The 57,671-nt window shown below is 44.6% G+C and carries 45 protein-coding genes and 1 pseudogene (2 of these 46 only partly in view); 23 read left to right on the top strand and 23 right to left on the bottom strand.

Features of this window, described 5'->3' with window-relative positions:
• The 8 genes and pseudogenes from MASE_RS13825 to gcvP form a co-directional block, all read left to right on the top strand.
• A protein-coding gene (locus MASE_RS13825) for a family 20 glycosylhydrolase (RefSeq protein ID WP_014950366.1) crosses the window boundary here: on the top strand, positions 1–2,471 show its 3' portion. It extends 82 nt beyond the left edge of the window; only the last 2,471 of its 2,553 coding nucleotides appear in the window; the start codon falls outside the window, past its left edge; it ends in the stop codon at positions 2,469–2,471.
• Between the two features lie 84 nt (positions 2,472–2,555).
• Positions 2,556–3,461, top strand: coding sequence for a glucosamine kinase nucleotide-binding domain-containing protein (locus MASE_RS13820; protein WP_014950365.1), 906 nt, complete (start codon positions 2,556–2,558; stop codon positions 3,459–3,461).
• Positions 3,458–4,456, top strand: a complete 999-nt coding sequence (nagB-II, locus tag MASE_RS13815; RefSeq protein WP_014950364.1) for a glucosamine-6-phosphate deaminase NagB-II — start codon at positions 3,458–3,460, stop codon at positions 4,454–4,456. Before MASE_RS13820 ends, nagB-II begins: the two co-directional genes overlap by 4 nt.
• Positions 4,453–5,604, top strand: a complete 1,152-nt coding sequence (gene nagA / locus MASE_RS13810) for an N-acetylglucosamine-6-phosphate deacetylase (RefSeq protein WP_014950363.1) — start codon at positions 4,453–4,455, stop codon at positions 5,602–5,604. Before nagB-II ends, nagA begins: the two co-directional genes overlap by 4 nt.
• Positions 5,605–5,634: 30 nt before the next feature.
• Positions 5,635–6,986 (top strand): annotated as a pseudogene (locus tag MASE_RS13805) (sugar MFS transporter).
• A gap of 332 nt (positions 6,987–7,318) precedes the next feature.
• A complete protein-coding gene (gene gcvT, locus MASE_RS13800; RefSeq protein ID WP_014950361.1) occupies positions 7,319–8,398 on the top strand; it encodes a glycine cleavage system aminomethyltransferase GcvT in 1,080 nt (359 codons plus the stop codon).
• A gap of 26 nt (positions 8,399–8,424) precedes the next feature.
• A complete protein-coding gene (gene gcvH, locus MASE_RS13795; RefSeq protein WP_014950360.1) occupies positions 8,425–8,814 on the top strand; it encodes a glycine cleavage system protein GcvH in 390 nt (129 codons plus the stop codon).
• 121 nt (positions 8,815–8,935) lie between these two features.
• The gene (gene gcvP / locus MASE_RS13790; RefSeq protein ID WP_014950359.1) at positions 8,936–11,845 is read left to right on the top strand and encodes an aminomethyl-transferring glycine dehydrogenase; all 2,910 of its coding nucleotides are present in this window, start codon (positions 8,936–8,938) and stop codon (positions 11,843–11,845) included.
• Between the two features lie 205 nt (positions 11,846–12,050).
• Here the strand turns inward: gcvP and MASE_RS13785 are convergent, their stop codons facing one another.
• The 5 genes from MASE_RS13785 to MASE_RS13765 all read right to left on the bottom strand — a co-directional run bounded on the left by MASE_RS13785 (position 12,051) and on the right by MASE_RS13765 (position 18,650).
• Complete coding sequence (locus MASE_RS13785; protein ID WP_014950358.1) at positions 12,051–13,067, bottom strand: hypothetical protein; 1,017 nt, start codon at positions 13,065–13,067, stop codon at positions 12,051–12,053.
• 318 nt (positions 13,068–13,385) lie between these two features.
• The gene (locus tag MASE_RS13780; RefSeq protein ID WP_014950357.1) at positions 13,386–14,786 is read right to left on the bottom strand and encodes a GIY-YIG nuclease family protein; all 1,401 of its coding nucleotides are present in this window, start codon (positions 14,784–14,786) and stop codon (positions 13,386–13,388) included.
• Between the two features lie 89 nt (positions 14,787–14,875).
• Entirely contained in the window at positions 14,876–16,393 is a 1,518-nt protein-coding gene (locus tag MASE_RS13775; RefSeq protein WP_014950356.1) for a serine hydrolase domain-containing protein, read from the bottom strand.
• Positions 16,394–16,485: 92 nt separating this feature from the next.
• Entirely contained in the window at positions 16,486–17,664 is a 1,179-nt protein-coding gene (locus MASE_RS13770; protein WP_014950355.1) for an alpha/beta hydrolase-fold protein, read from the bottom strand.
• A 101-nt stretch (positions 17,665–17,765) separates the two neighbouring features.
• On the bottom strand, positions 17,766–18,650 hold the full coding sequence (locus tag MASE_RS13765; protein ID WP_014950354.1) for a hypothetical protein: 885 nt from the start codon (positions 18,648–18,650) through the stop codon (positions 17,766–17,768).
• 647 nt (positions 18,651–19,297) lie between these two features.
• Here MASE_RS13765 and MASE_RS13760 point away from each other — a divergent pair.
• The 3 genes from MASE_RS13760 to MASE_RS13750 all read left to right on the top strand — a co-directional run bounded on the left by MASE_RS13760 (position 19,298) and on the right by MASE_RS13750 (position 23,879).
• On the top strand, positions 19,298–20,494 hold the full coding sequence (locus MASE_RS13760; RefSeq protein ID WP_014950353.1) for a PQQ-dependent sugar dehydrogenase: 1,197 nt from the start codon (positions 19,298–19,300) through the stop codon (positions 20,492–20,494).
• 188 nt (positions 20,495–20,682) lie between these two features.
• The gene (locus MASE_RS13755) at positions 20,683–23,337 is read left to right on the top strand and encodes an ATP-binding protein (protein WP_014950352.1); all 2,655 of its coding nucleotides are present in this window, start codon (positions 20,683–20,685) and stop codon (positions 23,335–23,337) included.
• A 92-nt stretch (positions 23,338–23,429) separates the two neighbouring features.
• Positions 23,430–23,879 (top strand): DUF3010 family protein, encoded by a 450-nt coding sequence (locus tag MASE_RS13750; protein WP_014950351.1) that lies wholly within the window; start codon positions 23,430–23,432, stop codon positions 23,877–23,879.
• Positions 23,880–23,977: 98 nt separating this feature from the next.
• Here the strand turns inward: MASE_RS13750 and MASE_RS13745 are convergent, their stop codons facing one another.
• From MASE_RS13745 to MASE_RS13720, 6 genes are all read right to left on the bottom strand, one after another.
• Positions 23,978–27,145, bottom strand: coding sequence for a response regulator (locus MASE_RS13745; protein ID WP_014950350.1), 3,168 nt, complete (start codon positions 27,143–27,145; stop codon positions 23,978–23,980).
• A 77-nt stretch (positions 27,146–27,222) separates the two neighbouring features.
• On the bottom strand, positions 27,223–27,429 hold the full coding sequence (locus MASE_RS13740) for a hypothetical protein (protein ID WP_014950349.1): 207 nt from the start codon (positions 27,427–27,429) through the stop codon (positions 27,223–27,225).
• Positions 27,430–27,443: 14 nt separating this feature from the next.
• Positions 27,444–28,289 (bottom strand): SAM-dependent methyltransferase, encoded by an 846-nt coding sequence (locus tag MASE_RS13735; protein WP_014950348.1) that lies wholly within the window; start codon positions 28,287–28,289, stop codon positions 27,444–27,446.
• 70 nt (positions 28,290–28,359) lie between these two features.
• On the bottom strand, positions 28,360–30,351 hold the full coding sequence (locus tag MASE_RS13730) for a RecQ family ATP-dependent DNA helicase (protein ID WP_014950347.1): 1,992 nt from the start codon (positions 30,349–30,351) through the stop codon (positions 28,360–28,362).
• A 140-nt stretch (positions 30,352–30,491) separates the two neighbouring features.
• Positions 30,492–31,217 (bottom strand): transposase, encoded by a 726-nt coding sequence (locus tag MASE_RS13725; protein ID WP_014950346.1) that lies wholly within the window; start codon positions 31,215–31,217, stop codon positions 30,492–30,494.
• Positions 31,218–31,378: 161 nt separating this feature from the next.
• The gene (locus MASE_RS13720) at positions 31,379–31,972 is read right to left on the bottom strand and encodes a hypothetical protein (protein WP_014950345.1); all 594 of its coding nucleotides are present in this window, start codon (positions 31,970–31,972) and stop codon (positions 31,379–31,381) included.
• 337 nt (positions 31,973–32,309) lie between these two features.
• Between MASE_RS13720 and MASE_RS13715 the strand changes: the two genes are divergently transcribed.
• From MASE_RS13715 to MASE_RS13705, 3 genes are all read left to right on the top strand, one after another.
• Positions 32,310–33,431 carry a zinc-binding dehydrogenase gene (locus MASE_RS13715; RefSeq protein WP_014950344.1) on the top strand — a complete coding sequence of 374 codons (1,122 nt, stop codon included), beginning with the start codon at positions 32,310–32,312 and terminating at the stop codon, positions 33,429–33,431.
• A 199-nt stretch (positions 33,432–33,630) separates the two neighbouring features.
• Positions 33,631–34,452: an endonuclease VIII gene (nei, locus tag MASE_RS13710; RefSeq protein ID WP_014950343.1), complete on the top strand. Its 822-nt coding sequence runs from the start codon at positions 33,631–33,633 to the stop codon at positions 34,450–34,452.
• Positions 34,453–34,549: 97 nt separating this feature from the next.
• Entirely contained in the window at positions 34,550–35,482 is a 933-nt protein-coding gene (locus tag MASE_RS13705; RefSeq protein ID WP_014950342.1) for a bifunctional helix-turn-helix transcriptional regulator/GNAT family N-acetyltransferase, read from the top strand.
• A 248-nt stretch (positions 35,483–35,730) separates the two neighbouring features.
• Here the strand turns inward: MASE_RS13705 and dksA are convergent, their stop codons facing one another.
• The 6 genes from dksA to MASE_RS13675 form a co-directional block, all read right to left on the bottom strand.
• Complete coding sequence (gene dksA, locus MASE_RS13700) at positions 35,731–36,153, bottom strand: RNA polymerase-binding protein DksA (protein WP_014950341.1); 423 nt, start codon at positions 36,151–36,153, stop codon at positions 35,731–35,733.
• Entirely contained in the window at positions 36,150–36,368 is a 219-nt protein-coding gene (locus MASE_RS13695) for a hypothetical protein (protein ID WP_014950340.1), read from the bottom strand. The genes dksA and MASE_RS13695 overlap by 4 nt, the downstream gene beginning before the upstream one ends.
• Before the next feature lie 11 nt (positions 36,369–36,379).
• A complete protein-coding gene (locus MASE_RS13690; RefSeq protein ID WP_014950339.1) occupies positions 36,380–38,545 on the bottom strand; it encodes a M3 family metallopeptidase in 2,166 nt (721 codons plus the stop codon).
• Between the two features lie 159 nt (positions 38,546–38,704).
• Entirely contained in the window at positions 38,705–39,874 is a 1,170-nt protein-coding gene (locus MASE_RS13685; protein WP_014950338.1) for a sugar efflux transporter, read from the bottom strand.
• Positions 39,875–40,064: 190 nt separating this feature from the next.
• Positions 40,065–40,739: a nitroreductase family protein gene (locus MASE_RS13680; RefSeq protein WP_014950337.1), complete on the bottom strand. Its 675-nt coding sequence runs from the start codon at positions 40,737–40,739 to the stop codon at positions 40,065–40,067.
• A 195-nt stretch (positions 40,740–40,934) separates the two neighbouring features.
• Positions 40,935–41,303: a hypothetical protein gene (locus tag MASE_RS13675; protein ID WP_014950336.1), complete on the bottom strand. Its 369-nt coding sequence runs from the start codon at positions 41,301–41,303 to the stop codon at positions 40,935–40,937.
• A gap of 332 nt (positions 41,304–41,635) precedes the next feature.
• Between MASE_RS13675 and MASE_RS13670 the strand changes: the two genes are divergently transcribed.
• Positions 41,636–42,094 carry a retropepsin-like aspartic protease gene (locus tag MASE_RS13670; protein WP_014950335.1) on the top strand — a complete coding sequence of 153 codons (459 nt, stop codon included), beginning with the start codon at positions 41,636–41,638 and terminating at the stop codon, positions 42,092–42,094.
• 91 nt (positions 42,095–42,185) lie between these two features.
• Here the strand turns inward: MASE_RS13670 and MASE_RS13665 are convergent, their stop codons facing one another.
• The 3 genes from MASE_RS13665 to MASE_RS13655 form a co-directional block, all read right to left on the bottom strand.
• The gene (locus MASE_RS13665; RefSeq protein ID WP_014950334.1) at positions 42,186–42,596 is read right to left on the bottom strand and encodes a hypothetical protein; all 411 of its coding nucleotides are present in this window, start codon (positions 42,594–42,596) and stop codon (positions 42,186–42,188) included.
• A gap of 267 nt (positions 42,597–42,863) precedes the next feature.
• Positions 42,864–43,172, bottom strand: coding sequence for a hypothetical protein (locus MASE_RS13660; protein ID WP_014950333.1), 309 nt, complete (start codon positions 43,170–43,172; stop codon positions 42,864–42,866).
• On the bottom strand, positions 43,172–43,720 hold the full coding sequence (locus MASE_RS13655; RefSeq protein ID WP_014950332.1) for a YaeQ family protein: 549 nt from the start codon (positions 43,718–43,720) through the stop codon (positions 43,172–43,174). Before MASE_RS13655 ends, MASE_RS13660 begins: the two co-directional genes overlap by 1 nt.
• 256 nt (positions 43,721–43,976) lie before the next feature.
• Here MASE_RS13655 and MASE_RS13650 point away from each other — a divergent pair, with 256 nt between their 5' ends.
• Positions 43,977–44,618, top strand: coding sequence for a peroxiredoxin-like family protein (locus tag MASE_RS13650; protein ID WP_014950331.1), 642 nt, complete (start codon positions 43,977–43,979; stop codon positions 44,616–44,618).
• Between the two features lie 192 nt (positions 44,619–44,810).
• Here the strand turns inward: MASE_RS13650 and MASE_RS13645 are convergent, their stop codons facing one another.
• Positions 44,811–45,719, bottom strand: coding sequence for a hypothetical protein (locus tag MASE_RS13645; protein WP_014950330.1), 909 nt, complete (start codon positions 45,717–45,719; stop codon positions 44,811–44,813).
• 304 nt (positions 45,720–46,023) lie between these two features.
• Between MASE_RS13645 and add the strand changes: the two genes are divergently transcribed.
• The 5 genes from add to MASE_RS13615 all read left to right on the top strand — a co-directional run bounded on the left by add (position 46,024) and on the right by MASE_RS13615 (position 53,482).
• Complete coding sequence (gene add / locus MASE_RS13635; protein ID WP_014950328.1) at positions 46,024–47,019, top strand: adenosine deaminase; 996 nt, start codon at positions 46,024–46,026, stop codon at positions 47,017–47,019.
• A 141-nt stretch (positions 47,020–47,160) separates the two neighbouring features.
• Positions 47,161–48,591 carry a glycoside hydrolase family 28 protein gene (locus MASE_RS13630; RefSeq protein WP_014950327.1) on the top strand — a complete coding sequence of 477 codons (1,431 nt, stop codon included), beginning with the start codon at positions 47,161–47,163 and terminating at the stop codon, positions 48,589–48,591.
• 84 nt (positions 48,592–48,675) lie between these two features.
• Positions 48,676–49,035, top strand: a complete 360-nt coding sequence (locus MASE_RS13625) for a hypothetical protein (RefSeq protein ID WP_014950326.1) — start codon at positions 48,676–48,678, stop codon at positions 49,033–49,035.
• Positions 49,036–49,101: 66 nt separating this feature from the next.
• Positions 49,102–50,334, top strand: coding sequence for an efflux RND transporter periplasmic adaptor subunit (locus MASE_RS13620; RefSeq protein WP_232362768.1), 1,233 nt, complete (start codon positions 49,102–49,104; stop codon positions 50,332–50,334).
• Between the two features lie 10 nt (positions 50,335–50,344).
• A complete protein-coding gene (locus MASE_RS13615; RefSeq protein WP_014950324.1) occupies positions 50,345–53,482 on the top strand; it encodes an efflux RND transporter permease subunit in 3,138 nt (1,045 codons plus the stop codon).
• Positions 53,483–53,498: 16 nt separating this feature from the next.
• Here the strand turns inward: MASE_RS13615 and MASE_RS13610 are convergent, their stop codons facing one another.
• Positions 53,499–54,068: a class GN sortase gene (locus MASE_RS13610; RefSeq protein ID WP_014950323.1), complete on the bottom strand. Its 570-nt coding sequence runs from the start codon at positions 54,066–54,068 to the stop codon at positions 53,499–53,501.
• 43 nt (positions 54,069–54,111) lie between these two features.
• Positions 54,112–56,295, bottom strand: a complete 2,184-nt coding sequence (locus MASE_RS13605; RefSeq protein ID WP_080589187.1) for a marine proteobacterial sortase target protein — start codon at positions 56,293–56,295, stop codon at positions 54,112–54,114.
• Positions 56,296–56,616: 321 nt separating this feature from the next.
• Here MASE_RS13605 and MASE_RS13600 point away from each other — a divergent pair, with 321 nt between their 5' ends.
• Positions 56,617–57,531: an alpha/beta hydrolase gene (locus tag MASE_RS13600; protein ID WP_014950321.1), complete on the top strand. Its 915-nt coding sequence runs from the start codon at positions 56,617–56,619 to the stop codon at positions 57,529–57,531.
• 82 nt (positions 57,532–57,613) lie between these two features.
• A protein-coding gene (locus MASE_RS13595) for an alpha/beta hydrolase (protein WP_014950320.1) crosses the window boundary here: on the top strand, positions 57,614–57,671 show its beginning. It continues 875 nt past the right edge of the window; the window shows 58 of its 933 coding nt (coding positions 1–58); the start codon lies at positions 57,614–57,616; its stop codon lies beyond the right edge, outside the window.

Here is a 57,671-nt window from a genome sequence, read left to right as displayed (position 1 = left end):
AAACGCCTTCGCTACAGCAAGCCAGCTTGAATGCGCTAGGAGAAAGCCTCGATATACATTACGAAGTATTAAGTAATATGGACGATAGTTTGTGCCGGGTACATATTCCAAAAGGCGACTGCTTTTCGTCAGAGCTTACGATAGCAACCATGGCAACTCCCATTGAAGCCTCTACGTCGCTTTACTTTAGTCATATTGCGCCTATTCGCGGGTATGACTCAAAAAATGCAATTCGCATTGAGCATATAAACGGTGACCTGCACCGCCTGACGTTCGAAGATAAGGTGAGTGCAAGTGATCAAGTTAAGGTAACGCTATCTGCGCCTTTTTGGCACGCCTCTCGCTCGGACGCAATGCCGAACTATTACTTAACTTACCCTGCTTTATCACCAGTGGTGGTTGCCTCCACAATCCGTGTGAAAGAGCCGGGAAGTAATTTGCTAATCAATCAACACACTGGCCTATGGAGCAAACAAGCCCAGTACAAACGTACTGAAAACGACAATACACCGCTTATGGACAGCGCGTATTTATACAATAAGGGCGATTCAGCGCTAATTTCAGGTGATGCCCAGAACCGTGTTATTCCCAACGTAAGTCAAAGAGATGATTCGGGTAAATTTGTTTCTGCCGCTGGCATTAATATTGATAAGTCAGACCAAGACATGCTTGCTCCAGCCATTGACCAAATGGCCTATTTTGGCCTGACTAACCAGAAAACAGGCTTACCGCTTAAGGTTATTATTCGCAGCGCTAACAATGCGAACGCCCTTGCAAATGACCCCGCTACAATAAACTCAAAAGAAGGCTATGCGCTTAGCATAACAGAGCAAAGCGCTACGATAATTGCCAACGATAACATTGGTGCTAACTACGGTCTGTTAACGCTAATGCAAGTATTTGATGTGCAGCAAGGCCGCTTTCCTATCACTGAAATTGCAGACTCACCACGATTTGAATTTCGCGGAATGCACTTAGATATTGCTCGACACTTTCCAGGAAAAGCCGTAATTGAATCTTTTGTTCGCCAAATGTTTACCTATAAGCTCAATAAGCTACACCTACACCTAAGTGATGACGAGGGCTGGAGATTAGCTATCGATGCTTTGCCCGAACTTACCGAAATTGGTGCGTTTCGATGCCACGATTTGTCTGAAACACAGTGCTTGCTACCTCAGCTGGGAAGCGGGCCTTTTAAAAGTGCTACAGGTAACGGCTTTCTTACCCAGCAAGACTACATTGATATTTTAACAATGGCGCATGCGCGCGGTATTGAAGTTATTCCGTCGCTTGATATGCCTGGCCATGCCCGCGCAGCAATTGTTGCTATGAATGCGCGCTACAAGCGGCTTATGGCAGAGGGTAACTCAGATGCTGCAAATGAATTTTTATTGGTAGATAAAGAAGATAAAACCCAATATGAAAGCGTTCAATTCTATTCAGATAACACCATAAACCCCTGTTTAGATAGCAGCTATCATTTTATCGAAACCGTACTTACTTCTGTGAAATCACTGCATGAAAAGGCCAACGTTCCGTTGACGCACTTCCATGTTGGCGCCGATGAAACCGCCGGTGCTTGGGTGGAATCTCCTGTATGCGCTGCGAAAGGCCAAAAAGCAGATGAAATACTGCCAGCGTTTGTTACCGAAGTGCAGAAAATTGCGCAAAAGCACAATATAGCAATTGGTGGCTGGAGCGATGGCATGGAAAAAGCCGTAAATACACTGGATAACAGCAGTGCGTATACCAACGTTTGGCATTTGCTTGCAGCAGGTGGAGAGAAAACAGTATCGCATTTTGCGAAGGAAAATATTCCGGTAGTACTTTCGTTTCCAGACGTGCTTTATTTCGACTTTCCTTACCAAAGTAATCCTTATGAGCCCGGTTATTACTGGGGTTCGCGGGCAACCAATACCGAAAAAGTATTTTCGTTTATGCCAGAACAGCTGCCGCTTCATGCCGAGTTATGGACCGACCGTATGGGCCACAGTTACAGCAGTTCTGCTGAGGCCGACACATCATCAGTAATCGGTATTCAGGGGCAGCTGTGGTCAGAAGTCACCGTGAATCAAGATGCCGTGGAATATATGGTGTTTCCCCGACTATTGGCCTTGGCTGAACGGGCTTGGCACTACGCACCATGGCAACAAAACGCGAAAGCACTTCATGAAAAAGGCGGTTTAGTAAACCAGCAAGCAAGCGACTGGCAAGCGTTTGAGTTAGCGTTATTCAACCGCCATGCACCCGCGCTAGTGCAGCAGGGAGTGAATGTGCGTGTACCTACGCCAGCAGCGGTAATTAACAATGGTAAGTTACATATAAAGTCAGTGTCTGGTCATACGATGGAGTATTTAACTTCAGGTAACAAGTGGGAAACCTTTACTGCTCCTGTTGAAGTGAAGGGGAACGTAACTGTTCGCGCCAGAATTGCGGGAACACAGCAAATGAGTCGACAGGTGCAGCTGTAAGCGCCTGTTTTTATTGGTTAAAATGACAGCGCTGTCATGTTTTACCAAGTGCATCTATGCATTTAACTATACTGAGATGTTTAAATGAGCTCTGATTTATTTTTTATTGGCATAGACGGTGGTGGCACCAAGTGCCGAGCACGATTAGAAGACGTTGACGGAAATGTCTTGGGTGAGGGCGTAAGTGGCCCCGCCAATATTATGCGCGATAGCGATTTAGCTAAAGCGTCGATAGTAGATGCGATTAATATCGCTATTTCGAATGCGGGGAACGCCAACACATTTGAGCAAATTTCGCTGTCGCAGTGCGTGGTAGGCGCCGGTCTAGCTGGCGCAAACATTGAGTCTGCGAAGCAACAGTTTGAACAATGGCAGCACCCGTTTCATTCGCTACACGTGTTAAGCGATTTACACGCCGCATGTGTTGGCGCACATAACGGAAACCCGGGAGCAGCGATAATTATTGGTACGGGTTCATCGGGCACCATGTGGCAAGGTGAATCTTTTCAAGATGTTGGTGGGCACGGTTTTCCTATCGGCGACAAAGCCAGTGGGGCTTGGTTAGGCTTAAAGGCCGTTCAGCACACGCTATTGTGTTTAGATGAGTTGGAAGAAAAGGATGAACTTGCAGCAGAAGTGTGTAACGCCCTGCAATCATCATGTACCCAAGAAATTGTAGCGAAATGTGCGGAATTTAACACCCATCACTATGCCGCCTTGGTAGAACGTATGCTGCCTTTGCTATACACAAAGCAAAACAAGGTTACCGCACTTTTTGAAGAGGGTGCCGTTTACATTGAGCGTATGGCAAAGCGACTTCTTGCAGATCACAACCATTGTTTAGCCATGATAGGTGGGCTTAGCAATGTTTATTCAGCCTATTTTTCAGAATCCATCAAAGCGCGTTTAGTACCCTGCAAAGCTACGCCGCAACAAGGTGCTATTTATCATGCAAAAGCCGCGTTTAATCACAAAGAAGGTGAGAAATGAGTTTATCTATAATGGCAAAAGAAGCCAGAGAGTTTCCGTCAGTTATTGCACAGCAGTTAGATAAGAATGATGAAGCGATCAGTCAGTTAGCGGGTAGGTTACAGCAATTAAACCCTAACTTAATTTACATCATTGGTCGCGGTTCGTCAGATCATGCCGGCGTGTTTGGAAAGTATCTCTTTGAAACCGAAATGGGTATTCCAGTGTGCAGTGCCGCCCTTTCAATAGCAGGCATATTCAAACGCCAATTAAATTTGAAGGGGGCAGTAGCTTTTATCATCTCTCAATCTGGTCGCAGCCCAGACATACTAAAGCAAACCGAGTCGGCCAAAAACGGCGGGGCATTTACGGTTGCCTTCGTGAATGATGAAACGTCGCCATTAGCCGAGCTGGCTGATGCCGTTATTCCTTTATCTGCCGGGGAAGAAAAGGCGGTTGCGGCTACTAAGAGCTTTTTAGCAACGCTGTCGGCGCTTCTTCATTTGTGTGCCCGTTGGAGCGAAAATACCTCGCTATTTAATGCGCTAAAAGCCATGCCTTCGCAGCTAGAGGCAGTGATCAATGCGCCGTCTCAGCTAACAAAAGCCCATTTAGAAAATACGCGAAACACCATTGTTTTAGGGCGTGGCTTTGGCTATGCGGTTGGGCGAGAAGTAGCGCTCAAATTAAAAGAAGTATTGGGTATACATGCCGAAGCGTTTAGCAGTGCAGAGTTCATCCATGGCCCAGTGACGTTAGTTGAGAAAAAGCTGAAGCTTATTTCGTTAAACATAGAAGATGAGAGCGCACCTTTTCATCAAAACATGGTGCAAGATGTGAGATCCCGTGGCGGTGAGTGTATAGATCTGCAAGGCGGAGTAACGTCTTCACACCCAAGGCTGGACGCACTTTTACTAATGCAACGCTTCTATCTGGATATAGAGAAAATTGCCGTTGAATTAGGTTTGAACCCAGATACGCCACCCGGATTAAACAAGGTAACGAAAACCCAATGAAGACCATTATTCTGGCTGAAAAGGTGCTGATGAACGGTGCCTGGCAGCATAATCAGGTGCTGAGCATTGAAAAGGGTGTGATAGCTGACATTGCACCTCTTTCTTACTTTAAGAAAGACGCAACGGCGACAATCAACGAGCGCATACGCGGTGCAGTTATTCCAGGCTACATCGACACGCAGGTAAATGGTGGTGGGGGCGCAATGTTTAATCATGCTCCTACGCTTGAAAGCATAAACGTGATGGCCGAAGCGCACTTGAAATACGGCACCACTACATTGTTTCCAACTCTCATTACCGACGATATAGACACCATTGAGCAAGCGGCAGATGCAGTAAGCGAGGCCATTGCACAGGCGCACCCCAGTGTTGAGGGGGTTCACTTTGAAGGGCCGCACCTTTCTGTTGAGAAAAAAGGCGTGCACTTGCCACGCTATATTCGCGCACTTTCAGACCGTGAACTGGCAACCTATACCCGAAGAGATATTGGGCAAGTCCTTATCACCGTTGCGCCTGAAAACGTGCCTTGCGACATCATCCGAGATTTGGTGGGGCAAGGAGTTATTGTTGCTTTAGGGCATTCAAACGCACCTTTTGAAACCGTGCAGAATGCATTAGACGCTGGGGCATCAGGCTTTACCCACCTTTATAACGCCATGTCGCCACTGACTTCTAGAGAGCCTGGAATGGTGGGGGCGGCGCTACTTAACAACAGCGTGTGCGGGATAATAGTGGACCATCATCACATTCACCCGAAAGCGGTAGAGTTGGCTTATAAGGTGAAAGGGCCGCATCAATTAATGCTAGTAACTGACGCCATGGCCCACGTGGGCGCAAGCGACGATACCATCGCGTTCTTCGATACTCATATCACGCGCCAAGGTAACAAGTTAACCACGCCCGATGGCACGTTAGCTGGTAGCTGTTTAGATATGCACGGCGCAGTAACGAACAGCATTAACGACATCAATATCGCATTAGAACATGCCAGTACCATGGCAAGCGCAACGCCAGCACGCTTCACCAAAATACATGATAGGGTAGGTGAAATAGAGGTAGGAAAGCGCGCTAACTTTTTAGCGATAAACAACGAAAATACTCTGTTAGAAGTGTGGCAGAACGGAATTAAACGCCTTTGCGCTAACTAACAACATAATAATAAATAAGAGATCTTTGCTATGACAACACAAGCTCAGTCGCAAGTACCCAACGCAACAGGAATGGGGCGCTTTGTACCTATTTTAAGTATCGGTTTACTGTTTTCATTTTCGGCTTCATTACATGGTTAAACGGGGCATTAATTCCGTTTTTGCAAATGGTGTGCGAGCTAACCGAAATGCAAGCGTTGCTTATCGCCTTTTGTTTTTACATCGCTTACGTAGTGATGGCGCTACCCATGGCAAAGATCCTCGAAAAAACAGGCTACCAGAAGGGCGTGAGTTTAGGGCTTAGCATTATTGCAGTGGGATGTTTGTTGTTTGTACCTGCCGCGCTGAGCGCCATGTTCCCCGTGTTTTTGCTGGCACAATTTGTGGTAGGTAGCGGTTTGACCATACTCCAAACTGCATCAAACCCGTTCATTGTTCGACTGGGTAACGAAGAAAGCGCTGCCGCTCGCATTGCCTTTATGGGCCTTCTTAACAAAGCGGCTGGCGTGCTGGCTCCTATTGTTTTTACTAGTCTAGTGTTAAGTGGTTTGCCTGACGTAAATCAAGAGTCGTTAAACGCCATGCCACAAGAGGTAAAAGCCACGCTAATTAATGATATGTCTGTCTCACTTATTCAGCCTTATGTTGCAATGGCCATCGCATTGGGCGTACTGGCTCTGGTATTTATGCGCCTTGCATTGCCAGCCATTAATGATGAGCAAGCAGAAGGCGAAACTGCGGAAGCATCGCTTTCCTCAAATAAAGATAAAAAGATCCTGCATTTCCCACACTTAGTATTGGGCGCAATAAGCCTGTTCTTCTACGTTGGGGTAGAAGTTATTGCTGGCGACACCATTGGGTTGTATGGCTCTTCAATTGGCGTAGAAAACGCGACCACGCTAACGTCATTTACCATGATTGCTATGGTTATTGGATACGCAGTAGGCCTTATTTGTATTCCTCGATTTATTTCTCAGCAAACGGCGCTACTAAGCTCTGCGGTATTGGGCGTAGTTTTTACCACATGCATTCTAATGAGCTCAAACACTGATACTGGGATCTCTGAAGTGTTGTGGGGATGGACGGGTGTGCAATCGCTTCCTTTCTTACCTAACAGCGTGACGTGTATTGCGCTTCTTGGCTTGGCAAATGCCATGGTGTGGCCTGCAATTTGGCCGCTGGCGCTAAATAATTTAGGTAAATACACTGCACAAGGTTCGGCACTACTTATTATGGGTATTGCAGGTGGTGCCATTTTGCCCATGGTTTACGGCGGAGCTAGTGAGCTAGTAGGTGGTCAAAGTGCCTACGCGATTATGCTGCCTTGCTACTGCTTTATTGCTTATTACGCCGTATTGGGCTGTAAAAAACAACGCTGGTAAATACCAGTGTTTTACCGTGTGGCTCACGGTTCAACTGTTTAAAGAAATGCGCTTTTCAGCGCATTTTTTGTTGTTGGTCTGCGCTGCTGCAGTAAAACTGGTGCTGTCGCATTAAAGTCGGTGCTGCCACATTAGAAAAGGCAAGTAGCTGCAGTAGTTTGACGAGTCTTCACCAACTCTTACTTATACTGAATATTTGTATTTCTGATGTTCAGTGTTTAATACATTTGCTTTTTAAATGTATTGATAAAAATTTCCAATTTGTTGCATAAACGTTAGCTCACTATACTCAATTTCGTTTTCTACCTTTCAAATTAAAAAGAGTAAGTGGAATGTCTAGTACCACCGCCCTACACGCAAAGCACCTAGAAGCCGGTGCGAAAATGGTCGATTTCTTCGGCTGGGATATGCCAATTAACTATGGTTCACAAATTGAAGAGCATCACGCTGTGCGTCAAGACGCCGGTATGTTTGATGTGTCTCACATGACCATTGTTGACGTAAAAGGCGCGCAAGCCAAAGCGTATCTTCAGTACCTTTTAGCCAACGACGTGGCAAAATTAAAAGACAAAGGCAAAGCGCTATACAGCGGCATGCTTAACGAAGAAGGCGGTGTTGTAGACGACCTTATCGTTTATCACTTCGACGAGACTAACTATCGTTTAGTGGTTAATTCAGCAACGCGCGAAAAAGACATGAACTGGTTAATGAGCAAAGCAGAAGGCTTTGACGTAACCATCACCGAGCGCCCTGAATTTGCCATGATTGCCGTACAAGGCCCTAACGCAAAAGAAAAAGCAGCCACCTTGTTCAGCGCAGCGCAAAAAGAAGCGGTAGCGGGCATGAAGCCATTCTTTGGTGTACAAGCAGAAGACTTGTTCATTGCCACCACAGGTTACACCGGTGAAGCAGGCTATGAAATTATGGTGCCAGCGGAGCAAGCGGAAAGCTTCTGGCAAGCACTACTAGACGCGGGCGTTAAGCCATGCGGCCTGGGTGCTCGCGACACACTTCGCCTAGAAGCTGGCATGAACCTGTACGGCCAAGATATGGATGAAACCGTATCACCACTAGCGGCTAACATGGGCTGGACAATTACGTGGGAACCGGCTGATCGTGACTTCGTAGGGCGTAAAGCACTAGAAGCGCAGCGCGAAGCGGGTACCGACAAGCTAGTAGGCTTGGTGATGACTGAAAAAGGCGTGCTGCGTCACGGTCTTAAAGTGAAAACAGAAAGCGGCGAAGGCGTTATCACTTCAGGTACGTTTTCTCCAACACTAGGTCACTCGATTGCGATGGCACGAGTACCAAGTGATGTTGGTGAAACAGTAGAAGTGGAAATGCGCAAAAAGTGGGTTACAGTAAAAGTGGTTAAGCCCTCCTTTGTTCGCAATGGAAAAAGTGTTTTATAAGTTAACAGAGAATAACAGGAACGATTATGAGCAACATCCCAACTGATTTACGCTATGCCGCTACGCACGAATGGGTTCGCCCTGAAGGTGACGGTGTTTTCACTGTAGGTATTTCTGAGCACGCACAAGGCTTACTTGGCGACATGGTTTTTGTTGATTTGCCAGATGTTGGCGACGCAGTAAGCACTGGCGACGACGTATGTGTTGCTGAATCGGTAAAAGCAGCGTCTGACGTTTACGCGCCAATTTCAGGTGAAATTGTAGCGATTAACGAAGACCTAGAAGATTCACCAGAACTAGTTAACTCTGACCCGTACGGCGACGGTTGGCTATTCAAAATTAAAGCTGACGACGCGGCAGAAGTAGAAGGTCTACTAGACGCTGAAGGCTACGAAAACAGCATCGACGAAGAGTAATTCGTTACGCAGTTTTAAAAGAACCATAATTTGAAAAGGGGCATGAAGATAATTCAGCCCCTTTTTAACTTAAAGATTTAACGCGCCCTTGCGGCAACCATTACGAGTGCTTAACAACGTTATGTCGAATACTTCCCCTACATTGGCTCAACTAGAGCAAAAAGATACATTTATCCGCCGTCACATTGGCCCGGGTAAAGGCGAAATTGAAGAAATGCTGTCTGCTATTGGTGCAAGCTCACTAGACGATTTAATTGAGCAAACTGTACCGGCAGGTATTGCGCTACCAGAGCCACTAAAATGTGGTGAAGGGGCGACAGAAGTTGAAGCATTAAGTGAACTTAAAGCCGTTGCGCAAAAGAACAAAATTAACCGTTCTTTCATTGGTATGGGTTACTACGATACCCACGTACCAAACGTTATTCTTCGCAACGTGCTAGAAAATCCAGGTTGGTACACAGCGTACACGCCTTACCAGCCAGAAATTGCGCAAGGTCGTTTGGAAGCCATTCTTAACTTCCAACAAGTGACCATTGACCTAACTGGCCTAGAGCTAGCATCTGCGTCATTACTTGATGAAGGTACAGCGGCAGCAGAAGCCATGGGCCTTGCTAAGCGTGTGTCTAAGAACAAAAAAGCGAATGCGTTCTTTATTGCTAACGACGTTCACCCGCAAACGGTTGACGTGGTTGAAACTCGCGCTGAAATGTTCGGTTTTGAAATCATCAAAGGTGCGGCAGAAGAAGCAGCTGAACACGACGTATTCGGTGCGCTACTTCAATATCCAACTTCTACAGGCGAAGTAAAAGACATTAGCGATATCATTGCTGCGGTACAAGCGAAAAAAGGGATTGTGGCAGTAGCCGCTGACCTAATGAGCTTGGTAATGCTGAAGTCGCCTGGCGAGCTAGGTGCAGACGTTGCACTTGGTAGTGCACAGCGCTTTGGTGTACCTATGGGTTATGGTGGCCCACATGCGGCATTCTTTGCTACACGCGACAGCTACAAGCGTTCACTACCTGGCCGTATTATTGGTGTAAGTAAAGACACTCGTGGTCGCCCAGCACTTCGTATGGCGCTACAAACCCGTGAACAGCACATTCGCCGCGAAAAAGCGAACTCGAACATTTGTACAGCGCAGGTGCTGCTAGCCAACATGGCAAGCTTCTACGCTGTGTACCACGGCCCACAAGGTCTTAAAACTATCGCTGAGCGTATTCACCGCTTCGCCGACATTCTTGCTACTGGTTTGAACCAGAAAGGTGCGGAAAAAGGTGTAGCCCTTAAGCACAGCACGTACTTCGACACGCTAACCGTAATGGTAAGCAACAAAGAAGACGTACTAGCGAAAGCCTACGCAAAAGGCATGAACCTGCGTGCAGACCTTGAAGGTGCGGTAGGTGTGTCGCTTGACGAAACCACCACACGTGAAGACATTGTTGCGCTATTCGACGTACTGCTTGGTGAAGAGCACGGCTTAACAGTGGAAGGTCTGGATGCAGAAGTAACCACGCAAGACGTAAAATCTATTCCTGAAGGTTTAGTACGTACTAGCGACTTCCTAACCCACGAAGTGTTTAACAAGTATCACTCTGAAACAGAGATGCTTCGCTACATCAAGAGCCTTGAAAACAAAGACTTGGCGCTTAACCACTCAATGATTTCATTGGGTTCGTGCACCATGAAGCTAAACGCAACGGCTGAAATGATCCCAGTAACATGGGCTGAATTCGGTCAGCTTCACCCGTTTGCACCACTAGACCAAGCTGCGGGCTATCAAGAAATGATTGCCGAGCTAAGCGAGTGGTTAATTAACGTAACAGGTTACGACGCGCTTTCAATGCAGCCTAACTCAGGTGCGCAAGGTGAATACGCGGGCCTATTGGCTATTCAGCGTTACCACGAAAGCCGTGGCGAAGGTCACAGAAACGTGTGCCTAATTCCAAGCTCTGCCCACGGTACTAACCCTGCGTCTGCGCAAATGGTTAGCCTTAAAGTGGTAGTAGTAGCGTGTGATAGCAAAGGTAACGTAGACCTTAACGACCTTCGCAAGAAAGCGGAAGAAGTGGGTGACAACCTATCGTGCGCCATGATCACATACCCTTCTACCCATGGTGTATATGAAGAAACCGTACGCGAGATTTGTGACATTGTTCACCAATACGGCGGTCAGGTTTACATGGACGGCGCGAACATGAACGCGCAGGTGGGCATTACGTCACCTGGCTTCATTGGTTCAGACGTGTCGCACCTTAACCTACACAAAACCTTCTGTATTCCACACGGTGGCGGTGGCCCAGGTATGGGACCAATTGGTGTTAAGTCGCACCTTGCGCCATTCCTACCAAACCACACGGTTGTTAACGTAGAAACCGCAGGCAAAGACTGTGGTGCGGTATCGGCAGCGCCATGGGGCAGTGCGTCAATTCTGCCTATTAGCTACATGTACATCAAAATGATGGGTAGCGCTGGCCTTCGACGTGCAACCGAAGTAGCTATTCTTAACGCTAACTATGTGGCTAAGAAGCTAGAAGGGCACTTCCCAGTGCTTTACAAAGGCAACAATGGCCGCGTAGCGCACGAGTGTATTATTGACCTTCGCCCGCTTAAAGAAGCAAGCGGTGTAACCGAGCTAGACATTGCGAAGCGCTTAAACGACTACGGTTTCCACGCGCCAACCATGAGCTTTCCAGTAGCGGGTACGCTTATGATTGAGCCAACCGAGTCGGAAGCGAAGTACGAACTAGACCGTTTCATTAACGCCATGGTTAGCATTCGCCAAGAAATTGCGAAAGTAGAAAGCGGTGAGTGGGATGCCACTGACAACCCGCTACACAATGCGCCGCACACACTAGCGGATATCTGTGACAGCGATTGGAACCGCAGCTACGACCGCATGCTAGCAGCGTACCCGGCACCAGAAGTACACAGAAACAAGTTCTGGCCAACGGTTAACCGTATTGATGACGTTTACGGCGACCGTAACCTGATCTGTTCTTGCCCTAGCATTGAGAGCTATTCTGAGGAATAGGGTGGTCTAGTAGCTTTGCTGTGAAAGCTTGATTGATTTGGAAGGCGAACCGAGTGGTTCGCCTTTTTTGTTATCTTTAATTTCTAGTATTTAAACGTAAACGGCCGATGTGAGCGTAGATTGGAGTTTCTTATGTTTAGTATTCGAAGTCTGCTTTAAACAAACGGCAGACGCTCAACGCCTCGTTAATAGGCAAAAATGTTGGCTAAAATAAACGACGCAGGAACAAAAGCCAACTTTTTTTTGTCTTTTTGAATGAATTGTTAGGCTTATCTTTAGGGCGAATTCCATTAACTGCTTTACCAAATTTCAAAGATAAAGCCAAAATAAGAATATAAGGCCAATAGAAAAAGCTAAATATACTTGCAGTGTCATTCGATATTTTATCTTTATTTATCTTTATTTTAGTTTTTACATCGTTAAGCTTACCTTGTTTATGCTCTATCTCTGTCCTCCAATTCATTAAATATCCATTACGGACAGATTCTGGAGCTCTAAAGCAAACACTTAAAGATCGTAAAATTGACTTCGAAAAATATAAACTAGCCTCAAAATTTTCCTTTAATCTGTTTTGTGACTCTTTGTCGAAAGAGTCATTTACAACTTCCCTTTGAAATTCCTTTTCTGCTTGTCTATCAAAAGTTTGCATAAAGTCATTAACTTCATCATAGTTAGATTGATGGAAGCCCTGCTCTAGTCCCATAGAATAATATTTTGGCAAATAGTAAGTAAATATTGAATCCAAGGCTTTTATGCTGACAACTTCATTGATTAATGACTGTGATTGAGAGCAAACGGTATAAACTCGTTCAACTCCATTTTTCTGATTAAATAAAGATTCATACTTAGAGGTTACGGGGGATAAATTTTGAGAAATTGAACATAACCTAGAGCGATGGTAGTTTCCGCATGCTTTTGAGTAATCTGAAATATGAGTCAAATGTTTTCCAAACTGGCTTATTAAGGAATCCTCATTTGTATAATCATCAAATACAGGCTTTTTATTTTGTAATTCTGCCAGTTGTTTCGTAGCTTCGTTTTCTAGCTCAAGTAGTTTAATTCCGGCTCTATCTGACTCAGTTTGAAAGAAGACGAGAACAACACCAATAGCCCCGAGGGGATAATATAGAATATCAATCCATCCCCAAAATTTCCAATTTGTAAAATATCCTAAGAGACCTAAAAGTACGAATGTAGAAATTAGGAAATACAAAATATCCATAAAAAATTACTGCCTATCCTCTTGAAGCTTGCTTTCGGCGCCAATATACAACACATGCCTAACATTTAAATGATGCGGTCCCTAAGAACTGCATATAAATGAATCACTATTGGAATAGTACAGCTTTTCGCCGCCAAGTCATACACTTGGGATTTTCACAAAACTGGTGCGTGAAAAAGTAAAGCGAATCGACGCTTAAAGCGGCAGCAATAAGTACTAAGCAGAAGTAAGTAACACCACTCCTGTCCACAGTAAAAATACCTTAATTTGAAACGATTGTTTTTGGTACTTACAACTTGATAGTCTTATGAATGCAAATCATATTGACGCTTCAGCCTTTTCTAATTCGTCGTTTAATGATAATTTCGCGCTATCATTATCAAATATTTTGAGAGATTGATAATATTCATCCGCGCTAGGGATTCTTGAAATAAGCGCATCGATATCCATTTTTTTCAACTCTTGTTCGATATCTTCAATTGATACTCTGAAAAACTCTTTTCGGCGATTTACCTGGTTCAATCGTTTTGTGTCAAACACTCTATGTAATGTTGATTCAAGATTCGGTGCATCATCTGACTCGATAAGAGCATGTACATCAAATGTGAAGGGCACAGATGCATCACCAAGTTCCCTTACACGGTCCATTGGCTCTAAGCGCCTTGTCATGCCAATTTTAAGTACGTCTTTTCCGAAGCTTCCAATATTAGAGATGATGTACACGTGGCCTTGTTTCGTCTCTTGAGCGCGACTTTTTGCGCGCTCCATTTTTTCGTGAGCTAGTGCTAATTCAGATTTAAGTGCGGCAAGTTGTTCTTGATAAACCAGTCGTTCTTGTTCTGATTTTTCGGCCAATTCAGCTTCAAGTTTGGCTACTGCCGCCGCCTTAATCGCCTCTTCTTTTTCTGCCTCCTTCTGAGCTTTCATTGCCTCTTCACGTGCTTTTTTCTCTTCGCGCTGTTGCTCTCTTAATTCTCGCTGCTCTTCTTTTGCTATCTGCTTTGCTTTCTTATAATTTATTTCGATCTCTAGCCGCTTCATCAAAAGTGCTTTCATTTCGCCATTAATTTCCGCTCGGCTATCAATTGCTTTAACTAGCGCTTCAGTCGCTATGATCGTCTCTGCAAGCTTTTCCGCTGCAAGGTGACCACTTGATGATGTTACCTTGGAACATAGCATTTCTACTACACTAAGAAGTAATGCCCCTGCCATGTCTGCCTTCGCAGAAATAGCCACGAACTTACCTACGTTTACATCTGCATTGTGACCTCTGACGTTCTCGATAGCATCAGTAGCGAGTTTCTTTAGCCTCGCTTTAACTGCCTTTCTGTCGTCCACATAACTCTTACTTGATTGAAGATCTTCTTCTGTTAGTAGTTCGATGTCCGCAGCATGCTGACAGCTTCGGTCAGTAATATCTTCAATTAGTGCTCTAGACTCTTTTAATCGTGCGCGAATTTCTCTATCAGCTTCTTTTAGCCTTTCAATTCGTGCTTCTGAGGACGCTTCGCGGGCATTTATCTCCTCGATACGCTTTTCTATATCAGCGTCTGTCTCGGCTTGTTTAGCTTTTGCCTCTCTCAGTATTTTCATACTGCGAGATTTTGCGTTGCTGATGAGTTTATTGAAAAGTCGCTGCTTTGTAGTAAATCGGTGTGCAACCATCAAGAGGATGATGACGAAGAGAAGAGAGGCTATTAAAGCAAAATTGTATTCCATTGATATTCCTTTATCTTTAATCTTAGGTGTAAGAGTTACATAATTACTTATCGGTTACCGATTTCATTATTGCGCATCAATCCTTAACGCTAATTCATTCTAACACCCCGAATACTCCCATCCATCACAAGCGCCTTAACCAATCCGCCATCGCTTTCAGCATCACCCTCAAACCGAATACTACTCCCATTCTTAGCAAAAAATCGTCCGCCACCCTCATGAAAATATTCTTCATTCTCAACGTAAGGTAAGGCGTTAAGCACAAAACCATTGGCTGTTTTTTCTAGCACCACATTAACGTTAACAGGTTTAGTCACCACATAGGTTCCAATGTATTTACTCAGTTCCTTTTGGCTTATGGGTACTAACTTCCTAACTTCAGCTTTCGAGTAGCCTACTTTTAACGCTTCTTTTAGCCGTATTTCTAGTTCAGTTATTAACTGCCTGCCGTTATTGCCGTTCGTCATAATGGCGTAGCCGTTGCCCGTATCTAGTTCAATATATAGCTGCGACATAAACCCAGCATCTGCGCCGCCGTGGCCAAAGCCTAGAATCTCCCCATTGTCATCCATATTGATGAAGAAGCCTATTCCTACATTGGGTGGCTCAATACTCGGCGTATTGTTGGTTAACATTTCCTGCGCGGTGGCTTGCGATATCCAGTCGGTTTTCTGCCCTAAATACGCACTGCGCACGCCGCTTGCCAATTTCAACATGTCTGATGGCGTACTCCACATGCCTGCAGCTGCTAATGTGGCGTAGGTATGGGCGCCACCCTTAATTGGCGCACCGTCTCCGTCATACGGCGTAGCCATATTGTTTGATAAGTTGGTCGATATGGGTTGTTCGAAGCCAGAACGCGTCATGCCTAAAGGTTTAAACAAAAGCCGTTGTGACATAGATGGCAAGGGCTCGTTAGCTACGTCTTGCAAGGTAAGCTGAGCAAGCGTAGTACCGCCACCGGAATAACGCATTTGCGTGCCAGGTTGAATATCAACAACAACGGCATCGGTATTGGCGGGAAATGCACCTTCTAGCACTTGCTGCAAGTTAGGTACTGGTTCGCCCGCTGCGTAACCAGGAAAACCATGTACTGTGGTACCCGCCGTGTGGCTTAACAATCTGCGTAAAGAAACAACGTCTTGCCCAGTCCATTCATGTTCAGGCAACTGCCAGCTGGTGAGTAAGGTATTAACATCTGCATCTAAATCTAGCGGGTTATCTTCGCGGTACTTCATCAATACTGCTGCAAATGCGGGTTTAGAAATACTTCCGGCTTGGAACACTGTGTTTTCATCAACAGCCAATTCAGAAGTCAAATCTTTAACGCCGCTTTGCATGGTCCAAGCTAGTTGCCCATTTTTCATAAACGCGACAGACACACCAGGTACATCATAATGCGCTTGTCTTTGCTCTAAAGATTGGTAATCAACCTCTTGCCCTTCAATTCGAATGCGTTCAGTAAGCCCAGATTTTAAAAGGTTGGCTTCTTTTGATTCTGCTGCAGCAGAGGGAGAGGCGGACAGGGTTTCAGGCTCTGTACAACCCAATAACGAAGCTAAACAAAACGAAAGTGTTAAAGAGGAAAAGAGCTTGATTGATGTCATTATGTGTATTCCATTACGAGTGAACGTACCAGAGTACGTTCCTACTATTATTCGGTCAATGCTGACGATTTTCTAGTTCAGGCACTTGATAGCTAGTCGCCTGTACCTTCCGCAATCTTCTGTCGTAAGTTTGCCAGCCGCGTTTTAAAAGCACCATTTTCAACATTTTCTTTATAGCTCATTGCTAGTGCTTTCTCTCTCATTTCAAGTGCCATGGTTAAATCGCCGTTAGCTTCATAACCGTCTGCCAGGCTGTCGTAGGCATCAGATTTGTTAGGGAAGCGAGCTATATTTTTCTTAAAAATTGCAATGGCAGAGTCAAAGTCTTGTTTGTTTAACGCCGCATAACCCGCGTGGTTTACGGCTTTATATTCTGGCTTTGCTTCAAAAGCGTATTTTGCAGAAAGGTCTTTATAGTATTGCTCTACCGCAGGAATACCTTTTTGTATTATCGCTCCTGTTGGGCGTAAGGAATTTAGCTGCTTTTGAAGCGCCAAGCTCATACCTGCAAGTGCAGTAGTATTGTGGCTTTCAGATGTATCTAGCTCGGTATCAAAGTTAAACCCTTTTCGTTCGCTGCTATTTAGCAGTTCAGCGTAACGTTCGTATGCGCTTAGCATGTTTCCACCTTCGTTACCCATGTTGATATAAAGGTATTTGTTAAGGTCGCTATCTGATGCAAAGAACGCTATTGCCTCTGGAAATATCACTTCGTCGTGCCACCACAAACTTGGGCTAAATGCGAAGTAAGCTTGAAACAGTTCAGGCCGCTCTTGCAGTGCGTATAAGGTAAAAAGGGCGCTTAATGAATGCCCAGAAACAATCGCGTAGTTATTGGTGCGATAGTTTGCCTCTACATAAGGCTTTAGTTCTTTTTCTAGAAAGTCTAAAAAGTTGTCGGCACCACCAGATATTCCCCACTGGTTGTAGCTTTCATCATAGGTAGGTGTGAAGTCTCGCGTGCGCTCGGTGTTGGTAATACCGATAACAATCATTTCCTGCGCCATTCCAGACTGGTTGAGCAGGTCAAGTGTGCCTACTGTATGCGCAAAATTACGCTGTCCATCTAGCAAATATAAAACTGGGTAGGTGGTGTCTTTGTAGCGGGAATAGTTATTAGGTAAGTGAATAAGCAGTTCTCGCGACTCATTCAAAATTTCTGACTTTATTGTTGTAACCACGGCCTCGCCACGCACTTTGGCGTTTACGTGAAAGCTAAGGCTAAAAGTAAGTAAGGCGCCGATAAAAACACAGACAAGCTTTTGATACATTTGAAATTCCCTTTCCCGCGATCAGGCGCGAGTTTCTTTTTATAATTGAATTTACCTAAGCTGTCATAGTCACTCAAACTTGTCAAAAAATAACCAAGTCATTAATAGGCAAGCATTAACTTTTCAATAGATTGCTCGATGATAGTTCGCAAGTTTTGTTTGTCCTGAGCGGGCAAATAGCGCGTGTGAGCATTAATAAACTCAGGTGTTAAATAGATGCGTTTTATTGCAGCGTTTATACGCTCTATGTGCTCTGCACCCTGAGGAGTATTGGGGCAGATAACGTGGCCTGATACATAGTCAGGGTTATCTGCAATAGAGTAACTGCGTACTTTAATAGGCATGTTCTCTCCAAAACTTCTGTATAAAGTTGCTGGAAAAATGAGTGCAAAATCAGACTTTCCTTTTGAAAACATTTCCATAAAGCGAGAGTAATAAATATTATTTGCTATACGAAGGATTTGCTCTCGATTAACTTGCTTTAGATCGTCGTCTATCCTTTCACCGAATGAGTATTCTTCTGGTAACACAATAAAAGAGTCTGGAAAGGCTTCTAATACGCGAGATATGCTCAGTATTCGGCCTTTTTCATCTAAAAATTCCTTTTCTATTGGTGGCAGTGAAGCCAGTTGGTAAAAACGCTGTGTCTGGAAAAAGCTAAGCGGTAGTGAGTAAAGGTGATTTTTTTCGCGTTCAGGTGCTTTTATTTTATTAAGTACGCAAATGTTTTCGCCATGCTGCATATACGCAAAAGAACGCACAAGTGGAACATGAAGCACGGGATCTGTATACCCTATTTCATCAACTAGCATTTGTACCGTATCGACAGAAGTAGAATAGGGATTGCCTTGCAGATTTACCCTTTCAGTAAGAAATGCATTGTCTGCGTGAAACGCCAAAACATTATTCTGCTCATTGCTGTCACTCGAACTTGCATGAGCAAACTTCACTAATGTTATTAAAATGAATAGTCCAACCCTGAACAACTTTTTACTCCTTGGCAAAACCTCAACGCTCGTCACCTTGTCTCGTGTTAAACGTACTTTTATTTTGTGACTCTATTAGGAAAGGTAACAGCGTTTAATTTACGTAGTTTTTAAGCGCGGCTTCTACGATTTGATCAATTTACCATCTTTTTAATGTGTTTTTATGAATATTAGAAAGGTTTTGACGCGCGACTAACGAGAAATTTAGCCTTGTGTAATTAAATTCTGTAAAGGGAGTAAAAAAGCCGCAATCAGCAACGTGATGCGGCTTTCCGAGCTGGGCTGACTAGGCAGCCTTATAGAGCAATTGCGTAAAAGGGGTTAGCTAGAACGACCCTCACTCATAGCTGCCTGTTCAAATACCTTAACTCTAGACATATGATCACCTCCTTATCTTCGTTGCTAAAACTTCTTGGAAAATAACATAGGCGGTATTTTAGTAAAGTGTCGCTGCATTAAAGAAAGTTTAGGAAAAGCGAGCACAACTCAAAAACACGAATAGCGAAACCAAGTCGATAATATAAACCTGTTTAATTAAATCTACGTAACCAATGCTAACTGAAACCCTTTGCGCCGCCCGTTTACGTGCAATTAACGTCTTAACGTGCAATCAGCAGTACGCAAACCCTCGAAAAGGCTAGAACTTAATGCAAACAACAAGCACGCACAAAACCAGCAAGAGTCGGAAAGGCGCACTATTGGTTACGCTTTTTGCCACCTCTTTTTTTACCTTTGCTCAGTCGAACGTATCTGAACAAATTGAAATGAAGGGCAGTAAGGGCACTACTGTAACGGGTAATGTTCAGGCGTCCTTCGATAACCCCTGGGCTATGACATTTTTGCCAGACGGGCACAGCTTGGTAACGGAAAAAGCTGGCACTCTATGGCTGCTTGATGAAAACCAGCAGAAGCGTTTTGCTGTTAGTAATGTGCCAAGTGTTACTGCGCGCGGGCAAGGCGGTTTAGGTGATGTCATTATTCACCCTGACTTTGTGTCGAATAACACCATTTACATTTCGTACATTGAACGAGATGAAAAAGACGATGCGTTCAGCGGTGCGGTGATAGAGCGAGCCACGCTTACCTTATCTGATAGTGGCGCGAAGTTGACTGATAGAGAGCTAATTTGGCGTCAGTCGCCGAAGGTGACGGGGAATGGGCATTACTCTCACCGCATGGCGTTTTCACCTGATGGTCATTTATTTATCACCTCGGGCGAGCGCCAGAAATTCACGCCCGCACAAAACATGGCGATGAACTTAGGTAAGGTGCTGCGCTTAAACGACGACGGTAGCGTGCCTGAAGATAATCCGTTTTATGGTCAAGGCAACGTAACAGAACAAATCTGGACATTAGGTCACCGCAATCCGCTAGGCATCGATTTTGATGAGAAAGGTAATTTATGGGCTCATGAAATGGGGCCGCGCCATGGCGACGAACTTAATATTATTGAACGAGGTCGCAACTATGGTTACCCAGCAGTGTCGCAGGGCGACCATTACTCAGGCGTGAAAATTCCTAACCACGAAGACTACCCCATCTTTAAGTCGCCTGAATTGGCGTGGGTGCCTGCCATTAGTCCTGCCGGTTTTATCATTTACAAAGGCGATAAGTTTAGTGACTGGAAGGGAAATGGTTTTATAGGCGGTTTGTCTTCAAAAGCGCTGGTTCGAGTTGCATTTAATAAAGACGATGAAGGCAACTGGAAGGTGGAAGAAGCAGAGCGCTATGAATGGGGCAAGCGAGTACGCGAGGTTGAGCAAGACAGTAAGGGCAATATCTATGTGCTTGAAGATAAAGAAGGCGGAAGGCTGATAAAGCTCAATTCGTTGAATGATGAGTAGAGTTTTAAAACTGCGTAAAGAGGAACAGTGGTTGCTTGAACACGGTTTTTTTGGTGTTTTGAAATTGCCGGTAAGCGAACATTAAATTAACCCAAACCGCATACAGAGCATTACAAATCTATATGCCGATATGATACGTTGCGAACTATAGCCAGCGTGGCTTAACTGATACAAACCTTAGGAACTCTATGACTCAATCGACTCAGAACTTTAACTTTGAACGTTGTGAAGATGAACCTATACATATTCCCGAAAGTGTCCAAAGTTATGGTTTTCTCATCGCGTTCAACTACGAAGATTTAGAGGTTTCGATTGTTAGTGAGAACTGCAACACGATATTTGCCGACGAGATCATAGGTAAAGGTTTTTTAGATATACTCTCTTCTGATACAGATGAGCGCGCCTTCCTAGAAGAAACGTTTGATAGAGTTTCTAAGAGTAAGATAAGACTGCCTGTTAAACTGCATCTTAAAGCTTCGCTTTTAAAGGAAGGTGCGGCAATAGATTATTTAGCCGTAGTCTATGATTCAGGTTGTCACTATGTGGTTGAGCTTGAGCCCGCAACTGAATTTAGAGACACCTATAGTGCAGAGCAATTTGTTAAGCTCTATTCAATGTCTATCGCCCCACGCTTCAAAGAAATGACATCGTTGAGAGAGATGGCTCAAGAGATGGTATCAACCATCAGGTATCTGACTAACATGGACAGGGTAGTGCTTTATAAATTTAATAAGGACTACTCGGGGAAGGTAATAGCGGAAGCCAAGTCTGAAGACATGGAATCTTATCAAGACTTGTACTTTCCCGCGTCGGATATACCAAAACAAGCCAGAGAGCTGTACAAGACGAATTGGGTGAGGCTTACTCCCGACACAGAGTTACCTGCATCTAGGTTGATTCCGTCTGTCGAAGAATCGGGAAGGGAGCGACTAGACCTCACTCGTTCGTTGTTGCGCACATTTTCACCTATTCATCTTCAATACATCAGAAATCAAGGTTTACGTGCTTCATTTTCCATTTCGTTAGTAACGGATGGAGAGTTGTATGGGCTTATTTCCTGCCACCATCGCGAGGCTTGTTATATTCCACAAAATGTACGACTGCAATGTGAGAATTTAAGTCAACTGTTCAGCTGGCATTTGTTAGCGAAAGAAGAAGAAATTGCGAAACGCAAAAAGCATGTTACTGATAAAGCGGTTGATGCGATGTTGGATAGAATCGGTCCAGCAAATCCTATTAGCCGTGTAGTCAAGAGCGGTGAACGCGCTTTTTTAGACGCGCTTAATAGCTCAGGGTTTGTTTATTATTCACAGTACGAGACTATTACCCTCGGTTCTACTTTACCGGTAGAAGTCATCAAAGACATTTTTTCTAAAGCAAGTAGTGAAGGCGGCTTTCCTTACACTAACGATTCCCTTTATCATGATTACCCTGAAGCCAGAGAACATGGTATTGCGGGTATTATGATCATCCCACTGTTTGAAAAGAAGCAGTATTTTACTGCTTGGTTCAGGAAGGAAACCCATCGAAATCAAAAGTGGATAGGCGCTAAAGATGAGAAATCGGAAGATGCACCAAAAGCAGAGCGTCTTAAGCCCCGTTCATCTTTCACTATTCATACCCGTACAATTAAAGGGCGCTCAACAGCGTTTGATAAGACGGACGTCGACACCGCAAACCGGTTAAATAGAATGTTTCTTGTTTACGCGCTTGATGTGCAAGAGCGCATGCATATAAGTATTCAAGAGCTTGAAAAACAAGATAATTACAGGAATGAATTTCTCGCTACTTTGGCCCATGAACTTCGAAATCCGTTAGGGCCTATAATGTCTGGGGCAAGTATTCTAGAAACGGTTGATGATGAAAAAACGCGAAAAAGAGTGACAGCTATCATTAATCGTCAAGCTGAATATATGTCTAAACTTATCAATGATTTGATGGACGTGTCTCGCATCACGCGAGGGAAAGTTAAACTTGAATTTGAAAGATTGAAAATTCAAGACGTGCTTTCAGACTCTCTTGAAATTGTTGAGCAACAAGTAAAAGCGAAGAAGCATGATATAACGGTAAACTGTCTTGAAGAAGATGTGACAGTATACGGAGATAAAGCACGTTTAAGCCAAATCTTTTCTAATATCATTCACAATGCAACTAAGTATACGAAAGAATCAGGAAAGATAGTCGTAGAGATCAGAAAAGACGGGGTCATGATTGTTGTTGCTGTTAAAGATAATGGCATGGGAATACCCGAGGATAGGCTAAAAGATGTTTTCAATATGTTTACCCAAATTGAAGCGCACTCTACTCACACTAAAGGCGGTCTTGGTATAGGGTTAACTTTAGTGAGTAAGCTTGTTGCGTTGCATCATGGTGAAGTGTCTGTGATGAGCGAAGGTGTTGATCGAGGAAGTACCTTTGAAGTCAGGTTGCCTATTTCTAAAACAGCCTACGAGCAATCTGAAAATCAAAAACTGGACCCTGTTATACAAAGCAGAAGTAAAGTCATGTTCGTTGACGACAATGCTGATCTCATTGACGCTTATTGTCTGCTGGCAGAGTCTATGGGTGTGACTGCCATAGGCATTACTTCTCCGAAAGAAGCTGTTGATGCATTTAAAACCTTTAAACCTCACTCTGTATTTCTTGATATCGGCATGCCAGACATAGACGGCTATCAGTTAGTAAAAATGCTAAAAGCCTTGCCGGAATCAGAAAATGTTAAGTTTTATTCTCAAAGCGGGTGGGGCTCAGAGAAATATGTAGAGGACTCCCAAGCGGCAGGGTTCGATCAGCATTTCGTGAAGCCCTTGTCAAAAGACACAATTCAGTCGGTACTAAGCTAAAACATCTATTAAGAGGTTGAAGCTTACCGACTGAATGACTCAAATGCTGTGAAACGCGTTATAATGCCGGACAAACGTAATTAGGAATAAATATGAAAGTCTGTGGTGTAGATTTAAAAGGTAATGAAGCAATTGTTAGTTTGGTGTCGCTGGCTGACGGCTTGTTTCATTTGCCAGATTGCCGTACGCGCCGTTTAACGCTTGCCGATACCAGTGCGAAGGGGCTAAAGAGCTTCCAAAGTACCTTTGCTAAACTTGTAGAAGACTACAAAATTGATGCAGTGATAATTCGTCAGCGCCAAAGCAAAGGTAAATTTGCAGGTAGTGCAATTGGCTTCAAGTTAGAGGCTGCCATTGAATTGATTGAAGGGCTTCAAGTTGTAGTATTTAGCCCAACGGATATTAAAGAATCACTACGTAGAAATCCGCTTGCAGTGCCATTTTCTGACACGGGTTTAAAACAGTTTCAAGAAACCGCTTTTACAACGGCGTACGCGTGGCTTATGAAAAATGAGTATGCCTCTCAAGAGTCAGACGAGTAATAATCGGGAGCGGTTGGCTCAACGTGTATACTACTGTGCCTGCATTTATTGTGCGGGCATTGTTTTTCTTAATTTCTCTTCTCCCAGCCTGAAAGGCTTTACTTCACCATTCCCTCAACTTTCGCATTCATCTCTACCAATGCTGTGTAAAGTGCTTCTAACTGATCGCTAAAACCAGCTACGCTTCCATGCTCATTACGTTTTATCGTTAGCTCAATCGTTGCAGCTAGCTCAGCTAAGGCGTAAGCACCAATGTACCGAAGGGCAGTTATGTAGATATGCGCTATACGAACAATAGAAGCATAGTCTTTTTCATCAATGGCTTTTCGAAGGTTATCTAGCTCTTTGTTAAGTGCTGCAAAGTCGTTAAGTAACTCTTTATACAAAGTCTCGTCATTTAACATTGCTTGCATGGCTTGAGATTTATCTATAAAGTTCAGCGGTATTGTGTTTGCCGATGGCCCGCCGATTACTTCAGTGGTCGCCGTCGACTTTACTTTATTTAGCACTTCAACAAGCACGTCAAAGAAGCGGTTTGGGTCAACCGGTTTGTTGATGTGGCCGTCCATGCCCGCTGCCAGGCTCTTGTCAATGTCTTGCTGCATGGCGTGAGCCGTCATGGCAATAATCGGCAAAGTTAATTTCAGCTCATCTCTGATTTTTCTAGCTGCTGTTAACCCGTCCATAACGGGCATTTGGATATCCATCAATACCACGTCATAGCTGTTATCTTCACGTAAGGCTTTTATGGCTTCAAAGCCGTTGCTAACCACTTCAATATTTGCGTGGGTGTCGTTTAACAGACCAAGGGTTACTTTTTGATTCAGTGTATTGTCTTCTGCGAAAAGGATCTTCGTTCCGCGCAGATTAGGCACAGGCGCAGCATCTGCTGGTAGGGTTCTAGTGTTCACGTTTAAGCAAAGCTCTTGTAGCTTATCTACAAGCTCACTAGTGCTAAAAGGCTTTTTAATGAAGGTTCGAATACCTAGTTGGTTAGCCTGCTCTCGCATATGAGGCGACTCGAATGCATACAGCATTATCACCTTCGGTGGCTTAATTGAAAACTCCTGTTTCATGATGGCTGCGACTTCCAATCCATCAATGTCAGGCATATTCCAATCTAAAATAAGTACGTCGTAAGGCGCACTGTTTCCCACAGCAGCACGCATTTTGGCTACGGCTTCTTTACCGCCGGTCGCAACATCTGCTTTAATGTTAGCCACTGATAGCGACTCGATAATAGCGTCGCGCGACACGCCAATGTCATCAGCAATAAGTACCTTAAGTAACGAAAGTTGCTTAGACGGCGATACAATTTGTTGGGAAGCATCCTGTTTAACGGTTACGGTAAAATGAAAGCTTGCGCCTTTTCCAAGCTGGCTCTCAACCCAGATCTCTCCGCCCATTAATGTGACTAACTGCTTACATATTGCTAAGCCTAGGCCGGTGCCGCCGTATCGACGAGATATAGACTCATCACCTTGGTTAAATGGTTGAAATAGTAATGCCTTTTGCGTGCTGTTTAGCCCAATCCCTGTGTCTTTAACTTCAAATTCAAGCTGAATGTCTTCTACATTATGCGTGCATCTAACGCTTACCGAAATCAGTCCATCCTCGGTAAACTTAAGAGCGTTACTGACTAAATTGCTTAGAATTTGCTGTATGCGTAACGGGTCGCCGATAAGGTTTAACGGTACGTCACGTGATATGTGCTGAATAAGCTCTATGTGCTTTTCCTCAGCGCGCCCTAAATGTAATCTAATAGTTTGGTTTACTAGCGCGTCTAAATTGAATTGCGTCGATTCAATATCAAGCTTGCCCGCTTCTATTTTCGAGAAGTCGAGTATGTCGTTAATTATACTTAGTAGGGTTTGCGACGCGCCTTCTATCTGAATAAGGTTCGTTTGTTGGTCTTTATCTTCTGCAGCCCGCTGCGAAAGCTTGGTCAGGCCGATAATGGCGTTAAGCGGCGTGCGAATTTCGTGACTCATGCGTGCAAGAAAGTCAGATTTTGCTTTTGTTGCTTTCTGAAGGTCTTGAGTAAGTGCATCGAGCGCCTTACGTTGTTGGCGAGTTCTAAGCCATAGGCCAACGACTAAGCCTAATGAAAGGATCACAAAACCGATGAAATACAGCTGAAACGTGTTTTGCTTTTTCTGTATAAGGTTACGCTGCTCTTTTAGCTGGTTGTCTTTCTCTAGAAGCTTGATGGTTTCTTCTTTTTCGGAAATAGAAAGTCGCACGCGGTTAAGGGCTAACAATCTTGACTGCTGTTCATTAAAACTTTCTTCATAAGTTTTCGTGTATAGCTTTGAATATTCTAACGCGGCTTCAAAATTGTTGGTTGATTCAAGGAGTGAAATGAGCTTTTCCAACATGCTTAGCACCACGGATTTGTCGTTCTTTATGGCGTCTTTTTTTAATCCACCTTCAAGTTCGCTAATAGCCAAGTCTATTTGATTGCGTTTAATGTAGATGTCGACCAAGCGCAGTAGTCTAGACCCTTCGTTGTATTTAAAACCAACTTTGCGGTCTGATTCCGCAGCGCGGTTCAACATAGTCAGCGCTTCAGTTAAATTGCCTTGGGCGATATGTAGCTCAGCCATTTTGGTATGAACAATACCAATAAAGGGGTAGTGCACCTCTTTGAACAATTCTTCTGCCAGCAGAAGGCTTATTTTAGCGTCTTGATAGTCGCCCAGTTCCGTTTGCGCGTAACCTTGGAAAAAGTAAGCAATGGCTTTGTTTTCTTTATCATTTAAACGCTGAGCTGCGGCGAGGAAGTTTTGACCTAGCTGCAACATCATTTCGTAGTTTTGCAGCGACATGTACACATTGCCCATAGCGCTATATACAAGCAAGGCGTTATCGCTATTTACTTCAATGAAAGCAGCAAGGGATTTGTTGAGCGCTTCGAGTGCACGAGCATGCTCTCCTGACAAGTCCAAAATTAGCCCTTCTAAGCGAAAAGACTCTGCCAGCGCCATGGTGTTGCCGCCTTTTTTCGCAAGCTTGCGGGCTTCCAACAGAGTTTCGTACCCCGCAACAAGGTCTTGCTCAAGAATGTGCTTATAAGCTATTAGGTTGAATAAGCGGGCTTGCTGAAAAGCGTTCGGGTGGGCGTCGAAGAAGTAGCCTAGCTCGGTGAATGTGGTTTCTACAGACTCATCGTTGTTTTGAATTCGCTGTTTCAGTTCGTCTAGCGTAGTGACTGATGATGTGATGTTAAGTGGTTCTTTTAAAAGCGCAAAAGTAGGAAGCGCCATCGTAAAACAAACGATAGCGAAGATGCATTTCAAACAGCGCTTCACTTTCTACTTCAGCTAGCTTAAAAAGATAACGACTAGTAGCTAATTACGCGGGTAGCCTTGCTAGTATCATCAAAGCGTTTGGCTACTTCGTCCCAGTCTTGGTCTTTAATTAGCTGAAGATCTTCACCAGATAAACCGTACTTTTCTGCAGTGCCCACAGGGTTCTTTTTATACGCATCCATTAGTTTGCTGTTGCTGTCTAGCTCAACCAAGAAATCTACAATTGTTTTCTTTGCCATGTCGTTTTTTCCTTTTAGTTTACTTTTGGAGATCTAAAGTCAATAACTTGTTGCTCAGTTAAACCTAGCTTTGCCAAACGATCCTGACGGTATGCTGGCATGCCAAGTGAGGGTACTACTAGGGTCGAAATTAATGTTGGCTTGGCGAACTGTAATTCGCGAAGCAACACTTTTTGTATTTTTGGCTCGCAAAGGGGCAGGGTGGCTGCCTCGTAAATAATCAGCTCGTGATCTTCTGGATAGTGCTCGGCTAGAATGTCAGCCAGCATGGCAAGCCCAGATTCACTGTGATTAGCATCTAACACGCTTAGCGTTGCTTCTCCGGCTAAACCTATTTGCCAGATGATTTGCGTCATGTGAGGATCAATGCGGTAATCGCGAAACAAAAATTGAGTTGCTTCATAAGACTGACAGCCAAAGCGAGAGGGATCTATTCCCAAATCCGCAATTAAGCAGTCTTCTGCAGACACGCCGGGGAGCATTTGCGCATCTAGGCCAAGTTCCCGTACTCTGCGAATAGCCTCATGAGAAGGCGTAACAAATACGCCTGGGTGACCATAAAAAGCCACGCACACTTTTTTACCTTCAACAACTGACTGCACGATGCGGTCGGCCATTTGGTCATAGGTGACAGCGCGAGATTTCCCTTCTTGATAAAGGTCGTCTAAAGACACACTGTTCGGGTTTATATTGGTGACCACGTGTTCACCAACTTTGTTCATGATCCCCATGTACACAATGTCAGCATTTTCGATGTGGCTTTTGGTCGCTATCGTCATTTGACCCGCAACACTGATTCCAGTGCCAACTACAACTAGCGATCCCTTAGGAGTATGTTCTTGTCCCTGAATTAGCGTCATATTTTCCTTTACCACTTGCTAATTGTGATTCACTCAACACTATAAATTAGATTTGGGGTATTTGCTACGTTCACTGATTTATAGCATCTACCATTGCTTTCACATCAGCATATCGGCAGTTTTCACAAGAACCAAAGCCCTTTACTTGTCTCACTTTAAATCGAGTGAACAAAGGCATGGTCATGCCAGTTAGAAAACGACAGCAAATAGATGATGTGATTGGGCCATCAAATTTTCCGCTCAAATGCGCTTTTAGTGCTGCTATGGCCTCTGATATTTGGTCTGGGTTCGGTGTGGGAATTGGGTTTGAATAGCTGAGCCTAGCCACATTTCCCTGACATACACTGCAGTGCCCGCATTCATTGGGCGCTTGGGAATCGTCAAAATACGCCGATAAGTTATAGCTTAAGCAAGTATTGAGTTCGAAGAAGCTTACCAGCGCGGCGATACGTTCTATTTCTTTGCGCTCGTTTTCAGCGAAATAGCGAGCCAACCTTTCTGCCAAATCGGCAGCTTGCAGTTTTTCGTAGTCAACGCGGTATACGTCAGTTATTAAGCGTGAGGCAAGCTCAATATGATTGTGTTCATGTAAATACTCTAGTGCGGCCACCACCCTGGCACGCTCTGCGCCGTAATGCTGATAAATACTGTCGAAATCTATAATGCCCCACACCTTTTTCATATTTGAATGAGTGAATACGGCGTCTAGGAAGCGAGCCCGTTCTTCTGAGAAAAGGCCAAGTATGGTGGTTTTCTCTGAAATAAAACGAAATTTATATTCAGCAAAATAGGCATACAAAGGGCGAATAACGTTTGCGAGTTCGAGCTGTACCAGGAGGGTTTTAAGCGGAAGCTGTCGTATGTTGCTGGCACTCGATAAGCTATTTATTTGCGTTTCCCACTGGTAAACATTGTTTTCGCCGTTGGTAGGTGAATCATTTTGCGCCGCTGAATTTATGTGAGCGGGGGCCTGTGCGCTGATATCATCTATTACGCGTTGAATGGCGCTTTTATCTGGTGTATCGCCATAAACGAAGTTCTCTATGGTGACTAGCCCGTCAAGGTTAGCTAAAACCGTGCAGTTTGCGGCTTTACCGTCTCGTCCACCCCGGCCAATTTCTTGGCTGTAGTTTTCAATAGACTTTGGTAAGTCGTAATGAACAACAAAGCGAATATCCGACTTATCAATGCCCATGCCAAATGCAATGGTAGCCACAACAACTTGAAGCTTATTGTGCATAAAATCTTGCTGGATACCTTGTCTTACATCACTGTCGAGACCAGCGTGATAAGCCTTTGCAGCAAACCCTTGTTGCTGTAGGACCCGGGCTACTTCTTCTGCACTATTTTGCAGCGTGACATAAACGATACCCGCACCTTTCTGTTTTTGAATTTCTTCAAGTAAGGCTTGGTTTTTATATGGTTCATGTACTGGGCGAACATGCAAATTCAAGTTGGGTCGATAAAACCCTGTTTGAATAATGTTGGCTGGCGCAACATCAAAGCGCGCTGCCATATCTTCTTTTACTTTTTTAGTGGCAGTAGCTGTGAGCAGAAGTACTAACGGAATATTAAGCTCTTTCTGATACGCGGGGAGTTTTAAGTAGTCAGGGCGAAAGTTGTGGCCCCACTCAGAGATACAGTGTGCTTCATCGACAACTAGCATACTTACTTGAACAGATTCAATAAACTGTCTAAAACGCTCGTTCTTAAAACGCTCCACTGACACCATTAAAATTTTACACTGCCCAGAACGCACGTCGTTCATCACCTGCTTGTTTTGCTCGGGCGTTAGCGTAGAGTCGATACTCGCTGCTGCAATGCCTTTGCTATGAAGAAACTCCAGCTGATCTTTCATCAGTGCTAACAGTGGCGACACAACCAAGGTCAAGTGTGGCAATTGCGTAGCAACAAACTGATAGCACAATGATTTGCCCGAGCCAGTGGGAAAAATCGCTAACGTTGAATTTCCACCAAGCAGTGATTCCACTGCCTTCTTCTGTCCCTCGCGAAACGCCGAAAAACCAAACAGCTGCTGCAAAATATTGGGGTCAGAGTACATTAATAAGCTTCCAAGTCGCGATATAAAAAATGGGGTCAGAGTACATTAACTTATTTCCAAACAGTTTGTGGTTAAGTGTTCGCAGGTTTGAGCTAGTTGAGCCAACGCGATGTTTTTAAAAATAAAGGGGTCAGAGTACATTAAGCTATTTCCGAGCAACCAGCGGTTAACTGCTCACTGATTTGCGGTGGCCTACCCAACGCTTCGTGTTTTAAGCGATGCCCAGTCAGGCTTTCAATTTGCTGTTTAAAAGTATCGCTTCCCAGCACTAGTCCTCTTCGAGTACCGCTTTGAATTTTATCAATGTCAGTTTGAGGCAGTTCATCATCGAACAGAGCGCGGTAAGCGGCAAGACGTTGGTTTTCTGAAGCTCCTAAATTTAGGTATACAGGATGAGGACTGTGCAGTGACGAAGACGTGCCTAACGCATTTATTCTGTAGCTTGACCATTTATATTCAACCGGCTTTTCGACCATGTTCGCTCTTACAGGGTTTAGCTCGATATATCTATAAACCGTGAGAAGATATTCGTCGTTAGAGACCAGACTGGAATGAAACCTTCCTTCCCACAACGTTCCAGAGCGCTCATATTTGTGGTTAAAGTACCTCACATACATGCGGCCAAGCGCTTGCATCATTTTGCTTACGCCAAGGTTATCAAGCTTAGGAGTGCAAAGTAAATGAACATGATTGGTCATCAATACCCAAGCATGTATGCCTACATCAAATTTTGCAGAGAACTTTTTAAGCCAGCTAATATAGGCGATGTAGTCGTTTTCACACTTAAAGCATATTGAGCGATTGTTACCTCTTTGGATGACGTGTTGTGGATAGCCTGCGGGAGCCAAACGAGGTTTCCTTGCCATAATTTCACCAAATTCCTTTCTATATTCTCTCTAATAAAATGAGTGAATTGAGTAAAGGCTACAACCCTGTACCTACCAAAACTGGTCTAACGGGCAAGCTGGAAGAATGAAATGAATGGCTTGTTTGGCTCTCCTAAATTAGAAAATGTACTCTGACCCCATTATTCATATCCCCAGGGGGCGCTTGGCGTTGCTATAGGATTTTCGAGATCAAAATCTACCTGTACTTCGCGGGCAGGGCGAATTAGTCGATAGCTAAAGCGGCTAGGGTAGATCATCATTTGCCAGACGTTATCCGTTGATGCTGCAATTCCCGATTCTATAAATAACGCTTTTGAATATACATCTGCAGGAAACGACTGCACTTGGGGGAACCCTTCATCTACTGTGTGGCCGCCATACATGGTTGAAGAATGAAAGCTGCCATCTTCATTTCTATGGTCGTGCTTCAGCATAAGACCCGCGCCGGTTTTCGCTAGAATCCAAGTGCGAGATGCATCGTCTCCCACGTGAAAAGGAATTTGAATTTCCGAGTCTGTACACTTTCGTACGTGCATAACAAGCTTCGCATTACCGAACGTATTACCCACATTGTCTTTGCTAACTTTGCCCTGAAATGCTTTACCGCAGTGGGCCTTTATCGCATTAAAAAATGCATCGTGAGTAGGAATCGAGACCAACGGTGCCTCTTTTGCAAGCGCAGCATTGCTTATTACAGCAAGCCCAAGTAAGACATACGCACAATACTTTTTCATTTCTTAATTCATCATAGCAAGTTGATACAGGCTTAGCAGTGTAACCCATCTTAGTAATGGGGTCAGAGTACTTTATTGATAAAGCTCATGGCGTGATGTGTGATTAGGAGAGAGGCGGTACCACTTGGTGTAGCCGTTGGGTTGCTTCGCGTAAAAACTCATAAAAATGTACTCTGACCCCATTTTTCAGCGTGCGAGAAATGTACTCTGACCCCATTTTTTTGGGTGTATAAGTGGTCGAAACGCATATGTATTCGCAATATAAATATTGCTGATAGTTGTGGCGTGTTAGCTTAGCACTACATTCAGCGTTTAATTTTCAGGGCGAAATAATCACATGAATAAATCAAAACAACTGTTTACGCTAATTACCTCAGAAGGTGAACTTCAGGTATCGTTAAAAGAAGTTGATGTTCCAGAGCCGAAGCCGCACGAAGTGATTGTGCGTATGGAAGCATCTCCTATTAACCCTTCAGACATGTGGCCGATGTTTGGCCCGGCAAGCTTGGATAAAGCGACCTTCGACGCAGACAAAAAAGCATTGGTTGCGCCGGTGCATAAGCCTTTGTTAAATCGTATTAAGTCGCGTTTAGACCAGACTCTGCCTATCGGAAACGAAGGTGCAGGTACGGTTGTTAAGGCGGGTGATAGCCCGGAGGCACAAGCTTTAATGGGCAAAACCGTATCTATTCTTACTGGTGCAGCGTATACCGAGTATGCCTGTGTTCCTATGCAGGCATGCTTGCCTCACCTAGATAGCACCACGCCGCAACAAGCTGCGTCTTCATTTGTTAACCCGCTTACTGCTCTTGGTATGGTTGAAACAATGCGTATGGAAGGGCATAAAGCCTTGGTTCACACTGCAGCAGCGTCTAACCTTGGGCAAATGCTAAATAAAATTTGTTTAGAGGAAGGCGTAGAGCTTGTAAATATTGTTCGCAGCCAAAAGCAGGTGGATATGCTTAAAGAGATCGGCGCGAAAATAGTGCTCGACTCAAGTAGTGAGAATTTTAAAGCCGAACTTTATCAAGCCATCGACAGCACGGGTGCAACACTAGCGTTTGACGCCATTGGCGGCGGTGAGCTAGTTAGCGATATCCTCACTATGATGGAAGCGTCGGGCAGTAAAGATGCAAAAGGCTTCAACACTTACGGCTCTGACAGCAATAAACAAGTGTATATCTACGGTGGCTTAGATTTCTCGCCTACTATTTTGAATCGCGCTTACGGCATGACGTGGAGCATTGGTGGTTGGCTATTAATGCGTTTCTTAGGCAAGCTTGATAAGAAGCGTGTAGGCGAGCTTTACCAAAAAGTTGCTACGGAAATTAACACTACCTTTGCGTCGTCTTACACCAACGAACTGAGTCTTGAGGAGACATTACAGCCTGAGAATGTAGCGCTTTATAACGCTAAAAAAACCGGTGAAAAATACCTGATTGTGCCAAACAAGGGCTAATCAGCGCAGCGTTTAAATACGGCATTTTCAGCTTAAATTTGTTCAATAATAGGGTCTGTTGATCTTTGATGTACAAACTTCGGTTTAAAGTACATCAAAGGGCCACAGACCCTTTTTGTATTCGTTATGTTTCAGCTGCAAAGAAGCTGACAATGATGCGAAGTAACCAGTAACCGAGATAAAAGGTATTTGAGACAACATGCCTGAAGGCCCAGAGATTCGTCGCGCTGCAGATAAAGTTGAAGCGGTGATAAAAGATATTCCCCTAGAAAAAGTAGAGTTTGGATTAGCTCAACTTAAACCCTACGCTAAGCAGTTAGAAGGCGAAAAAGTGCTGCGCATGGAAACTCGCGGCAAGGCGTTAATTACCCATTTTAGCAATGGGCTCTCTATGTATTCACATAACCAACTCTATGGCGTGTGGCATACCTGTAAACGCAATAGAATGCCGGATACTACCCGCCAGCTAAGGGTAGGGCTTCATACCGAAACACACAGTGCTATTTTATATAGTGCATCTGACATTAGCATTTGGCCAACGCAAACTATTCATGAGCACCCTTTTTTACAAAGAGTTGGACCCGATGTACTCAACAATTCGGTGACAGAAGAGTTGGTATTAGAACGTTTACGTTCAAAAGCTTTCTATAACCGCGCACTAAGCGGTTTATATCTGGACCAACGCTTTATGGCAGGTCTGGGCAACTATCTTCGCAGCGAAATATTGTTTGCAGCAGGTGTTCATCCTTCACTCAAACCTTCTCAGTTAGCTGATGAGCAGCTGCGCAGCTTGGCACATCACACCTTAACAATATGCAAACGCAGCTATGAAACCGGTGGCTATACCGTGTACACAGAACTACGCGAAGTGCTTGAAGCAAAAGGCGTTAACTTTGAAGGTACGCGATTTATGGTGTTCGACAGGGAAGAGCAGCCTTGTAGAATCTGCGCCACTCCAATAAAACGCCAAACGTATAACGGGCGACGTTTTTATTGGTGTAGCCGGTGCCAGGCGAAGTGAACCACATCCCCGTTTTTCGATGATCAAATAATAATCTGTTTGACTTGTCTCCAATTACGATTAATTATATCCGTAACTGGTTACGGAGTTTTTTGAAGTGAAGTCATTTAATGAATTGGGGCATATTGCATTAGGTACTGCCTTACGTCAGTTAGCCGCGCAGGTGTCAAAGGATGCGGAAAATACTTATGCGAAATTTGGATTTGCGATAGAGCCAAAGTGGTTTCCAGTATTTTACGTGCTCGCGTCAAAAGGTGCTGATTCCGTCGTGAATATCGCTAAAGAGATAAATCATTCTCACGTGTCGGTGAGTAAGATCGTAAAAGAAATGAAAGCACGCGACCTAATTGAAAGTTATAAATCGAGCGACGATTCGCGGGTTACGCTGGTGGCGCTAAACGATAAAGCGAAAGCGATGGTGCCCAAAATGGAAAAGCAGTGCGATGCCATAGACACTGCCATGCGCGAGCTAAAAGATGAAACGGGTATCGATTTATGGGAAGCGGTGAGCGTAGTTGAAAGGCATCTTCGATATCGCCCCATAAGTGCGAGAGTGGACGGTGACTCGCCTGATATTAAGGTAGTCGATTATGCGCCAAAGTATCGCGAGGCATTTAAATCGCTCAATGTTGAATGGATAAGCAAATATTGGGAGCTCGAAGAGCCCGACTTTAAAGCGCTCGACGACCCTGAAGGCTACATTTTGAATCAGTCGGGTGTGATATTGATCGCGTTAGATAAGGGCGAACCCATAGGCTGCTGTGCACTTATTAAACAAGCTGACGATACGTTTGAACTTGCCAAAATGGCGGTGTCTCCCAAAGCTCAAGGCAAAGGGGTAGGGCTGCTGTTAGGTAAAAGTATTGTCGAAAGAGCGAAACTGATGGGGTTAAAGCGGCTTTATTTAGAGAGCAATTCGGTACTTAAGCCCGCAATATGTTTGTACGAAAAGATAGGGTTTAAACCTATTAAGGGGGCGTCGTCGCCCTATGCGAGATGTGATGTGCAGATGGAGCTTTTATTCAAATAAATAATAGTTATCGTAAAGTGCAGCTATAAGTAAAGCCACGCAACACAGCGGTCACTGTTTTGGTTTAACTGAAGGTTCAATACCACCGTTGTCAAAACGGTTAACTCTCGGCTTTCATTATAAAATGATAAAAAGCTGAAACGCATTCAGTCCATTCTTGCCAAAAGACGAGTGTGCGCCTTGTTAACCGCACACTCAAATTTTCACTTAAATATTCACTCAAAAACTCTCAGGCACAGAAAGTATCATTACTTTCTTTGTGAGTAATAATGCTGCTCTCTGCCTTCGTTTACCATTTTCACATCGGCGCAGTATTCTGAGACAGGCCTTATCAGTAACCTAGGAATGCCAATGGGTTCTCCGGTCTCCAAGCAGTATCCAAAAGACTTGTCTTTTATTCGTCGCAACGACTTATCGATTTTAGGAAGTAGCTTTCGCTCCCTGTCCAAAATTCGAAGAGAAAGCCTGGATTCTTCTTCATACTGCGCCCGATCAACTTCATCGTTTATCTCAGGAGGTTGACTTAACGATGCCTTCATCTCTTCAATATGAGCCATGGTTTGCTGTTTTAAATCGTTGAGCAATTCTTTAAAAAATTCAAGCTGCTCATCGTTCATGTAGTCGTCTTCACTGGCGGCAAGAAGCGCTTCTTTAGTCAACGTTTTACTCATTTCAGCTCCACTAAGGCTTGATGAAACCAGCCTAAAACCTGCTTATAGTGTGCCTCGCCATACAAACGTAGAAATTGCTTTGTATGCTGATCCTTCATGTTCGAAAGCGCCGCTATCCGTGATTCTAAAAACGCTTTGTCTAACGCTATGCCACAATCGCGGACAATACAGTTTTGCCATTCAACGAAGTTAGAGGGTATTACCGGTGAATTCATGAGGCCTCCTGTTAGTCGAGTTTGGTTTTAAGCCCTCTGCGAATAAGCAGAGCATCTGTTGTTGGCGCTTTTCCTCGGAATGCTTTATAAGACTCCATCGGGGGACGAGAATTGCCGGTAGATAAGATTTCCTTTCTATATTTCATACCGTTTTCTAACTTTAATCCGCCGAGTTCTTGCATATAAGCAAAGGCATCAGCAGCTAAAATTTCACTCCACATATAGGCATAGTAGCCAGCGGAATAGCCGCCACCCATTGAATGTGCAAAGAATGCTGACTTATAACGAGGCGGTACATAAGACAAGCCAACATTATGTTTATCGAGAGCTTGGGCTTCAAAGGCTTGGACATCTTCAGGCGCCTGATCGGCAGAGATAGAATGCCACTCCATATCAAGCAGTGCTGCAGACATATATTCCAATGTGTCATAACCCATATTGAATGTACGTGAACGAATCACCTTTTCCAGCAGAGCCTCTGGAATAGGCTCGCCAGTTTCATAATGCTTGGCATAGTTTGCAATAACGTCAGGGTGGGCTGCCCAGTCTTCTTCGAAGGTAGAAGGGAACTCTACATAGTCTCGCGAGACAGATGTGCCGGCCAACGTTGGGTAATTTACGTCTGACAGCATGCCGTGAAGTCCGTGACCCATTTCATGGAACATGGTAGTAACATGATCGTAACTGACTAATGTAGGCTCGCCATCAGGCGCTTTGTTTATGTTCATTACATTAACCACAACAGGCTTTTGCGAGAGCAATTTCGACTGTCCTACGAACGAACTCATCCAAGCTCCACCGCGTTTACCTTTGCGAGAAAAGTAGTCGGCATAAAAAATCGCTAAACTGTCACCATTTACATCAAACAGCTCGTAAGCCTTTACATCAGGGTGGTAAACCGGCAAATCTGGACGGGGCTTGAAGCGCACTCCGTACAATTTATTCATAGTGAAAAATACGCCATCTTCAAGCACGCGATTAAATTCGAAGTATTGTTTCACCTCGTTTTCATCTAGCTCGTATTTAGCTTGTCTTACCTTTTCTGCGTAGAAAGCCCAATCCCAAGGCTTTAGTTCGAAGTTATTACCTTCCGCTTCAATCATTGCTTTAATGTCAGCGGCTTCTTTTTCAACGTTTTTAAGCACAGCGGGCACCATACTGCCTAGCATGTCGTATACAGCGCTTGGCGAACCGGCCATTTGTTTGTCTAGGCTGTAGGCCGCCCAGCTATCAAATCCAAGCAATGCTGCTTTTTGTGCGCGCAGTCCTGCCAATCGGCTAATAATTTTGGTGTTGTCGTATACCCCAGATTGGTTTCGGTATGCTGATGCTTCCCACACTTGCTGGCGAAGTGCTCTATTTTCTAGTGAAGTAAGGACAGGTTGACGAGTAGTGTTCGTGATACGTAGAAGATACTTGCCTTCTTTATCAGCAGCTTTAGCAGCATCTGATGCGGCCTTTATTTGGCGCTCTGACATCCCTGACAGCTGCTCTACGTCATTTACTACCACCGCAATTTCAGATGACTCTGCCAGTAGGTTTTGAGAAAACTGCGTGGTTAAGGTTGAATGTTCTTCGTTTATTTCACGTATCTTCTGTTTATCTGATTCATTGAGTTTAGCGCCAGCGCGAACAAAATCAGAGTAATACTCTTCGAGTAGTCGGATTGATTCAGTATCTAACTCCAACGCGTCGCGCTGGTTGTATAGCGTTTCAATACGCTTTAAAAGCGCACTATTTAAATTAATGGTATCGCTGTGAGCCGCCAGCTTTGGCGCTAGAATTTTTTGGATTTCTCTGCGTTCAGGCGAGCTATCTGTTCCTACTAAGTTGAAAAATACTCGGCTAGTTCTGGTGAGTAAACTTCCACTTTTTTCAAGCGCTAGCAGCGTATTATCAAAGGTGGGGGCGTCAGGGTTAGACGCTATTTTTTCTACTTCTTGTAAGTGCTGTTCCATTCCTTTTTCAAATGCAGGAATGAAATGCTCGTCCTTTATCAAATCAAATTGCGGCGCGCCGTAAGTCAGTGAACTTGTCATAAATAAAGGGTTCGTCTGCTCTGCTTTTGCTGAGTCAGTCTGCGTTGTAGCAGTCTTATTCATTGTTGACGCCTGTTCGGTGCAGCCTGTTGCCAAAAGTATAGAAGATATCGTGGCTGAAATAAGGAGCTTTTTCATAGGGTTCCTAAATTTTAGGGTAATTAATTGTTCGTGAGTGTAATGTTATATTGTAACAATTGTCAATTATGAGAAAGTGCGAAGAAATTAAAGGAAGCGATAGAAGTGCTGCTGGGTTACGCCTTAACTAGCGATCTGCTAGTTTTTTTTGAATAAAACTTAGCGTGCTTCTCGTTTTACAAACATGAACACTAACATCACGTTTAAGCCAAATATGGCAATGCACAACGACCCAATAGTGGCATCTCTGAAGCTAAAAAATTGAGCCACGGTGCCTGCGCCAATGGTGCCTAGCATCATACCCACCCGAGTGGCGTTTGAATAAAACGCTGAAGTGAATCCAGTTAAGTCGGGCGCTTGTTGTTGCAGTAAGGTCAATCCAATACCAGCATATAAACCGTAGAACAGTGCGTTCAATATTTGAAGGGTCAATAACTCCCAACTTGACTGAGAAAAGTACACGCCAACGTAAAAGCAACAGCCGAAAATAAACGCCACAGCCATGATACCCGCAGGTGGGAACCGTCGGGCTAATTTGGCTGCTAGCAGCATGGTAGGTATTTCAAGTGCTGCCACAACCCCCATCATTAGCCCAGGCAAATTTTCCGGCAACCCCAGTTCATTCATTACGTACAAAGGCATGGATGATAAATACATGACATTGCCTGCCATTCCGGCAAGTATGGCTAACCCCACAAGCCAAAACGGCAGTGATAGCGAGCCTTTAAGCGTTGTATTGAGTGACTGTTGATTGGCTTTTTGAGGCGGCACAACGTTCACCACAAAAAGCGTTGCAACAATCACACATGCAATGGCCACCGAGAAGGACGCTGCGAAGCCAAAATTGGCAACCAGCGTAAATGCTAGCGGCGGGCCTACCACCCAAGCGAGAGAGATGGCAGCGCGAACTTTTGAGTTAAATGCAGCTAAGTCAATGTCTTGGTTTTTTGCCCATAATCCCGAAACGGTCAACATTTGAGACACGGCTCCAGCGCCCACCGACATAAACAAGACGCCAGCGAGAAATACGTGCCAAAACTGTTTGCTAAAGATAAAGGCGACCATGGCAATGCCCACGCAAATCATGGTTAGCCCGTAAAGGCGATTTGCGTTAAAACCTTTGTCTGCCAAGTGCCCGAGGTACTGACTGATCACCAACCCTGATAGCGTAACGGACACCATATAAATACTTATATAAATAGGCTCAACGTTGATCTCATCAATGAGGAAATAGCTCATCAGTGGCGTAACAAACGACGATGTTAGGCCAGTTAATAGACTTAACAGTAAAAAAGGAAGTTGTGGAGAGAATGCGTGACGCGATGACATGAGGATACGAGCTCCGAGGGACTGTTAAACGTGGTTGACCGAAATTCGTAAAGAAAAGGTCGCAGCCCTTAATAACGAGGGCGCATTATAAGTGCTGCGTATCTCATGTCTATGCCAAAGCTTTTATTAGTTATGCCGTTTTAAATACTTAGTTTACTTCATGCGCCCAGGTCAATAGCGCTTTTTAAATTTAAAGAAAGCTCGCAATTTCGCTAAGCGACTTTTTTTGCATGGCGTGTGCAGGAATTGTGGCGTTATCCGCCGGATAGCCTGCAATAATAAGCATATAAGCACGCTCGTTATCAGGCCGTTGACAGACTTCGGTTAAAAAGTTCATTGGCTTTGGTGTGTGAGTCAAGGTTGCCAAACCTGCGTTGTGGAGTGAAGTAATAAGCATACCCACCGCGATACCCACCGATTCGTGCACATAGTAGTTTTGGCTTTTTTCGCCCGTTTCTGTCTCTCCAAACTTTTGACTGAATACGGCAATAAGCCAAGGCGCGGTTTCCAGATAGGGTTTACTTGCGTCAGTGCCTAACGGCTTTAGGTCATCTAGCCACTGTTGCCCCGCACGCCCATTATAAAAACCGCGCTCATGCGCTTCAGCCTGTTCGCGTATTTGTTGTTTTACTTCGGGCGACTGAATGGCGGCGAAATGCCAAGGCTGATGATTCGCTCCACTGGGTGCCGTGCCAGCAGTCAAAATACAGTTTTCGATTACCGCTTTATCAACGTGCTTGTCACTAAAGTGACGAATACTGTGGCGGCGCTGCATGGTTTTCAAAAAATCTTCGCTTCGGGAAAGCATTTGCTCTTCAGGGTACTCAATAAAATCACTGAGCGGAGAATGGTCGTGAGGCTGCATTTATAATCTCGTTTTTCTGCTTTTTTACTACTCTATCGTTAGTGACGGGTTATTAAAAATAAAAACGCGCTAACTAGGGCGTGTTATATACATCGAAATAGAAAATGGCGTAAACAAGTATGCACAATAAAAAAGCGACTCACTCAGGCAAAAGTGAATCGCTTTGGTGCAATGTGTTGGTAGTAGAAAACGCTGTTAGTGGCGTTTGAACGGCGGACGAGTGCCGCGTTTTTGCGTGTCAGTTTGCTCTTCTAGCATTTCAAGTTGGGCAACGTCATACACAGGCATCATTGTTGTCACTCTGCGATACGGTGGCTTACCGCGCATGATGACTTCTTTCACTTCTACGTATTCAATAGCATCTTGCCCTACTGATTCCAATTGCGCTACATCGTTTACCGATAAGCTTACGATCTTGCGTTCAAATGGAGGCTTTCCTGAATAATCAACTACTTGTACATCAACCGTTTCATCAGTTGATGATGTCATCGCTTGCGCTGCGTTTGCAGAAAAACCAAGTGAAACAGCCGTAATTAATGAACCCAATACATAGCGTAATTTCATGTCGTGTCCTCTCGTTGACATACTTACCTTTCTACATTGTATGAGCGAAAAAGTTCTAAACAATGACGATTGGTGATAGGTGATTGCTATCACCTAATTGGATATAGAGAATTTGAGTAATCAAGAGAATGGAGAGCGGTTGAAAGAGAAGCTACTCCGTTGAAAACGGAGTGTTTAACGATGGTGCGGAATGGATGGTTTTGTGCACTATTATGGTGCTTTGGCACCGCCTGGTATTGTAGAGTTTCGGTAAAATCAATCATTTACCCTTTGGTCTTTATCTTGCTGTCAATCAACACCTATGTAAAGAGTCGACAAAGGGTGTATGTGCGGTGAGTGTAAAATCTAAAATTCCCTTATTTGTTCTGCTAACTTTTTGGTTAGCGTGCACATCTGCCGTGTCAGCGATAGAGCAAAATATTCCTCTTTCACAAAGCAAAGGCGGAACACTGTATCTAGAAGCGACCCTAGAATCGAACATAAAGGCTTCGTTTCTATTAGATACGGGTTCAAGCTTGTTAACCCTCAATCAAGCTACGTTCGATGCGCTAACAAGAAATCAAAAGCTTCTTGCCACCAGAACCTCTGCTGCCAGAATGGCAAATGGAAAGATCGTTAAAATATCTCAGTATCAATTAAACTCGGTTCGTATAGGAAATACGTGCGAAGTGGGGCCAGTTGAAGTGGCTGTGCTTCCCAAAGGGAACAATATTTTAGGTATTAATACGTTGCTTAGGGTCGCACCTTTAACTATAACACCAGACGCTGTGATTTTAGCCGGGTGTGAATAGCGTGTATGACTCACTTTTGTTTGATTAAACACCAACAAAAAAGCGAACCCGAAGGTTCGCTTTCAAATTTGCTTTTCGCTGGAAGATTAAATTAATCGTCGCACTCGCTAACGTCGCCGCCCATTTGCTCTTTCATTTTTACGCAAGCTTCATAAGCTTTCTTCGCTGCGGCGTCTTTAAATTCGCCTGCTTTCTCAGCCGTTGCGTCATACGCGTCAGAGGCCATTTTCTTGCCATCTTCATATGCGTCTGAAGCCATCTCTTTGCCGTCATCAAAGGCATCAGAAGCCATTTCTTTACCGTCTTCATACGCCTCAGAGGTCGCGTCTTTGGTTTTATCCCAAGAATCTGCAGCACTTTCTTTTGCACTGTCATAGGCATCAGCTGTTGCTTCGCCCGCTTTTTCCATCTCTTTTTTTACTTCGCTTTTTGTCTCTTCGCTAGACTCAGTACAGCCCATTAAAGACAGTAACAGTGCTAACGCCATTGCTTTAGTTTTCATTGTGAAGCTCCTTTTGCTGGGATAGTGGCTTGTTTCAAAGCCGGTCAACATGGTGTGTTCAAATATTCATTGTAAACGTTCATGATGCCTGCCGTTTTATTGTCATATTCGGCAAGCTGAATATTCGACGAGACCAGTCTAGCCTACTTACCTGATAAAGTGTAAGTAGACTTTATGAGGAAAAATGAAAGGTTTATAACCAAAAACAAACCTAGCTAAGATTGAACAAAGAAGTTGGATATCCTGTTCTGCAAAGCGTGATGTGGGTTACTCTTCTGGGCCTTGTGTGGTGAATATAAGATGTCGACGCATATCTTTTAACACAACGCCTTTTTTAAGCAGCGCTGCGCTTAATTTTCGCTGCCACTTCTTTAGCTCGGGCTCAGCGTTTGACACCGCTTCTTCATTTTCGAATTGAAAGCGAAGCAGTAACGAGCCGGGGAATTGGTGATACTGAACGTCAAACCAACACTGTTGCATACCATTTAACTCTTCAAGCGCTTGTGCTTCAAGGCTATCGGCTATACTAAAGACCAGTGCTTGCTGTTTGAGTTGAACGGCAGAGAGTTTTTTCATTACAAATGCTTCTCTATAGACACTTCAACGCTCTCGGTGACATCTGCACCTTCAATGGTTAGCCACATTTGCCCATCTTGAATAGTAACCTGTATTTGCATAGAGCGATGAACAGCATTGGCCAAAGTAGCGGCAAGCGACTCTGGCAAAGTGAAAACTGATAAGTTCTTTTTGGTTTGTAGCTTGTTATGTTCTTTCTTCCACCACGCGTCGAAGCTGTTGTCGGCGTAGGAATAAATCATCATTTGTTGGCTTTGATTGCAGCCCTTTTTGATGCGCTGTTCAGAGGGTTGGCCTAACTCAATCCACAGTTCTATTTCATCGCTAAAACTCTTTTGCCATAAATCTGGAACGTCATCGTCAGACAGCCCTTTGGTAAACTGTAGGCGTTCATGAGCATTAACAATAAACGCAACCACGCGCAGCATCATTCGTTCGTCATTTTCAGAAGGGTGACGGGCAATAGTAAGGTTGTGGTCGTTATAGTAATTGCGATCCATATCCGTGATGGATATGTCAGCTTTAAAAATGGTCGCTTTAAGAGCCATGGTGTTCCTGCTTTGTTCTTAGGAGGCTTGAAGTTAACCCCGTGTGCTATGTAAAAAAGTGGCATAGCAAGTTTTGGCGCTATAGTAGCAGTAAAAAGCAAATTCCGCTGTAGGTGAGTAGCGCCCAATACAAGTATTTGTCGGTTTATTTATTGGTGCGCGAAATTTCTAGTGAAGCTTCTCGGTCATATTGGACATCGCGCAAAGCGCGGATAACCAAAAACTAAACAAACAAAAATGAAAACGGAGAGGGTTAATGAAGAAACTAGTGGCTATGGCGATGTTAATGTTCGCCTGTATAGCAGGCGCATCAAATGCGTATGCTTTGGAGCGCGGCACTATTGCAGAAGATGCAGATTCAGTAACGCCGTTGCTTAATGGTCAAGTGGCGCCTAAAACAACGCTTAAAATGGCAGATGGCTCGCCGGTAAGCTTACAAGCGCTTACCATGCAAAAGCCCAGCATTGTACTTTTTTATCGCGGCGGGTGGTGCCCGTATTGTAATGAGCAGCTTGCCCAGCTTAAAGATATTGAAAAAGACTTGGTGGGTATGGGCTATCAGATTTTGGCCATTTCACCTGAATCACCAGAGCGCTTGCAAGAGCAAAAGCTTGAAACAGAATTCTTGGTTACGCTTTTATCCGACGACAAACTAGACACTATTCGCGAGTTCGGTGTTGGATTCTATTTAGATACTGTAACTGAGTTAAAGTACAAAACCTATGGCATTAACTTAACAAAAGATGAAAGCGGTAATAGTGTTTTACCAGCACCCAGCATCTTCATGCTCAATAAAAAAGGGCAGGTTTTGTTTAGCTATGTTAACCCAGACTTCAAAGTTCGCCCGTTGGCAGACCTAGTTTTAGCGGTTGCGAAAACCCTTAAAAAAGAAATGTAATGCGAATAGCCTTACCAAGGCGTTGTTCTTGGTAAGGCATGCCAAAAGTACTTTATGATATGAGCACTGCATTTCATCGCGTCTTATAATGATTAAGTTAGATTCGCACGTATTTGACTGTCATAACGAGCTGTACTTAACCATTCACCGAGTCACCCTATCTCAAAATATCAAAGTGTAAGGAGTAAGCATTTACACTGAGATCAATGAAGTGATGTGCGCGGCTAGACGTTTAGGTTCAATATAAGTGTCGCCTTTACAGTTGTTTACGACGCTTAATAGCTGAGTAAGTAAGTGTTTATTCGCTACGTTCCGCTGACATATAGCGTGAACGGTATTGAGTTCAAGTGTACTTGCTAACGCGTACACACCTTTCAAATTGCGATTTATTAGAAGCGCGTTTAACACGCGGTTAGCGGTGTATCGACGCCACGCCATATGAAAGCTGTCGAAATCGCACGTTAAGTCAACAGTTAACGCCACACGAAGCGCCCAAGACAATGGGCGAAAGTGTAAAAGATGTTCGGTTAGTAAGAATATTTCAAGTGCATGGTCAACAAACAGTGACGGCTTTGCAGTATCAGTAAGCTCAATAATGGGGAATAGCCCTTCGGCGGCGAACATAGACTCTACGAATTCAAAGGTGTAATACCCGTTACCATGAAGAGCAAGAAGGCATGTCTCAATTTCATCGAGAAGCGCTTCATCGAGGGTATTAGCAACGTCTTGAAGCGTTAGGTTATCTAAAAACTTCGCAATGTTCGGGTAGAGGGCATTAATCTCAGCCCATTTACTTTCTTTTGAATGACGTAAGGCCCTCTGATATTTAAGAACGTCGTCATGCCGTGTTAAATCGATTTGGGTGTGCAATTCGTTTCTCGAATAAATCCATCCTGCCCAAGCTATCATTGGCGAGTCCGCTAATCCAAGTGCGTGGAGCTCATTGAGCGAAGAACCTAATGAGCATACCGCTTCCACCAAGCCATGGGCTGCCTTTACATCTTTCCCCATAAAATCGGGTTCTTCTTGCATATGTTCGAATGAATACACGCCATTACGCCAGCCTGCTAAATAGCAGCCTTCTATACATTTTCCGCACATGACTGTGCTCCTGTTAGTGTTTTTTGGTGATAATGAAGAGGCCTGTTGCTCTTTGGTGGTATTTAGCCTGTTGACAAGGCGCACGCCAACGAGCAACTGGCTCGTTGCTACTAAAAATTATGAAAAGTAATCAAGAAAAGCATCGATAGAGTAAAGTTAGATGCCAAGAGCGAACTTAAAACAAATTTTGCTTCAAAAAAAGCACTGTTTTGTCCCGCTATAAAAAAGTTATTTTCTGCAAGAGTGCGAGGTTTACAGCGCCAAGTGGTATAGTAGGGCTTACGCCTTAACTCATCGTATTTCCATGATAAATAAAAACTTTCCATTACTTGATTTACATCGTCATTTAGATGGCAATGTGCGTCTGCAGACGATTCTGGAGCTTGGTCAGCAATTTAACATTTGTTTGCCAGCTTATTCGTTAGAGGGCTTGCGACCGCATGTTCAAGTAATGGAGATCGCCCCCGATTTGGTGTCATTTTTAGATAAGCTTACTTGGGGCGTTAAGGTGTTAGGCAGTCTCGACGCCTGCAAACGGGTGGCGATAGAGAATGTAGAAGATGCAGCTAAGCAGGGTATTGACTACACAGAGCTGCGTTTTAGTCCTTATTTTATGGGTGAAAGTCACGGACTACCAACACAAGGTGTGGTTGAGGCCGTAATAGACGGTGTAAAAAGCGCAACTAAAGATCACGATGTTAAAGTTAATCTCATCGGTATTTTGTCGCGTTCTTATGGCGCAAAAGTATGTCAGCATGAGCTAGATTCAATCTTGGCCTGTAAAGCGAATATAACTGCACTTGATTTGGCGGGTGATGAAAAAGGCTTTCCTGGCAACATGTTCATAGAGCACTTTACAAAAGTGCGCCGCGAAGGGCTGCCTATCACAATTCATGCAGGTGAAGCTGTAGGCCCACAGAGTATTTGGCAAGCCATTAACGACTTAGGTGCTGTGCGTATAGGACACGGCGTTAATGCTGTTAATGATGCTAAGCTAATGGACTATTTGCGCGACAACCGTATTGGTATTGAAAGCTGTTTAACCAGCAACGTATTGACGAACACGGTCACATCATTAACTGAGCACCCGTTAACCACCTTTTTGGATCACGGCATACTCGCCTGCCTGAATACCGACGACCCGGCAGTTCAAGGTGTAGAGCTAGATCACGAATTCTCCGTTGCAGCTAAGCAAGCTGGCCTTATGCCTTCTCATATTAAACAAGCGCAAGAGAATGCGCTTGCAATTGCTTTTTTAAGTGAAAGCGAAAAAGCCGCACTTAAGCGCAAAGTAAATTAATCCGAAAGATAAAAATCGTGCCGTGGTTAAACGGGCCGTAACATTATTTTGATTAATAATGCCACCGGTGGCATTATTGTCGTGATGTGAACAATTTGTTTCTTAAACGTAATAAGTTACGACTTAAATAATGGAGCTTTTATGCTGCGCTTTATACCTGATGTTGACCGTTCTATGAGTAGCTACCCCAGCCGTTTCACACACCGCCGGGCTTTGGGATGGGTGGCGTTTATTGTGACCCTTCTAACTTGTTCCTATGCGTCGGCATCTACTGACGAAGACTGGAAAATTGCTGAGCAAATTGTAAATCAGATCCAGCTGCCGAATATTCCAAACGAAAAATTTGTGGTTGATGTGAGTGATACTTCACTAAGCGCAGCGCGAGCGCCAATTCAACGTGTAATTGACAAGGCTTCTGCCAGCGGCGGCGGGATTGTTGTTGTGCCCAAAGGAACATGGCAAGTAGACGGTCCTATTCGTCTTAAAAGCAAAGTGAACTTGCACCTAGAGGAGGGCGCTACTCTGCTATTTTCCGGCGACCCTTCGCACTACCTACCCGTGGTTAAAACCCGTTGGGAGGGGACTGAGGTATTTACCTATTCACCGCTAATTTATGCGCTAAATGTGGAAGATGTGGCAATTACAGGTAAAGGTACTATCGACGGAAATGCCCAATCGGCGTTCATTGGCTGGTATGAGAAACAAAATACAGACATGCACGCGCTTCGTAAAATGGGGTTTGATGGCGTTCCAGTAGAGAAGCGTCAGTTCGGCGAAGGGCATTACTTGCGCCCTCCGCTTATTCAGTTTTTCCACGCCAAGCGAGTGCTGCTTGAAGATTATACTGCCCTGAATTCCCCGTTTTGGGTTAATCATCTGGTTTATACGTCTCATGCTACGGTAAGACGAGTGAAGGTAGAAAGTCACCTGTACAACAACGATGGGTTAGACATTGAGTCGAGCCAGTTTGTGCTTGCTGAAGATAATCACTTTAGAACCGGTGATGACGGTATCGTTATTAAGTCTGGCAGAGACGCAGACGGTCGAAATATAGGTATACCTAGCACAGACATTGTTGCACGAAACAATGATTTAGGTGGGGAAGACGGTATTGGTCTTGGTTCGGAAATGTCAGGCGGCATTAAGCGCGTATTTTTCGAGAACAATGTCTTGCATGAGGGAGACTCAGCATATCGTTTTAAAAGCAACTTAGACAGAGGGGGGCGCGTAGAAATGGTTCGAATTAGAGGCAGTAAAGTGGCTTCGTTTAAGCATTTATTCTGGTTCCAGCTAAACTACCCCAGTAATTTACATGGTAATTTCCCGGCTACCTATACCGACATTATTATTGAAGATTTAACGGTAGAAAATGTAGGAACGGTTTTGGAAATTCACGCTCCAGACGCAGCTCCTGTGAATAACGTTAAGTTTAAAGACATTAAAATCAAGGAAGCAGAAGAAATTCTTATCCTAGAAAATACCGACGATATTAGCTTTGAAAATGTCACCATAGGTGAGCAAATCTGGAACGGCACGTTTTCTTCGCTGCACATTGAATCTGTTACTCGCTAGAAAACAGGTTAAACGCGATAGGTTGTTCGCATTGGTCGTGTATTTTTGATAATTTACTGACGACTCCCTTAAGAGATATAGATTGTGAACCGAAACTTTGCTGTCAAAATACTGCTAATACTAGCGATTGTGTTGCAATCGTTTAATGCAGTGTCAGCTTTGTTAGACGCTCACCAAGTCGATGCACAGCATCTTGAGACGGTTCACGATCATGCCTCTGACAAGAAAAGTGTTGCTGAAAATCAAGTCACTGACGCCGATGGTGATGATCACAGCATAAACGACTGCCATCACTGTGGACATTGCAGCGGCAGTCATTCCTCTTGGGTTTTAGTAAAAGCCTATTCTCCAAACATTGCTTTTGTTAACTCGGGAAAAATTCTCAAAGAAGGGGCTTCTCCCTTTCGAATAAGTGGTTTCATTTACCGCCCTCCCATTGCTTAACGTTTGTACTAATTGGCCCTTTGGCGCCGTGGAAAAAACTTAGTTAAAACAAACGTTGAGATCATTATGAAGAACTCTAAAACGGTCGTAGGCGCAGTCCTGACGACATTAATGTGCGTGCCTGTCAGCCGCGCAACTACAGCGATAGAAAACGACAAGAACATTGATGCACCTATTCAGTACTTCCTAGCACATGAAAGTGGCTCGCATCAGCACGAGAAAGCGCACGAGCCTGAGGAAAATCATAAGCCTGAGGTAAGTCATCAATCTGAGGTGAATCACCAGCCTGAGGAGGTAGTCCTTACTGAACAGCAAAGGCAACTTGCAGGCGTTCAAACCTCCGTAATAGAACCTCGTATTTATAACCAACGCGTTTACGCGCCGGGTGAAGTAAAAGTAAATGGATACTCAAGCTCATTGGTGTCTCCTCGGACTGATTCGGTAGTGATTAGTCGACACGCGGCGCTTGGGGATGAAGTGGAAAAAGGGCAGGTGCTTGTCACCTTGTTCAGCGAAACCATTGCCCAGTCTCAAGCCGAATTTCTTATTGCTTCATCCAATTACAGTCGGGCAAAAAAGCTAGACAAAAACACCATAAGCGAAAGCGCGTTAGTTGAAGCTGAGAATCGTTACAAAGCGAGCTACGGAGAGCTAATTGCATTTGGACTTACTCCTAACGCAATTTCAAGCATCACTGCTTTAGACGTTGACGCTTTCGGTCAGTATGAGCTTGTCGCCGTGCGCGATGGCGTGGTTTTGCAAGACAACTTCATGCAAGGGCAAAGGGTGCTAGCTGGCGAAACAGTCATGTTGCTGGCAGACGAGAGCGATATTTGGATAGAGGCCAGCTTGCCAGCCACTAGCACGTTTCCTGTTCAGGTAGGCGATACGGCGCAAGTCATATTTAACGGTGAACATTTTACCGCGCAGGTTATTCAACAGTCGCACATTATCGATCCACTTACCCGCACTCGCACTGTCCGCTTAGCTATACGCAATACCACCCATAGCCTTCATGCCGGTATGTTCGTCGACGTACTGTTTAGTGTGCCCACTCCATCTCCTGTAATGGCAGTACCTGAAACTGCAATGGTGAGAAGTACCGACGGAGACTGGGTTATCTATGTTGAAAACGAAGCGTCGGGGGCATTTACCCCTGTTGAGGTAGAGCGAGGGGAAGCGCTAGGCGAATACCGACGTATAGAGGGCGTAGAAACTGGAACGCGGATTGTTACCCAAGGTGCATTCTTTGTCGCCTCTGAACTAGCGAAAAGCGGATTTGATCCGCACAACCATTAGGAGGCCAATTATGTTTAATCGAATAATAGATTGGTCGGTAGACAATAGTATTTTAGTGGTTGGGCTGCTGTTAGGCATAATTGCGGGGTCGGCGATGCTTTTGCCGTCGCTGAATTTGGACGCTTTCCCTGATGTAACCAATGTTCAGGTAAGCGTGAATACCGAAGCTCCGGGGCTTGCCGCAGAAGAGATTGAGCAACTTATTACCTACCCAATTGAAGCTGTAATGTATGCGTTGCCTGATGTTGAAGAAGTGCGCTCCATCTCTAAAACCGGGCTTTCAGCGGTTACCGTTGTGTTTAAAGAGGGGACCGATATTTATTTTGCCCGTCAGCTTGTTTTCGAGCGCTTGCAAACAGCAAAAGCCTTCATTCCTGAAAACGTAGGAACGCCAGAAATGGGGCCAAATACGTCTGGGCTAGGTCAAATTTATCAATACTCCCTCATTGCAGATGACGGTGCGAAATATGATGCAATGGCGCTGAGAAGCCTTAACGACTGGGTAGTAAAGCTACTGCTTATGCCCGTAGATGGCGTAACGGATGTGCTGTCGTTTGGTGGGGAAGTTCGCCAGTACCAAGTGAACGTAGACCCGTCAAAGTTACTTGCTTATGGGTTATCTCAACAGGACCTTGTTACAGCGTTGCAACGCAATAACACTAATGTTGGCGGGTGGTATCTTGAACGGGGGCAAGAACAACTTGTTGTGCGTGGAACGGGGTGGTTGGCAAGTGGTGAGCAGGGAATTCACGATATTGAGCAGGTGCCGGTAAAAACGGTAGATGGCGTGGTGGTAACTGTGTCTGATCTTGCTGATGTTAAAACAGGGCCTGAAATACGACAGGGCGCGGTCACTCTGTCTCAAAGGGCATCTGATGGCAAGGTAGAACAGTTTGGTGAAGTGGTAACAGGCATAGTATTAAAACGGATGGGGGCTAACACCAAAGCTACCATTGATGGTATAAATTCAAGAGTTGCGCTTATTAATCAAGCGTTACCCGAAGGGGTAAGTTTCACGCCTTTTTATGACCAGGCAAACCTGATTGAAAAAGCAATTTCTACCGTAGTTAAGGCATTAACCATCGCCTTCGTTTTTATCACCATCGTTCTCGCCCTTTTCTTAATGAACGTGGGCGCTACGTTTCTTGTGCTCATCACTATTCCAATCGCGATAGCAATGGCGTTGGCCATCATGGCTTTCATGGGGCTGTCTGCAAATTTGATGTCGCTTGGCGGAATAGCGGTGGCTATTGGTATGTTAGTAGACGGTTCCGTTGTGATGGTTGAAAACATCTTTAAGCGATTAAATGCCAACACTTCGAGCTCGCATGAAGATGCCCAATCTTTCAAATCATCTGTAAAACTAGCGGGGAAGGAAGTCGCCAGACCTATCTTTTTCGCTGCATCGATAATTCTAGTGGTCTTTGCTCCTTTGTTTAGTTTTGAGGGAGTAGAAGCCAAGCTTTTTCAGCCTATGGCTATCAGTATTATGCTTGCTGTACTTTGTGCCACTGTCGTTGCGTTGTTCTTCGTTCCAGCCTTAGCCACATTTCTATTCAAGCGAACTAGGAATGTGAAGCCGAGTGCTTTGTTGATACCTGTTGAGCGCGCTTACCAACGGGCACTTTCTTTTACGTTGCTGCATACCAAGTGGCTAGTGTTACTGGTTGGTCTGCTTCTGGTTTCTGCTGTTGCCCTTGTGCCAAAAATTGGCACCGAGTTTGTTCCTGAGCTAGAAGAAGGAACAATAAACTTGCGTGTTATTTTGGCACCGTCTTCAAGCCTAGAGACTTCATTAGCGGTAGCCTCAACGTTAGAAGAAAAGCTGTTGGCGTTTCCCGAAGTAACTTATGCGCTAAGTCGTATAGGCCGCGCTGAAATAGGCGGCGACCCAGAACCGGTCAACAACATCGAAATTTACATCGGGTTGAAACCTGTTTCAAAGAGGGAAAGCGCGAGAAATCGTGATGAGCTACAGCAAAAAATGCAGGCTGAATTGTCGCAGTTCCCCGGCCTTCTACTTAACTTTTCTCAGCCTATTGCCACCCGTGTAGACGAACTGCTTTCCGGTGTGAAAGCACAGCTAGCCGTTAAATTATTTGGGCCAGACTTGGCTGTTCTAAGTGCTAAGGGACGAGAAATAGAGAGCGCTATTCAAAACGTAAAAGGAACCAGAGACGTGGCGATGGAACAAATTGTGGGGGAAGCTCAGCTGGTTATTGCTCCTGACAGACAAGCGTTATCACGCTATGGCTTATCGGTGAGTGACATAATGGAAGTGGTACAAGACGGGGTAGGAGGTGTAGCCGCAGGTCAAATCATTAACGGAAATGAACGCTACGATATTTACGTTAGGTTAAAAGAAAGCGCACGAAAAAGCAGCGACACCATAGCAGATATTCGACTTCAATCGCCCAGTGGTGCCTGGCTTCGTATTGGCGATGTGGCATCGGTATCTTATGAATCCGGGCCTCCGCAAATACGCCGAGATGACGTTCAGCGTCGCGTAGTGGTGCAAGCTAACGTCCAAGGAAGAGATATGGGCAGCGTGGTTCAAGAGATACAAAGCGCCATATCTTCAAGGGTGGATTTGCCCGCGGGGTACACGGTTCAAATAGGCGGGCAGTTTGAGAGCCAACAGCGTGCTCAGAAAAAATTGTCGCTCATCGTGCCGCTTTCTTTGGTATTGATTGCGGTGCTGCTTTACCTCGCGTTTAATTCCCTGGGTCAAGCGATGTTAATACTTATTAATGTGCCACTTGCCATCATCGGAGGCGTGTTCTCTTTGTATTTATCCGGCCAATATCTGTCAGTACCAAGTTCAGTCGGTTTCATAACACTATTCGGTGTTGCCGTTTTAAATGGCGTAGTGATGGTGGAAAGTATTAACCAACGGGTGAAAGGGGGAATGACTGTTGATAGCGCTGTTTTCACTGGTGCTACATCTAGGCTAAGGCCGGTTTTGATGACGGCGGTAACGTCTGCACTAGGGTTGGTACCCATGTTGATGTCAAACGGTGTCGGCGCCGAAATTCAGCGGCCGCTCGCAAGTGTTATCGTGGGTGGGCTGGTTACTGCAACGCTTTTAACGCTCTTTGTGTTACCTGCCTTGTACAGCGTATTTTCGCCGAAACAAGCGGCTAATTAATTGTGGGCGAACCTATTTAGGTTCGCTGGGTTTCAGTTTCGACCAGCTCAACAACAAGGCGTAAATTACTTTGTGTTGATACCGCATTAAATGGGTAGCAGGTAACTAAATAGAGCTGCTGCCCATTTACATCTACTTTCATTGCCGAGGCAGCATCGACTATCGTCTTCGATACAACCCGATAGGTTACCCATTGTGAGTTCGGCAACTGTAATTGCATAATATCTCTGGCTCTCACCTTCTTTAAGAACGTGAAGTGAGTATCTCTATGCCCGCCAATCACACTACCACCCTGTCCGAGTGGGGGCGAGTCGGTGTGGTGTCCAGGGCCAAATGCAAGGGCGTTTCCCTGTGCGCCTTCTAGTACATACAGCTGCGTCTCGCTTTTTGCATGAACCAGCTTGCCCACTGGCCAAGTATCAGACCAACGCCAAGGCTTCTGGTTAGCGCCAGTGGCTAGCGTTTCTTCCCACGAAGATTGAATTAAATATTGCGCCAGTTCAGCTTTCAATAATATCCAGCCAGCTTTGCCAAAACTGGCTGTGGCGATCAAGACTAAGATGATGGTAAAAGAGTATTTAATCATTGTTTGTCCAAGCCATATTAAGTCAAAAAATAAAGAAATGAGTTTAAGGTGCTAACCTCGTCCCCCCCTTGTTTCGCAAAAAGGCGATGCTGTGAAAAAGCGACAATAAAAGTATGGCAATCATGCCTAATACGGCATGTTCAGATACACCCGCTGCGGTTTGGGGGTAACTGATTTGTCTGAATTGCGTTCCCTGTGGCATTAGGTTTCTTACGTTTTCGGTGGAAGACGGTATGCGCTGTGTATTTGCTATTTTTTCTTCAATAGCAACGAAGCTGGTGAACTCTGTTATAAGTTTATGGGGCAGGGCTACAGCAAGAATGTCTTGTTTTACTTCATCTACATTTCGCCCTAACGCTTTTTCATCCATTAACGCCGCCACTTTCTTTCTTGCCCACGCAGTCGCTACGCCAAGGTGTTGAGTAGAACCTGTCGACGTTGGCGATATTGCTACCGAACGGGTCCACTCGCGAGCGGTGCCCTGCTTGTCTACTAGTGTGCCTTGAAGGGTTATTTTTCCGCTTGTACCGGCGTTATGAGGCAGTTTCACATTCAAAAGCAAAGGAACACCCGCGTATAAATCAGGGATTTTAGAAGGGTAAATCTCTGCTGACTGTGCATAGCCAGCCGGAAGAGTGAGGCTTAAATCACTCAACACAGGGCTTTCTAACTTATAAAGCAAGCTATCCATTTGCTGTTTAATATCTGCAGTATTTCTAACAAAAACATAGCTTCCGAGACCAAATTGAGCGGCTCGGGTCATAAAGTAGCTATTAGGCGCGCTGCCTATGCCTACTGTAAAAAGGCGCGCATCACCCAGTTCGTTCTTTATTTGCGAGAACAATGCAGCTTCATTGCCTACCGCACCATCGGTAATAAAGACAACTTGTTTTATAAAATCTTTAGTTGTCGTGCGCTTAAGTGCGGCATTAAGCGCTGGCGCCATTTCAGTGCCGCCACCTGCATTAAGGTGCTTTACAAAGTCCCTCGCATATTGCTTGTTTCGTGTTGTTCCCTCTACAGAGGTTTCAAACAAACGCGTGGTGTCATTGTTAAATGCTACAACGTTAAATCGGTCTTTCTCACTCAAGCGGTCTATCGCTAATTGTAAACTCTCTTTTGCGTCGACAATCGGGCGACCTCCCATAGAGCCTGACGTGTCGATAACGAAGGTGATATCGCGATCAAAATCCTGTAAATCTTGGCTCTTCACTTGTGGTGGCATTAGCATAACAAGGGCGTAGTCATGCTGACCTTTCGACTCAGTGAAAATAGCTGCTTGTGGTGCACTAGAGGGCGAAGGCTGCCACTCTAGCCAAATGTCTCGGTCCATTTTGATATTGCTTTGATTAAAGGTGACAAGATAATTACCTGTGGATTCTGACCAATTCACACGGTGATTTCTGCTAGTGACGCTATTAAGCGTTAATCCAGTATTTAGTGTTGCGTTGAACGTAAGTTGCGGGCCTTCGTTGCCTTCTCTCATAAAAGGCGTGATAGCTCTGGCATCGGGTACCTGATCTGTGGGTTCTCCCCAACCTGTACCTGATATTTCAGCCTCTATATTCTCGTTAAACTGATTTAGCGGAATGCCGGGCGAATAGCGAGGAGTGAGCGTAGTAGGCAAGTGAAAAGTAAATTTTCCATCGCGGTAGTCTACCTGTTGGACATACTGAAGTGTCACCATTATTTCCTCACCTGGCGCTATATTCGCGACCTGCTGGGTGAATAAATTTGGGCGTTGTTGCTCTGTTAAACTGGCTTTCTTTCCCGCTTTTTTGGCCGCTTCAAATGCTTCTTTCGCTTCTGCCTTCGGCTTAATTTGACCCCGGATTATTCTGTCTCCTATACGCATTTCCATACTGTTAATCGCCGCGTTTTCATTAAGCGGAAAGGTGTAAACGGCATGCTTCCATTCATTACTGGTGTTAGTGAATTTTTGAGAATAGGTAACGTGCGCAATCATGCCATTCACCTGTAAATCCACGTCAGTTGAATGCAATAGAGCGGGGGAAGACTCACCGTCTGCGCTTTGCAGCATCATTTCGCCAGACTCAGCGCGACTTAGCGGGCTAACTACTACACCAAGCAAAAAGCACAGGAAGGAAGTAAGGATAAGCAACCTGTGATTACGCGGATTGGCTGCATGTTGCCGTTCCCTAAACCAAGGTTTGTGAGCATTGGCAGGCGTTAAATAATCCCGTTTGGGTGTTTTGGAAAATAGCATGGTAGTGGCACTGAGTTAACGAACGGTAACTTCTATTTAAGAAAACAAATAGGGCGTTCATGGGCGAAACAATGGGGCAAGTTTGTGATGAATTGTGTCGTTGTTAATTTAATCAGGCTATTCGTTGAATGGGCGGCGCTTTTAAAGGTGGAAGGTAACACGCCTTGTATTGCTAAATTCCAAAGTAACCGGTTCAGGCAACTAATGCGTCGTTTTAGGCAAGGTTGGCTATCTCTCAACACCTATACTTAATTCATGGTTTGACGAGGTAATCGTTAAGCAGGCAAGAACATCATTTTCACCTAACGACGAGTAGACATTATGAACAAAGTATCATTTCCAAATACCAACGGTTTAAACATTACTATGTCTGGTCTGATAAATTTTCCAGAGAATTTTGATTCAACTAAAACTTACCCAGCCATTGTGGTTTCACATCCGGGCGGTGGCGTTAAAGAGCAAACTGCTGGAACCTACGCAAAAAAACTAGCAGAAAAAGGCTATATCGCTCTTGCGTATGACGCATCGTATCAGGGCGAGAGTGGTGGCGAACCACGCCAACTGGAAAACCCTCATGTTAGAACAGAGGATGTAAGTGCAGCAATTGATTATCTGACAACCTTAGATTACGTCGACAATGAACGTATTGGCGCAATGGGTATTTGTGCGGGCGCTGGCTATACCGCAAACGCTGCCATCAACGATAGACGTATTAAAGCGGTGGGCACAGTAAGCATGGTCAACATTGGCCAAATGTTCCGAAATGGTTGGGACAACAATGTAAAAGACAGTGAGGCATTGCCTTACTTAGAAGCGGGCTCTGCGTCTAGGACCTCTGATGCCAGCGGTGACGATATAGCGACTATGCCAATGGCGCCTTTAAAAGAAGAAGATGCATCGAATGAAGAACTTCGTCAAGCGTGGGAATACTACCATACCGATCGCGCAGCATATTGCACAGCGCCAGGATTTGGTACTGCGAGAAGTTTAACGCAGCTAATTAGTTATGACGCCTTTTTTAAGGCAGAAGCTTTCCTTACCCAGCCTTTGTTGACGGTGGTTGGAAGCAATGCAGGAAGCAAATGGATGAGTGACGACTTGATGGCGCGTGCTGCAACATCGGATAAAGCCATGCATGTCATTGAAGGTGCAAACCACATGGATTTGTACGACGGCGAAGCAGAAATTACAAACGCGATGAGTGCGTTAGAAACCTTCTTTAATCGCACGCTATAAGCAGTTATTCCTAAACAACTTCTGTTGCCGACATTGCATTTGCGATGACGGCGCAAACAATGCTTGAGACAAGGAGCATAAAATGAAAAAGGTCAGTTTTAGAAACTCAGACATGGCATGGGATATTTCAACCCTTATTC

The organism is Alteromonas macleodii ATCC 27126 (assembly GCF_000172635.2).
In the GTDB taxonomy this organism is placed as follows: Bacteria; Pseudomonadota; Gammaproteobacteria; order Enterobacterales; family Alteromonadaceae; genus Alteromonas; species Alteromonas macleodii.
This window is presented reverse-complemented; position numbering and strand designations above follow the sequence as displayed.

Coding starts and splice junctions, on each gene's coding strand:
- gcvH (WP_014950360.1), top strand. CDS start 8,425: ATGAGCAACATCCCAACTGATTTACGCTATGCCGCTACGCACGAATGG.
- MASE_RS13615 (WP_014950324.1), top strand. CDS start 50,345: ATGTTTAATCGAATAATAGATTGGTCGGTAGACAATAGTATTTTAGTG.
- nagB-II (WP_014950364.1), top strand. CDS start 3,458: ATGAGTTTATCTATAATGGCAAAAGAAGCCAGAGAGTTTCCGTCAGTT.
- MASE_RS13735 (WP_014950348.1), bottom strand. CDS start 28,289: ATGACGCTAATTCAGGGACAAGAACATACTCCTAAGGGATCGCTAGTT.
- dksA (WP_014950341.1), bottom strand. CDS start 36,153: ATGAGTAAAACGTTGACTAAAGAAGCGCTTCTTGCCGCCAGTGAAGAC.
- MASE_RS13750 (WP_014950351.1), top strand. CDS start 23,430: ATGAAAGTCTGTGGTGTAGATTTAAAAGGTAATGAAGCAATTGTTAGT.
- nei (WP_014950343.1), top strand. CDS start 33,631: ATGCCTGAAGGCCCAGAGATTCGTCGCGCTGCAGATAAAGTTGAAGCG.
- MASE_RS13740 (WP_014950349.1), bottom strand. CDS start 27,429: ATGGCAAAGAAAACAATTGTAGATTTCTTGGTTGAGCTAGACAGCAAC.
- add (WP_014950328.1), top strand. CDS start 46,024: ATGATAAATAAAAACTTTCCATTACTTGATTTACATCGTCATTTAGAT.
- MASE_RS13730 (WP_014950347.1), bottom strand. CDS start 30,351: ATGTACTCTGACCCCAATATTTTGCAGCAGCTGTTTGGTTTTTCGGCG.
- MASE_RS13780 (WP_014950357.1), bottom strand. CDS start 14,786: ATGGAATACAATTTTGCTTTAATAGCCTCTCTTCTCTTCGTCATCATC.
- MASE_RS13725 (WP_014950346.1), bottom strand. CDS start 31,217: ATGGCAAGGAAACCTCGTTTGGCTCCCGCAGGCTATCCACAACACGTC.
- MASE_RS13690 (WP_014950339.1), bottom strand. CDS start 38,545: ATGAAAAAGCTCCTTATTTCAGCCACGATATCTTCTATACTTTTGGCA.
- MASE_RS13675 (WP_014950336.1), bottom strand. CDS start 41,303: ATGAAATTACGCTATGTATTGGGTTCATTAATTACGGCTGTTTCACTT.
- MASE_RS13785 (WP_014950358.1), bottom strand. CDS start 13,067: ATGGATATTTTGTATTTCCTAATTTCTACATTCGTACTTTTAGGTCTC.
- MASE_RS13630 (WP_014950327.1), top strand. CDS start 47,161: ATGCTGCGCTTTATACCTGATGTTGACCGTTCTATGAGTAGCTACCCC.
- MASE_RS13645 (WP_014950330.1), bottom strand. CDS start 45,719: ATGTGCGGAAAATGTATAGAAGGCTGCTATTTAGCAGGCTGGCGTAAT.
- nagA (WP_014950363.1), top strand. CDS start 4,453: ATGAAGACCATTATTCTGGCTGAAAAGGTGCTGATGAACGGTGCCTGG.
- MASE_RS13600 (WP_014950321.1), top strand. CDS start 56,617: ATGAACAAAGTATCATTTCCAAATACCAACGGTTTAAACATTACTATG.
- gcvT (WP_014950361.1), top strand. CDS start 7,319: ATGTCTAGTACCACCGCCCTACACGCAAAGCACCTAGAAGCCGGTGCG.
- MASE_RS13715 (WP_014950344.1), top strand. CDS start 32,310: ATGAATAAATCAAAACAACTGTTTACGCTAATTACCTCAGAAGGTGAA.
- MASE_RS13605 (WP_080589187.1), bottom strand. CDS start 56,295: ATGCTATTTTCCAAAACACCCAAACGGGATTATTTAACGCCTGCCAAT.
- MASE_RS13820 (WP_014950365.1), top strand. CDS start 2,556: ATGAGCTCTGATTTATTTTTTATTGGCATAGACGGTGGTGGCACCAAG.
- MASE_RS13680 (WP_014950337.1), bottom strand. CDS start 40,739: ATGCAGCCTCACGACCATTCTCCGCTCAGTGATTTTATTGAGTACCCT.
- MASE_RS13610 (WP_014950323.1), bottom strand. CDS start 54,068: ATGATTAAATACTCTTTTACCATCATCTTAGTCTTGATCGCCACAGCC.
- MASE_RS13650 (WP_014950331.1), top strand. CDS start 43,977: ATGAAGAAACTAGTGGCTATGGCGATGTTAATGTTCGCCTGTATAGCA.
- MASE_RS13695 (WP_014950340.1), bottom strand. CDS start 36,368: ATGAATTCACCGGTAATACCCTCTAACTTCGTTGAATGGCAAAACTGT.
- MASE_RS13775 (WP_014950356.1), bottom strand. CDS start 16,393: ATGACATCAATCAAGCTCTTTTCCTCTTTAACACTTTCGTTTTGTTTA.
- MASE_RS13620 (WP_232362768.1), top strand. CDS start 49,102: ATGAAGAACTCTAAAACGGTCGTAGGCGCAGTCCTGACGACATTAATG.
- MASE_RS13760 (WP_014950353.1), top strand. CDS start 19,298: ATGCAAACAACAAGCACGCACAAAACCAGCAAGAGTCGGAAAGGCGCA.
- MASE_RS13755 (WP_014950352.1), top strand. CDS start 20,683: ATGACTCAATCGACTCAGAACTTTAACTTTGAACGTTGTGAAGATGAA.
- MASE_RS13660 (WP_014950333.1), bottom strand. CDS start 43,172: ATGAAAAAACTCTCTGCCGTTCAACTCAAACAGCAAGCACTGGTCTTT.
- MASE_RS13655 (WP_014950332.1), bottom strand. CDS start 43,720: ATGGCTCTTAAAGCGACCATTTTTAAAGCTGACATATCCATCACGGAT.
- MASE_RS13720 (WP_014950345.1), bottom strand. CDS start 31,972: ATGAAAAAGTATTGTGCGTATGTCTTACTTGGGCTTGCTGTAATAAGC.
- MASE_RS13745 (WP_014950350.1), bottom strand. CDS start 27,145: ATGGCGCTTCCTACTTTTGCGCTTTTAAAAGAACCACTTAACATCACA.
- gcvP (WP_014950359.1), top strand. CDS start 8,936: ATGTCGAATACTTCCCCTACATTGGCTCAACTAGAGCAAAAAGATACA.
- MASE_RS13685 (WP_014950338.1), bottom strand. CDS start 39,874: ATGTCATCGCGTCACGCATTCTCTCCACAACTTCCTTTTTTACTGTTA.
- MASE_RS13770 (WP_014950355.1), bottom strand. CDS start 17,664: ATGTATCAAAAGCTTGTCTGTGTTTTTATCGGCGCCTTACTTACTTTT.
- MASE_RS13665 (WP_014950334.1), bottom strand. CDS start 42,596: ATGAAAACTAAAGCAATGGCGTTAGCACTGTTACTGTCTTTAATGGGC.